Consider the following 53,920-nt stretch of genomic DNA (forward strand, 5'->3'; position numbering starts at 1 on the left):
GCTCGCCTGTCAAGCAAACCCGGACAGGACCGCAACTTATTGTACACAGGGGCTATTTTGGCCTCACCGAGGGGTCGCCACCGGGGCTGCCCGGCGGAGGAATCACCGGCGTGTTGCCGCCTTGCGGGGTCGGCGCTCGCATTTCGGGGTCGACGCCGGCCGGCGGACACAGCACGCCGTCGGATCTGGCGAGCTTGTCGCCCAAAGCTTGCCCGGTGGTGGTTCCTTCCGGAACCGCGACGCCCGGACGCGAAGGCTGCTGCGGCGCGCAATTCGCGGCGGCGCGAGACGGCGCCGGCGGCGCGGTCTGTGCCGGTGGCGTGGCTGATGTCGGCGGTGCCTGCGCCGCGGCAACGACGGGCGCCATGATCAGGGCACAGGACAAAGCGAGCGTTCGATTGATCCTCATGACGAGAAAACCGCGACGACGCGCCGATGTTCCCGGCAAAATCGCTGCAAGCCCTACGATTTGCGGAAACGGATCAGCGAGAAATGCCCCATCGGCGGCATCGGCCGGCGCTCCGCGAGACTGACGCCGCCATGCTTGGCGGCCCAATTGGTCAGCCGCTCCCACGGAAATTCCGGACGCCAGCCGAGCCGCCGCGCCAGCGGCGCGAAGGCGAGCTCGAAGACGCGGCGCGGGCCGCTCTCGGCGCCGATGTGATTGACCAAGATCAGCTCGCCGCCGGGCTTCAGCACGCGGATGAAATCGTCGAGCGTGGCTTCGGGATCCGGGACCGCGGTGATGACATATTGCGCGACCACCGCGTCGAAAAATGAATCCGGGAATGCGAGGTTCTTGGCGTCCATCACCGCCAGCGTCTCGACATTGCTGAGGCCCAGCGCATGCACGCGCTTGAGCGCCCGCCGCAACATCGGCTCGGAAATATCGACGCCGCAGAGTTTCGTGGTGCGCGCATAGTCCGACAACGACAATCCGGTGCCGACACCGACGTCGAGCACGCGCCCGCCGATCCGGTCGGCTTCCGCGATCGTCGACTGCCGGCCCTGATCGAACACCTTGCCAAACACCAGATCGTAGATCGGTGCCCAGCGGCCATACGCCTTTTCGACCCCCTCGCGGTCGATGTCCCCAGCCATTCCCCTGCCCCGATGTTTCTTCTGTCTAGCCGCGAACCGCTTCCGCGAGCGGCGCCATCGCATCCTGCGTCGCGGCCCGCACGACGCGGCTCGCGCTCGCACTTCTGATGAAGCCGCCGCCGAGCACACGCGCCTGCCCGGAGGCTGCATCATAGAACACGCAGGCCTGGCCGGGCGATACGCCCTCCTCGCCGGCGACGAGCTCGACCTCATAGCCGCCATCGACGGCGCGCAACCATGCCGGCTGCGGCGCGCGCGTCGAACGCACGCGGACATAGATCTCGATACCCTCGCCGATCACGCGGTCCAGCGCGCCGTCGCCGATCCAGTTGACGTCGCGCAGCGCGATGCGATCCATCCGCAGCGCCTCGCGAGGTCCGACCACGACCCGACGCGTCGCCGCATCGAGCTTGACCACATAGAGCGGATGGCTTGATGCGATGCCGAGGCCCTTGCGCTGGCCGACGGTGAAATGAACGATGCCCTGGTGCTGGCCGATGACATTGCCGGCGAGATCGACGATGTCGCCCGGCGCGATCGCATTCGGCTTCAGCCGTCCGATGATGTCGGTGTAGCGGCCGGTCGGCACGAAGCAGATGTCCTGGCTGTCCTGCTTGTCGGCGACCTCGAGATCGAAGCGCCGCGCCAGCTCGCGGGTCTGCGGCTTGGTCATGTCGCCGAGCGGGAAGCGCAGGAAGTCGAGCTGCTCGCGCGTGGTCGCGAACAGGAAATAGCTCTGGTCGCGATCGGCATCCGCCGCGCAGACGAGCGAGCGCGATCCGTCGACAAGCCGGCGCGAGGCGACATAATGACCGGTGGCCAGCGCCTGCGCGCCGAGCTCGCGCGCGGTCGAGAGCAGATCGCGGAACTTGACCGAGCGGTTGCACTCGATGCACGGCACCGGCGTCTCGCCGAGCGCGTAGCTGTCGGCGAAATTGTCGATCACGGATTGCTTGAAGCGGCTTTCGTAGTCGAGCACGTAATGCGGGATACCGATCCGCTCCGCGACATTGCGCGCGTCGTGGATGTCGCGGCCGGCGCAACAGGCGCCCTTGCGATGGGTCGCGGCACCATGGTTGTAGAGCTGCAGCGTGATCCCGACCACGTCATAGCCCTGCGACTTCAACAGCGCAGCCGTCACCGACGAGTCGACGCCGCCGGACATGGCAACGACGATCCGTGTGTCTTCAGGGCGGCCTTCAATATCCAGACTGTTGAGCATCTCTAAGCGGTCATTGGTCACTGTCGCGGCGAGCTTATGCGCTCCGCGACGAAATTGGAAAAAGCCTTTGTCCAGAGAGCCTTAGAACGCGTCCAAGGCCGGTTCGGTCGGTTCGGGACGCGTCGGAGGCCACCTTTAATATAGGCCGTATTCCGGCGAGGCAATCCGGCGGAATCCGCGGCTTGCCGTGCGCGGACGGCAAATCTTGCCGCCGGGCAAAAAGGAGACCCGTCGGGAACCTGTCCCGGACCGCGATAGCCGCACCTAACCGACTGAGATAGCTAGATATTTTATCAACCCGATGGTTGGCCCACTCCTTGCTGACAAAAGGCCGGAAGTCTCATTTGCGAGGGTTGGCAGTGGTCAGCGTTACGTCGGAAGCATTGGCAAGCCGGTCTTTTCAGGGCCCGACGACACGGTCGGCGCGGCCCGATCCCGCTTCGCAGGCGGGGAACGACGGCTTTGCCGCGCTGGTCGACAGCAATTCCGCGTCCACGAGCGACAACAGCAGGTACGACACCCAACCGGCGCCTGCGCGCCGGTCGGACGATTCGACCTCGACGACCGATGCACGCTCCCGCGACACCAGCACGGCCCCCGACAGCACGTCGCGGGATTCGGGCAGCTCGCGCGATGACAGCAAGGTCGACAGCGACGCGCCGCCGAAGACCAAGTCGAAATCGAAATCGGACGACTCGAAGTCGAGCACCGATGCGCAATCCACCGGCGACAAGGCCACGGCGCAAGCCGTGCCGCAACCGGATCCAGCCAATGCGGCAGCGGCCAACGCCGTGGTTGCCGTTCCCGTCGCCGCTGCAGCGGCGACCGACCCGACGGCGACGGCGACCGCGCCATCCGGCCAACCGGCGGCACCACTGGCGATCGCAGCGGCGGCCATCGCGGCAAGCGCGGCGATCGCCGGCACTGGTGCCGCTGCCGGTACCGGTGCGCCAGCCGGCGCCGACACCGCAACGGCGGCGACCACCACGGCGAACGCCGACAAGGTCGCCAAGGCGGCCGGCGTCAAGACCGAGGGACAGGCCATCACGACGGATGCGGCAACGGTTTCGGGCGCAGCGACGGCGACCGGCGATGCGACGCTCGCCGCTACCGTCGCTGCCGGAACGCCTGCCACGAAGACGACGACGCAGGCCAAGGCGCAGGTGGCCGCAAAGGACGCGACCGCGACACCGCCAACCGGCCAGGACGGAGCGGCCCAAAGCAGCAACGCCACCGCACAGGCCACTCCGACCAACATCGTTCCCGCGGCCACGCAGCCGGCGGCTGTATCCGGCAAAGCGAAGGCCACCGCAGACGGCGCAGCCGATGCCATCAAGGCCGATGCAAGCGGCGACGGCAACGCCGCTCCGACGCCGACGGCCGGCGGCCATGCGGCTGCGCAGGCCCAGCTCACCACGCCCGATGCCAGCGCGCAGGCGGCGAATGCACTCCAGCCGCAACTGCCGACCGGCCAGACGACGCCGTCGGCAACCGCGCAATTGACCGTGACCAACGCCGCGCAAACCGCCGCCGTGCCACTGAACGGGCTTGCGATGCAGATTGCTGCCTCCGCCAAGAGCGGCAAGAGCCGCTTCGAGATCCGGCTCGACCCCGCCGAGCTCGGCCGCATCGATGTCCGCATCGATGTCGATCGCAACGGCCAGGTGACCTCGCATCTCACCGTCGAACGGCCGGAAACGCTGTCGATGCTGCGCCAGGACGCCAACCAGCTACAGCGCGCACTCGACAATGCCGGCTTGTCGACCGGCAATGGCGGATTGCAGTTCAGCCTGCGCGATCAGTCGCAGTCGGGCCAGAACAACAACGGCCAGTCCAATCCGAATGCCCAGCGTTTGATCGTCGCCGAAGAGGACAACGCTCCCGCCGCAGCGGCAGGCCGCTCCTACGGCCGCAAAACCGGCGCCCTCGGCGGCGTCGATATCAGAGTGTAAGGAGTTCACCATGGCAGTCGATGCAACCATGCCGACGCCCGTCGTCTCAGCACCGGGCACCGGCAACGGAACGAGTTCTGGAAGCAGCAGCACCAGCACCAGCGGTGCGTCGACGACGACGGCGGGCATCGCAGACAATTTCCAGACCTTCCTGACGCTACTCACGACCCAGTTGAAGAACCAGAACCCACTCGACCCGCTCGACACCAACCAGTTCACCCAGCAGCTCGTGCAGTTCGCCGGCGTCGAGCAGCAGCTGAAATCCAACGATCAGCTCAAGCAGCTGATCGCGATCGAGAAGAGCGCCCAATCGACCCAGGCGCTGGTCTATGTCGGCAACACGGTGGCCGTCGACGGCAGCAAGACGCAGTTCAACAAATCCGCGACCTGGAATCTGGTATCCCCGCAAGCCACCAGCGCCACCATCACGATCACGAGCTCGACCGGCCAGACCGCCTATTCCGGCAATTTCAACCTGAAGCAGGGCAACGCCAGCTTCGTCTGGGATGGCAAGGGCAATGATGGCACGCAATGGCCGGCCGGCACCTACACGCTGACCGCCACCGGCAAGGATTCCACCGGCAAGGACCTCGCGATCTCGACCGAGATTCAGGGCGTGGTCGACTCCGTCGACCTCACCGCCTCCCCGCCGCTGCTCTCGATCGGCGGCCAGACCTACACCACCGACAAGATCAAGCGCGTGGTACGCGGCGCCACGAGTTCGAGCTAACTCAGGGCTTCGCGGCATCCTGCCGATCCGGCGTTCAGCTTCGCGGGAATCGCGCCGACGCTTTTGCGCGTTACGAGCAGCCGCTTACACCTGTCCTCCCCGCGAAAGCAGGGACCCATACTCCGCGGCTCGTGTCGTTGGCGGGACTCGGCATATCAGCAACGCGCAACAACGACCTTCGGTGGTTACGGGTCCTTGCTCCCGTGCGCAATTGCGCACTAGGCAGGGACGACACCGAATTTGCAGACCGGCCTGCCAGTCATACATCCGCGTTCTCGCGAGGGGGCTTGCGCCGTCGGGCAAATCAGTGCCGGGACCGATGCTTACCAAGCGACGTTAGCAGACATAAACAGCAATAAATCGCTGCGCGTCAGCTTCCTGTAAGCAAGCGGGCATTATCTTCAAGTTCGGCGCTTGAACGCCGATTCCGCCCTGAAACTCCGCAGCTGCCAAGCTTCGCGCTTTGACCGCCGGCAAGAGTTAGCCAGTGACCCCGACACGCCCGACCCCGCCAGACCCCGCCCAGACCCCGCCACGGCATGCGGTGACACCCCACCCGCAGCTTGCCGAGACAATGACCGAGAATGCGCGCCTCAGGACCATCGCCATCACGGTCATGCTCGAGATCGCAGTGCTTCGGGAACGGCTGCCGCCGACTGCCGGCGAGTAACAACGCGGCCGGAGTGGAGTGACAAAGCGAGGCTGTCTCGCCAAACTCACGCCCCCGAACGTCCGTCATGGCTGACAGGTCTGGCCTGTGCCGGCCACGCAACCGGCGCGGCCCGCTCCATGCGCGTGCCGCATCAATAGATACGGACGTGATTGGCCTCGAACGTAACCGGAAAGTTGTTGCGATTCTGCAAGGTCAGGATCAGCACGACGCCGACACCGCCGCGGTGATCCCAGTACACGGCCCGGTCGGTCTCGTGCAGGGGCTCCATCGAGGTCTGGTTCTTCTCGAAGTGCGGCGCGATCGATACGTCGAAAAACTCGTTCGGCGCTTTCGAATCCTTGCCCCACCAGAACGTGAACGGCTGGCTCGAATTGGCGGCGATGGTATAGGTGCCTTGCTTATGGTCGATATTGGCCATGATGTCCGGGTCCTTCGTTTTCCATTCGTCGCTCCGATACGTGACGCGCGCACACGCCGTGATCTAGCTCACTCTGCTTTGCAACCGATGCAACCGCGCCAGCGGCGTCCGTGGGCGCCAGCAAAGGATCGCTTGCAAAGAGCGTCCTGGCTGAGCGACACTTCCGGTTCCAGGTATTGCCGACCTCAATATTCGCGCGCAATGAGTTGATCGAATGAAGCAAGTTCCGAGCGATCGACGCCCCATCCATCACTCACCGGTTTTCTGGATAGGCATAGCCCTGTGCCTGGCAGCGATCGCGATCTACCTTTGGTCCGACGACCTGTCCTGGCGGCCAACACCGAGCCCGCGGTGAACAATCGACCGTCGATGGCCCTACAATCTCTTCAAGAGGTCCCTTTGATGGGCATTGCACACGTGCCGATCACGTTAGCACGGCTCAGCTGGCCACCTTTCGGGCAAGCCGAACGCCGCGCGGAGAATCGCCGAAACGAATTCGGAACGAGCGATTGAAATGCGAAACATCCGAGAAACCAACCTCCAGCGCGATATCGGAAATCCGCTGACTGCCAACGTGAGACCCGGTTAGCAATTCGAGCGCGCGCTGGAGACGCAATTCATTCAGGCGCTCGGTGAACGACGTTCCCGATGACGCCATCAGGCGCTGTAGATAGCGGGGCGAGATGCCCTGACAACGGGCGACCGTTTGAACGCTGAGCCCAGGCTCCTGAAAGTGTATGGTGATGTAGTCGAGGGCTGCATTGTGCCGCGCAGCCATGACCGCGCTCGCGCTGCTCTCGCCCAAGGCAGGGCACTCGTCGATCGCGAGTGCGACGAGATCGTGGATGTGGGTCACGATCGTATGACGAAGCTTTGGGGCGGTCAGTGCTCTCGCCTTGAGCACCGACTTCAGATAGGCCGCGAATAGCCGGAATGCTTCCTTTCGGTGCCCAATCGGCTGCATGACCAGGCTCTCGACACCGGATACGCGCTGCTCAAGCTCCGCGCGCGGCACCGCCAGACCAAGTTGCAATCCATCAACATAGGTGACGCTGGCCGCTTCAGAATGCAGGATTGCGATCGCATCACCCGCGCGAAGCTCGACGTCATGGCCGCGCTGCGACAGCCGACTTCTGCCGGGGGAGCAGAAGATGACGCCGATGGAATCATCGCCATCGGCGAGGCTCGCTCGCGAGCGCTCAAAGCGCATCGACGTGCCCTTTAGCGCGAGTATGCGCAGACCCTGAATCGTCCGTAGCGACGCATCGGCCTGGATCGGAGTGTTCGACAGCGGCTCGATGTCGGCGTGCACGACGCATCGCCCAAAGTGCTCGCGCCATAGAGGGAGACGAATACGCTCCGGAAGGTCGCGCGTCGAAAATCGATACGATGCAAAATCGGCTGCGTCCGTAGGCATGGGGACCTCCAGCCTTCACAGAGCATCAGGATGAAATGCTGCGGCACACCATTTTCATGTCTGCATTTTGCAATTCACGCACCGGCGTTCTCTCGATCCGTGCGCGCAAGTCCAAGAAGCCATGCTATCGATCTGCTAGTCTGATTTGCCTGTGATCGATGCTGATGTGAACTGGTTCACGTACCGGTCAGAATATTACGTTTATACTGATCGCGAAAGTCGCGGCCTTTATTTCTCCCTTAGGAGGAGACGGTCGCGATGGCTCTATCTGTAATTGCCGCCATCGGATTCATTGGACATCCCTGGCGACGCGCAAGCGTAGAGCAGTTGATGCCCCTGTTCGCAATTGATCCGGTTTACGGAGCCGCGGGCAGGTCATTTTTGAAAGATTGCAGATACCGATCTTATTTCGCTGCTTTAGCCAAAATCGCTAAGCAGAATGTGTCGGACATAAAGTGCCTGCGGCACTGCTGGCTTTTGGCCGCCGGTTGAAATGGTCGAAATCTGTCACGTGGGAAGTCAACCTCAGTGATCAGGAAGGCGTTCGATCATGTCCACCATATTCGACATGCTTTATCACGAGTACTGTCGTGCCCGCCTCGCCGAAATGCGAAAGCAGCTTTCGATACCGCTCGTCGGCGAAGTCCTGCAAGCGCCGCCGGAAGACGGCGATCGTTCCGGGCCCCGTGACTGCGGCTGGCAGGCAAAAGCGCCGCCAACCCTCGGGTAGCTGGAGCGTACAATCCCATGGCTTGGCCGGAGGCTGATCCGGCACGCGCATGCCCTGGAGCATCAAAAGCGTCCCGTGGACCTGTGCCCGACGGAGAGCCGTGCGCGCGCCAGACAGATCGACAAATGCATGATCGAACCCACACCTCGAAGCGATTGATCGGCGAAACTCCGCCGGAATTCAGATCGACGGATCGCGACCCGCGCATCGACGTCTGCCGCGGGATCGCGTTATGGTGGATATTTCTCGACCACATTCCAAACAACGTCGGAAGCTGGCTGACGCTGCGCAACTACGGCTTCTGCGATGCGGCCGAGATTTTCATGTTCATCTCGGGCGTGACTTGCGCGCTGGCCTACGGCAGAGCCCGTCAACGTGACGGCTGGAGGGGCATGATCGGCCGTTCGCTGCGACGGGGATGGGACATCTACGTCGCGTTCCTCCTGCTTGTGCTTGCTTGCGCCGTGCTCGTCTACGTCGCAGGCGGCGATCTTGCCGACGAGAGCAATACAACGGTTCTGTTCGAGCGCCCGGGCGCGACGCTCGCTCACGCCGCAATCCTGCAATTCCGCCCTGTCAATACCGATGTCTTGCCGGTCTTTGTGATCTGTCACGTCTTGTTCGCACCGTTGTTGTGGCTGCTGCTGCGCGCACCAAACGTGACGCTTGGCGTTTCGCTGCTGCTTTATGCGCTGGCGCATGTCTTCGGCTGGCGTGTTCCTGCCTGGCCTGACGGCTTCTGGTTCTTCAATCCGCTGGCATGGCAGTTTCTGGTCGTGTTGGGCGGATGGTACGTCGTCGAGGGGAAGACGATCCAGGAATGGATGACGTCGCGCCCTGCGCTGATCCTTTCCGCTCTCTTTCTGGTGATGAGCCTCGTCCTCGCGCTCGGCCAGGACCTCAAGGTGCTGCCGCAGGCCGTGACGGGCCTGCTCTTTCCATTGGACAAATCGAATCTGAGCCCATTGCGGCTACTGCATTTCCTGGCTCTTGCGATCGTGACGTCATGGCTCGTTCCCGCCGGTTGGCGAGGACTATCGACGCCGATCCTGCGCAGCGCGCGGTGCTGTGGCGAGAATTCGCTGCCGATCTATTGTCTTGGCGTTCTGCTGGCGCTCGTTAGCCAGCTTGATCCGCTCGACATTTCGAACCGGCTTTCGATGCAGATCGCGGTCAGTCTCGGAGGCGTCTTGATGATGATCGCCGCCGCGGCGCTCCTGAACGCGCTCAGCACCAAGCGCAAGCCTGCGGTGCGCGCGGTCGATCGGGACATTTCCGCCGCCGTTGCAAATCCCAAAGTTGAGGATCGCGCACGCAGGACCGTTCTCGATCCGCAGCTGAGAGCCGTCGCTGCTCCGTCGACGTATCGCCCTTGATCAAAATTTGAATCGCGCCGGATATCGGCCATTTGCCACGTTCGACAGGGCAGTGCCCCCTGGAGACTCGTCGTCTGGCGGCTCCGGATCGAGCGGACAAGAGCGCACGCAAAGCGATCCCGGGAACGTCTCCACGTTCCCGGGGAGTTTCGTTATCGATGCGGGGAGGAGCCGCCCCTCACTCCGATCGTCCCGCGGCGTCGAGGATCAGCCGTGCAATCGGATCGGGCTGCGAGATCAGCGCGAGATGGCTGGCCTTCACCTCGATCGTGGTGGCACCCATGCGCTTGGCCATGAAGCGTTCGAGATCCGGATTGATGGTGCGGTCCTCGGTCGAGACGGCGTAGTAGCTCGGCTTGCTGCGCCAGGCCGCGTGGCTGGTTCTGCCGGCCAGCAGTTGCTTGTGGAACGGCTGCTGCACGGCATAGAGCACCTTTGCTTTCGCCTCCGGCAGGTCGCCCGCGAAATCGCGCAGGAACGCGGCTTCGCTCAGCCGGCCCTCGTCGCCATCGAACACGATGCCGGCGCTCGCGGGCGGCGTCGGATAGGTCTTGGCCAGCGCGGTGTAGTCCTCATCCGCATCGGGTGCGCGCGCGGCGACATAGACCAGCGCCGAAACATTCGGATGCATGCCGACCTCGGTGACGATCATGCCTGAGAAGGAATGGCCGACCAGAACGGTCGGGCCATCCTGACGATCGAGCACCCGCTGCGCCGAGGCGACCGCGTCCGGCAGCGTGGTGAGCGGATTTTGCACCGACGTCACGTTGAGCCCCGCGGCCTGCAGGCGCGGAATGATTTCCGACCAGCACGAGCCGTCGGCGAACAGGCCGTGCACCAGCACGACGTTGCGCGCCTTCACCGGCGGCGTGGTTGCGGCGATGCCGCGCGAGGACACCAGTGAAGCTGCCGCGCCGGCAAGCAAGGCAGTCGAGAAGGTGCGTCTGTTCATCATCATGATAAAGGCTCGGATGGAGTGATTGAGGAAACGCGCACCTGCGGTGAGCGGACAATCTCTTCTACGCACGCAAAGGCGATTGGTTACGCGCGACGTCGCTGGGGAGATCAAGGATAGTTGAACAGGTGGGAAGCTTGACTGATGTTCACCTCGCGTGAGGTCGACGACACAGCGGGAAAACGCCCGACCGAAGGTCGGTTTCTGTTCCCAGCGGGGCTGGATCAGCCGCAGATGCGGCTTGCCAGGCGGCCAGATGGGAGGGGTTAAGACCGGCATCACACCGCTCCCAAGCGCCCAATCCGCCCCCCTGTTCCCGGCCGTTCCAACGAGAATCGTATTGAAGCCTTGGGCTTAGGCAAATTTTAAACCGGTGGGCGTAGGTTACCATCGCGAGTTCAGTGGTTGAGAGTTTGTGAGTACGCCATGACAGAACCCCATCGCCCGAGGGTGAAATACGTCATCGGGCCTGACGGCAGCCCGTTAACGATTGCGGACCTGCCGGCCCCCGGTACCAAGCGGTGGGTCATCCGCCGCAAGGCCGAAGTCGTCGCTGCGGTCCGCGGCGGCCTGCTCTCCCTTGAGGAGGCCTGCAGCCGCTACACGTTGACCGTCGATGAATTCCTTTCCTGGCAGTTCTCGATCGACCAGCATGGTCTGGCCGGACTGCGGACCACACGTATCCAGCAGTACCGGCAGTAAGTTTCGCCAAAACAGTGGTATTTGACGAAAACCGGCCTCGCTTTGCGAAGCCGGTTTTTTTCATGTCCGCGTTTTTGCCGCGGTTCTTAACCTTCGTTAACCATATGGAAACCATACCCTAGGCAATATTTGCCCAGTCGGACCCGCTTGGGCCGAATCCCTGGGGGCCGTTGGTGCAAAGTCTGGTTGCTTTCTTCAGAGGTCTAGGTGCGGCCCGCCTCGCGGCCATGGTTGCGGTCACGGCAGCCCTGATCGGTTTCTTCGCCTTCGTCATCATGCGCGTCACCACGCCCCAGATGACCACCCTGTTCACCGACCTGTCGACCGAGGATTCCTCGGCCATTATCAAGGAGCTGGAGCGCCAGGCGATCCCGTTCGAGCTGCGCAGCGACGGCGCCGCGATCATGGTGCCGAAGGACAAGGTGACGCGGCTCCGGATGAAGCTCGCCGAGGGCGGCATGCCCAAGGGCGGCGGCGTCGGCTACGAGATCTTCGACAAGTCGGACGCGCTCGGCACCACGAGCTTCGTCCAGAACATCAATCATCTGCGCGCGCTGGAGGGTGAGCTGGCCCGCACCATCCGCGCCATCGACCGCGTCCAGGCCGCGCGCGTCCACCTCGTGCTGCCGGAAAAGCCGCTATTCTCGCGCGAGACGCCGGAACCATCGGCCTCGATCGTGCTCAGGGTGCGCGGCGCGCTGGAACCGCAGCAGATCCGCGCGATCCGCCACGTCGTCGCCTCCGCCGTCAACGGGCTGAAGCCGCAGCGGGTCTCGATCGTCGACGAGGCCGGCCAGCTGCTCGCCGACGGCGCCCAATCCGATGCCGATGCCGCGGTCGGTGACGAGCGCCGCGCCGCCTTCGAGAAGCGGATGCGCAAGCAGGTCGAGGACATCGTCTCCTCGGTGGTCGGCGCCGGGCGCGCCCGCGTCCAGCTCTCCGCCGACTTCGACTACAACAAGATCACCCAGACCTCGGACAAGTTCGACCCCGAAGGCCGCGTGCTGCGCTCGACCCAGACCCGTGAGGAATCGAGCGCCACCGCCGACAATTCCGGCCAGGTCACCGTCAACAACGAACTGCCGGGTAACCAGAACCAGGACAACGCGGTCCGCGCCCGCGACCAGAGCAAGAAGAGCGAGGAAACCAACAATTACGAGATTTCCCGCACCACCAAGACCGAGGTGACCGAAGCCGGCCGCGTCAACCGCATCTCGGTCGCGGTGCTGGTCGACGGCGCCTACGCCAAGAACGAAAAAGGCGAGATGGTCTACCAGGACCGCTCCAAGGAGCAGCTCGACCGCATCGCCGCCCTGGTCCGCTCCGCGATCGGGTTCGACCAGAAGCGCGGCGACCAGGTCGAGGTCGTCAACCTGCGCTTCGCCGAGCCGCCGACCGCGCAGCCGATCGCCGAGCCGACCGGCCTGCTCGGCATGCTGCAGTTCACCAAGGATGACGTGATGTATGTCATCGAGCTCGGCGTCATGATGATGCTCGGCCTCGTCGTGCTGTTCATGGTGGTGCGCCCGCTGGTCAAGCGCATCGTGGCGGCCGACGTGATCCCGGCGCTGGCCGGCGGTGCGGGCCTGCCCGCGCTCGCCGAAGCCCATGCCGAGAGCGCCGGTGCATCCAGCCAGGCGCTGATCCCGAGCGGCAGCGGCGCGGCGCAATTGATCGACGTCGCCCAGATCCAGGGCCAGGTCCACGCCCAGGCCGTGCACCGGGTCGGCGAACTCGCCGAACGCAATCCGAACGAGACCGTCTCCATCGTGCGTCAATGGCTGAGCGAGCCGGTGGAGAACTGACATGGCCGCCGTACCCCAGACCACCAACGCCAACGACATCGCCACCGTCCTCTCGACGCTGGCGAGCCGGCAGAGCGGCCGCGCCAAGGGCAAGCCGCTGCCCGGCCCGAAGCGCGCCGCGATCCTGATGCTCGCACTCGGCGAGCAGTACGGCGGCAAGATCTGGTCGATGCTCGACGACGAGGAGGTCCGCGAGCTGTCGGTCCACATGTCGACGCTCGGCACCGTCGAGGCCGACGTGGTCGAGGATTTGATGCTGGAATTCGTCTCGCGGATGTCGGCCTCAGGCGCGCTGATGGGCAATTTCGACGCCACCGAACGGCTGCTGCAGCAATATCTTCCGGCCGAGCGCGTCACCGGCATCATGGACGAGATCCGCGGCCCCGCCGGGCGCAACATGTGGGAGAAGCTCTCCAACGTGCAGGAAGAGGTGCTCGCCAACTACCTCAAGAACGAATACCCGCAGACCATCGCCGTGGTGCTGTCGAAACTGAAGCCGGAGCACGCCGCGCGCGTGCTGGCGATCCTGCCTGAGGACATCGCGCTCGACGTGGTCGGCCGCATGCTGCGGATGGAAGCGGTGCAGAAGGAAGTGATCGAGCGCGTCGAGCAGACGCTGCGCACCGAGTTCATGTCGAACCTGTCGCAGACCCGCCGGCGCGACGCCCATGAGGTGATGGCCGAGATCTTCAACAATTTCGACCGCCAGACCGAGACCCGCTTCATCACCTCGCTGGAAGAGGAAAACCGCGAATCCGCCGAGCGCATCAAGGCGCTGATGTTCACCTTCGACGACCTGATCAAGCTCGATTCCGCCTCGGCCCAGACGCTGATGCGCAACATCGACAAGGACAAGCTCGGCGTCGCGCTGAAGAGCGCCAACGAGGAGGTGCGCAGCTTCTTCCTCGGCAACATGTCCTCGCGCGCCGGCAAGATGCTGATGGACGACATGGCCGCGATGGGCCCGGTGCGGCTGCGCGACGTCGACGAGGCCCAGGCGCTCTTGGTCAACCTCGCCAAGGACCTCGCCGCCCGCGGCGAGATCACGCTGACCAAGAACCGCGCCGACGACGAGCTGGTGTACTGATGGCCGCACCCGCGAAATTCCTGTTCGACACCGACTTCTCGGCGCCGGACCGTTCGCGCGAGCGCGCGCCGACCCCGGCCGAGGTCGCGCAGAAGGTCGCCGACGCCGAGGCCCGCGCCTATCGCGCCGGCTACGAGGCCGCGCTGCGCGAGGCCAAGGTCGAGAGCGACCGCCGCGCCGCGCAGGCGCTGGAAGAGATCGGCACCGCGATCAAGGGCATCGCCGCCCGCTTTGGCGGCATCGAGACGCGGATGGAGACCGAGGCCGTGGATGTCGCGGTCGCGGTCGCCCGCAAGCTCTGCTCCGAACTGGTTGCACGCGAGCCGCTCGGCGAGATCACCGCGCTGGTCTCCGACTGCTTCTCGCATCTGGTGGCGACGCCGCATCTCGTGGTCCGCATCAATGACGCGCTCTACGAGGCGGCGCACGACAATATCGAGCGGATGGCCGCGCATTCCGGCTTCCAGGGCCGGCTGGTGATCCTGGCCGAGCCCACGATTGCGACCGGCGACTGCCGGATCGAATGGGCCGACGGCGGCGTGGTGCTGGAACGCGCCGCGATCGAAAGCAAGATCAACGAACTCGTCGGGCGCTATCTGGCGTCCCGCGGCCAGACCGGCTGAAGGATTGAGGGCTGAACCATGAGCGACACCGACACCCACGTCCCGCTTCCCGATCTCAACGCCGCCAACGCGCCCGGGATCGACGACATCGGCTACAACGAGGACGAAAATGCCGCGCGCATCGCCGCCGATCTCGAGGCCGTGTTCGACGTGCCGGTGCAGGTCTCGGCAGTGCTCGGCCGCTCCAAGATGGACGTCGGCGACCTCTTGAAGCTCGGACCGGGCACCGTGCTCGAGCTCGACCGCCGCGTCGGCGAGGCGATCGACATCTACGTCAACAACCGCCTGGTGGCGCGTGGTGAAGTGGTGCTCGTGGAAGACAAGCTCGGCGTGACCATGACCGAAATCATCAAGGCAGAACGCTCGTAACAAACGCACGGTAGCGCGCGGAACCTGCGCGACCAGACGAACAGGAGATCATCATGCGGCTTCTCATCGTTGGCACCCTGAAGGGCCAGCTCACGACCGCGACCAAGATCGCGATGGACAACGGCGCCTCGGTGACTCACGCCGAGGCCGCCGAGCAGGCGATGAACGTGCTGCGCAGCGGCAAGGGCGCCGACCTCCTGCTGGTCGATGTCGGCCTCGACATCCGCGACCTCGTGATGCGGCTCGAGGCCGAACACATCCACGTGCCGATCGTCGCCTGCGGCATCTCCAACGATGCCCGCGCCGCGGTTGCCGCGATCCATGCCGGCGCCAAGGAATACATCCCGCTGCCGCCCGACCCCGAGCTGATCGCAGCGGTGCTCGCCGCGGTCGCCAACGACGCACGCGATCTGATCTATCGCGACGAGGCGATGGGCCGGGTGATCAAGCTCGCGCAGCAGATCGCGGGCTCCGACGCTTCCGTGATGATCACCGGCGAGTCCGGCACCGGCAAGGAAGTGCTGGCGCGCTATGTCCATTCCCGCTCGGCCCGCGCCAAGCGGCCGTTCATCTCGATCAACTGCGCGGCGATCCCGGAGCACCTCTTGGAATCCGAGCTGTTCGGCCATGAGAAAGGCGCCTTCACCGGCGCAGTGGCGCGCCGCATCGGCAAGTTCGAGGAAGCGACCGGCGGCACGCTGCTGCTCGATGAAATCTCAGAGATGGATGTCCGCCTGCAGTCCAAGCTGCTGCGCGCGATTCAGGAGCGCGTGATCGACCGCGTCGGCGGCACCAAGCCGGTCCCGGTCGATATCCGCATCATCGCGACCTCGAACCGCAATCTGTCGGAGGCGGTGCGCGAGGGTAGCTTCCGCGAGGACCTGCTGTTCCGCCTCAACGTCGTCAACCTGAAGATCCCGCCGCTGCGCGATCGTCCGGCCGACATCCTCGAGCTGGCGCAGCATTTCGCCAAGAAATATGCCGAAGCCAACGGCGTGGCGGTCCGTCCGATCTCTGCCGACGCCCGCCGCGTCCTGACCGCGAACCGCTGGCAGGGCAACGTCCGCGAGCTCGAGAACACCATCCATCGCTCGGTCCTGATGGCGCAGGGCGACGAGATCGGTGCGGACGCGATCCTGACCCCCGACGGCGATCGCCTCGACCTCGCCAAGACCGCGCCCGCGGTCGCGCACGCCACGCTGGCCGCGGAGCAGGTCACCCGCGCGCTGGTCGGCCGCACCGTTGCCGACGTCGAACGCGACCTGATCCTGGAAACGCTGAAGCACTGCCTCGGCAACCGCACCCATGCCGCCAACATCCTCGGCATCTCGATCCGCACGCTGCGCAACAAGCTGAACGAATATGCCGACGGCGGCATCCCGATCACCCCGGCCGGCAATGGCGCGCCCGATTATCAGCGCATGGCAAGCGCCGGCTGAGAAAGAAGAGCGGCGGACCAAACCCGCCGCGACTGCCGCGCCTCACGAATAGTTGGGCGCATCGGGCCTGCGAAAGATCCGGATCGGATCGCCGGGTGTGATGTCGCGGCCGGTGAAAGTCACATACGCATAGAGCGCGAGATAAGCGACGGCGATTGCGCCGACGAGATAGAACAGCCAGGCTCCCACGCGCTTCATCGAACCGTCACGTCTGCGAAACATCCGCGGCTTTTAGTGCGCTTGCCGGCAAAGCGCCACGGCCAACATGCCGCGCCAGCCCCCTTGCCGTTCCCCTTGCCACTCATCCCTTGAGTCTTGCGGGCAGTTGCCGCATTCAATCTTCTATTGTGCTTTTGTATTTCGACAACTGGAGAGCGATATGGCCCTTTACGTGCAGACAAGCGGCACCCTGTCCACCAACTCCGCTTCCTTTACACCGATCAATGGCCTCGCGATAACGCTCCCCGAGGGCGTCGGCGTTACCGCCATCATCATCCTGAACGTCCCGTTCCCGTACGCCACGGGCAACGATACGCCCGGCGGGAGCTTCGGGATCACCGTCAACGGCGTGATGTCCGGGGTCGTCGCGGGCTTCACCTACAACGAGCCGGTCCCGCAAGCCAGCGGCCGTGTCCCGACGACACTGGTGGCCGGCATCCCGCTCAGCAATGCCCCTCAAACCATTCAGGCCGTCTGGTCCAGCGTCCGCGGCAGCAACGTGATCATCGACACGCCCGCGACCTTGACCGCGATCATGAGCTAGAGCTGCGGTTCTGATTGAATCAGAACCGAAGCTCTAGTTTCTTGTTTTGACGCGTTTTCTTCACGCGAACCGGTGCCCACTTCGCTCGAAAGCGCTCTAACGCACGCCCCGGGCGTGAACGTGGCGTGACGGCAGGCTGACCTCGGCCAATCTGGCGGCGTCTTCGTCGCGGTCGATCGCGACATATTCGCCGTGCCAATACGCCAGCGCGGCGGTGCGCTCCGATGCGATCACATCGAGCACGCGACCGATGACGATCGCGTGCGAATGCCGCTCGATGACCTCCTCGACCTCACAGTCGATCGCTGCCAGCGCGCCGACCAGCAACGGCACGCCCGAGGCGCGCGTCGTCCATTCGGCGCCAGTGAACCGATCGGCGCCCTTCAGGCCGCCCTTGCCTGTGAAGCGCTCGGCGATGTCGAGCTGATCCGCGGTCAGGATGTTGACGCCGAACACGCCATGGCGCGCGATCAGAGGCCATGACGAGGCGGCGCGGTTGATGCTGACGATCAGCGACGGCGGCTCGACCGACAGCGACGACACCGAGGTCACCGTCATTCCCGAGATCTCCTTGCCCCGGCCGGCCGTGATGACGCTGACGCCGCCGGTGAGATGGCGCATCGCGCCACGGAATTCATCGGGCGCCACCGCGGGCTCGATCGAAACATTGCGGACGATGGAATTCATGGCGACCTCACAGACCGGACGTGTCTTCGCTGCCCTCGAGCAGGTGCTTCAGGATCGCGCCTTCGAGCGCGGCGAGCTCGGCCGAACCGCGCCGGCGCGGCCGTGGCAGGTCGATCGTGACATCCTCGGCGATCCGGCCGTCCTCGATGACCAGCACGCGGTCGGCGAGCGCGACCGCCTCGGCAACATCGTGCGTCACCAGGATTGCGGTAAAGCCCTGGTCGCGCCAGACCCGCTCCAGCAACTGCTGCATCGAAATGCGAGTCAGCGCATCGAGCGCGCCGAGCGGCTCGTCGAACGCCAGCACGCGCGGCTGGGAGACCAGCGCCCGCGCCAGGGCCACGCGCTGCTTCTGGCCGCCTGAAAGCACCGCCGGCCATTGGTCGCGCTTGTCGCCGAGACCGACCTCGACCAGCGCGCGCTCGGCGCGCGCCTGCGCATCCGCCGACGAGCGCTCACGCCCCAGCCCGACCTCGACATTGGATAGCACCCGCGCCCAGGGCAGCAGGCGCGGCTCCTGGAACATGACGCGGACATCCTGCGCCCGGGGCTGTTCGCCGAAGGCGATGCTTCCCGCCGTCGGCGCATCGAGGCCGGCGACCAGGCGCAGCAGCGTGCTCTTGCCGCAGCCGCTGCGGCCGACGATCGCGACGAACTGGCCCGCCGGGATGTGCAAGTCGATGCCGCGCAACACCTCATTGTCACCGAACGCCTTGCGCAAGCCGCGGATGGTCAGCGACAGGCCGCGGGCCGCCCCTTCCGCCACGCGCCGCAAATGCCGCGCCTTCACGACGATGTCGGCGTGGTCGACCGGTTCGGCGTCGACCGGCTGGAAACGAAGCGCTTCTTGCATTCTCATTCTCACTTCTTCTGGAAGGCGGGGTGCCACGACAGGGTCAGCCGCTCCAGCGCCCGCGAGGCGCTGTCGGCGAGCTTGCCGAGCAAGGCGTAGATCAGGATCGAGAGCACGACGACGTCGATCAGCATGAACTCGCGCGCCTGCATCGCCATGTAGCCGAGACCCGACGAGGCCGCGATGGTTTCGGCGACGATCAAGGTCAGCCACATGATGCCGAGCGCGAAGCGCAGCCCGACGAAGATCGAGGGCAGCGCGCCCGGGAAGATCACCCGGCGGAACAGCTCGCCGTCGGTCATGCCGTAGATGCGGCCCATCTCGATCAGCTGCGGATCGACGGTGCGGATGCCGTGCAGCGTGTTGAGATAGATCGGAAAGAACACGCCGAGCGCGACCAGGAACAGCTTTGCCGACTCGTCGATGCCGAACCACAGGATGACGAGCGGGATCAGCGCCAGATGCGGGATGTTGCGCACCATCTGCAGCGTGGTGTCGGTGAGCTTCGCCGACAGTTGCGACAACCCGTTGGCGAGCCCGAACGCGAAGCCGATGCCGCCACCGATCACAAAGCCGATCGAGGCGCGCCAGAAGCTGACCCAGATGTTGCGGACCAGTTCGCCGGACAGCAATAGCTTCCACCCGGCCAGCGCGACATCTGTCGGCGCCGGCAGCACCCGCGAGGGTACGAAGCCAGTGACGCAGGCAAGCTGCCAGACCAGCACGATCGCAAGCGGCACGATCCAGGGAATCAGACCGTCGACCTTCGGTAGCTTGGGCGCGCCGACGCGCGGGAGACTGTCGATGAGACTCATGATTGCGATGCCTGCTTCTGCGGACGGTAGTCGTTGCCGATGGTCTCGCCGAACGGCCCGGTGTTGACGCGGATCGGCGTCACGTTGCCGGGCTGCGCCAGCGACAGCAGCGGGAACACCAGCTCGGCGAACCGATAGGCTTCCTCAAGATGCGGATAGCCCGACATGATGAAGGTATCGACGCCGACGTCCTGATACTCCTTGATCCGCGCGGCGACGGTCTGGGGATCGCCGACCAGTGCGGTGCCGGCCCCACCGCGAACCAGGCCGACGCCGGCCCAGAGGTTCGGGCTGATCTCGAGCTTGTCGCGCCGTCCGCCGTGCAGCTGCGCCATGCGCTGCTGGCCGACCGAATCCATCCGCGCGAAGATCTTCTGCGCGGCAACGATGGTGTCGTCGGTGACGTACTGGATCAGCTCCTCGGCGGCCTTCCAGGCCTCCGCGTTGGTCTCGCGCACGATCACGTGCAGCCGGATGCCGAACGAGAGCTTGCGGCCGCGCTGCGCGGCGACGGCCTTCACCTTGGCGATCTTCTCGGCGACCTGCGCCGGCGGCTCGCCCCAGGTCAGATATTTGTCGACGGTGTCGACCGCGACGTCGATGCCGGCGTCCGACGAGCCGCCGAAATACAGCGGCGGCCGCGGCGACTGCACCGGATTGAACAGCAGGCGGCCGTCCTCGATCCGGATGTGCTTGCCTTCGACATTGACCGTCTTGCCGGCGAGCAGATCGCTATAGACGTTGAGGAACTCGCGCGTCACCGCGTAGCGTTCGTCGTGGTCGAGGAAGATGCCGTCGCCCTTGTTCTCGATCGGATCGCCGCCGGTGACGACGTTGATCAAGAGACGACCGTTCGACAGCCGGTCCAAGGTCGCGGTCATGCGGGCGGCAACGCTCGGCGATTGCAGGCCGGGCCTGACCGCCACCAGATAACGCAGGCGCTCGGTCCAGGGCGCGACGGCTGAGGCCACCACCCAGGAGTCTTCGCAGCTCCGCCCGGTCGGCAGCAGCACGCCGTAATAGCCGAGCTGGTCTGCGGCCTGCGCGATCTGGCGCAGATAGTTGAAATTCACCTCGCGGCCGCCGATCGCCGTGCCGAGATAGCGGCTGTCGCCGTGGGTCGGCAAGAACCAGAGGATGTTGGCGTTGGTTGGGGTGCTCACGTGCCCGGTCTCCATGCGACGTCGGAAATCTTGATTTGTTTGGGGATCAGGCCGAGCGCGAAGAACGTGTCGGCGACCTGTTGCTGATCCGCGATCACAGCGTCCGTGACCGGCTTGATGCCGTAGGCCTGCCGCTTCAGCGCGACCTCGACCACCGGCACCGACAGGCCGATGCTCGGCGCGAGCTGTTCGGCGACGGCGTGGATGTCGCCTTTGGCCCAGTCATCGACTTCGCTGAGCTGCGCCAGCACGAGCTCGACGATCTTCGGATCGGCCTGCAGGAACTTCTTCGAGGCGAAGTAGAACTGATAGTTGGCGACGACGCCGGTGCCGTCGGCGACGGTGCGTGCGCCGGTCGCAACCTCCGCCGCGGCCTGGAACGGATCCCAGATCACCCAGGCATCGACCGCGCCGCGCTCGAACGCCGCGCGGGCATCGGCCGGCGCCAGGAACACTGGCTCGATCTCGGAATATTTGACGCCGGCTTTCTCCAGCGCCTTCACCAGCAGATAGTGGACGTTGGAGCCCTTGTTCAGCGCGACCTTCTTGCCCCTGAGATCGGCGACCGATTTGATCGGGCTGTCCTTCGGCACCAGGATCGCCTCGCCTTTCGGCGCCGGCGGCTCGTAGGCGACATACTGGATCGGCGCGCCGGCGGCCTGCGCGAAGATCGGCGGCGCCTCGCCGGTGTTGCCGAAATCGATCGCGCCGACATTGAGCGCTTCGAGCAGCGGCGGCCCCGACGGAAACTCGGTCCACACCACCTTGGCGCCGACAGATTTCAGCTTCTCCTCGAGCGAGCCCTTGCTCTTCAGCAGCACCAGTTTGCCGTATTTCTGATAGCCGATGCGGACGACCTTCTCCTGGCCGTAGGAGGCGCCGACGGTCGCCGCAACGATGCTGACCGAGAGCACCGCGCGGGCAACCCAGCGTCGAAACAAACGCGTCATGGGAATATCCTCTGCATTGAATTGACCAAGCGCGCCGATCAGGTCTGGGTGTTGCGCCAGACGACGTCGCGGATCGCGATCTGCTTCGGGATCAGGCCGAGCTTGAAGAAGCGATCGGCGACGCCCTGCTGGGTCGCAATGATGTCGTCGGTCACGGGGCCGACCGAGAAGCCGGCCCGCCTCGCCGCGATGGTCTGGATATCGAGCGGGACGCCGGTGACGGCGGCGAGCGATTTCGCGACGTCATCAGGGTGCGCCTGCGCCCATGCCGCGGTCGATGTCGTGACATCGACGATCTGCTGCAGCAGGGCGCCGTGCCTGTTCGCGAAGTCGCGGTTGGCAATGTAGAACGAGTTGGTCTTGGTGATGTCGCGCGTTTTGACCAGAATCCGGCCGTTCTGCTTGGTCTCGGCGATCGCGAAATACGGATCCCAGATCGCCCAGGCATCGATGCCGCCATTGGCGAAGGCAGGACCGGCGTCCGGCGGCGTCAGATAGACTGGCGTGATGTCGTCATAGGTCAGCCCGGCCTTCTCCAGCGTCTGGATCACGACGTTGTGCGCGCTAGATCCCTTGGTGAAGCCGACGCGCTTGCCTTTGAGTTCGGCGATGGCTGTGATTGCCGAATTCTGCGGCACCAGGATGCCGGAGCCATTGATGATGGGTTGCGCGGCGGCATAGACGATGGCCGCGCCCGCGGCCTGCGCGAAGATCGGCGGGGAATCGCCGACGGCGCCGTAATCGACGCTGCCGACATTCATCGCTTCCATCATCGGCGGCCCCGAGGAGAACTCGACCCATTTCACGCTGACGCCTTGCGGCTTGAAATGATTTTCCAAGGCCTCGCGCTGGCGCGTGAGAACGAGCACGCCGTTCTTCTGGTAGCCGATACGAATTTCCTTCGCGTCCGTCTGGGCCTGCGCGTTTCGTGACAGCGCGGCAGTGGCGGCTGCGACGAACGACAGCTGGAGGAACTCACGACGCTTCATTCCAAAACTCTCCTGACGATCAAGCGCGTTTCTCAACACGCGATCATGCGATGTCAGGATGATGGGGCGCGCGAATGAAGCTGTCGAGCACCGCACAAAAATAGCGATGCCTGCACTTCGCTGCAGGCATCGCGCGTGCCGTTTCGTTTAAGGCGCAGGTCGCGCGTAGCGAATTATTTTCTTCACGCGATCGCGAGGTCGCTGCACAGGAATCGATCAGCCAGCGGCTGCGGTCTTCGGGCCGACATTGACCGCGAGTTTACCATAGCGGTCCGAGAACGCCTGGGTGTCGATCTCCTCGAGCTGGATCGAGCCGTCGAGCACTCCCTTCTTCCAGGCATCGTGCTCGGGATCGTGCTGGAACTCGGGCATCACCTCTTTCCCGAACAGTTCGAGCGACTCGCAGATGTGCTCATGGGTGTTCTTGCCGGCCTGGTTGAGCAGGATCACCTGATCGATATGCGAGGCGCGGAAGCGCCGCAGCTTCTTGCGCAATGTTTCCGGCGAGCCGATCAGGCCGCCGCGCAATGCGGCCTCCTGCGCCTCGGGATTCTCGCGCTTCCACTTGTTGTATTCGTCCCACATGTTGACGGTGCCGGGCGCCGGGCGCTGCCGGTTCTGCGCCTGGCCGTAATAGCGCAGCGCGAACTGGAAGAAGGTCGCGCCGTCGGCGCGCTTGCGCGCCTCTTCATCGGTCTCGGCGCACATGAAGAACGAGACCAGCGCCATGTTGGGATTGATCTCGTAATCGGCGAGCTTCTTCAGCCGCTTGGTGATCGCGTTGTAATAGGCGTGCACCCAGGCATGCGCCGCCTCGGCGCTGACGAACTGGAAGCCGAGCGCGCCGAATCCGTTCTGCCCGGCGCGTTCGATCGTCGGTAGCTGCGAGCAGGCCATCCAGAGCGGCGGATGCGGCTTCTGCACCGGCTTCGGTACGACATTGCGCAGCGGGATATCGAAATACTTGCCGTGATGTTCGGTGCCGACCTTGGTGAACATCGGGAAGATCGCTTGCACGGCTTCCTCGAACACCTCGCGCTTGGTCTCCATGTCGCGGCCGAACGGCGTCAGCTCGGTGATCGAGGCGCTCTCGCCCATGCCGAACTCACAGCGGCCGTTACTGAGCAGATCGAGCACCGCGACCCGCTCGGCGACGCGCGCGGGATGATTGGTGGTGAGCTGGAAGATGCCGTGGCCAAGCCGGATGTTTTTGGTGCGCTGGCTCGCCGCGGCAAGGAAGGATTCCGGCGCCGGCGAGTGCGAATACTCCTCGAGGAAATGATGCTCGACGACCCAGGCGTAGTCGTAAGCGAGCCGGTCGGCGGTCTCCAATTGTGTCAGCGCGTTCTGGTAGAGCCGGAGCTCGTCGCCGTCGTTCCACGGGCGCGGCAGTTGCAGCTCGTAAAAGATGCCGAATTTCATGGCGTCACTCCCAAGGTCGTCCCCGACCACTTGTGGTGGTCCCGACCCCTGTTGTTTTCGGTCAGTCTAGTGCCGCCCCGGGTCAAGTCTAGCCTCGGGCGCGAAACCCCAATTCCGCGCGGCGGGAGACGGCTTGCTTGGAACGCATGAATGTTTAGCTTGTGCGGGTATGAGTCGCGGCGCTATCGGTCGCGCGCTCATTCTTCCGAAAGTCACATGACCACCTTTACGCCGCATCAGGACTCCGCGCTGAAAGCCGTTGCCGACTGGCTGAAAGCCAAGCCGGGCAAGAACGGAACGCCGCCGGTGTTCCGCCTGTTCGGCTATGCCGGAACCGGAAAGACCACGCTTGCCCAGCACATCGCCGAAGGCGTCGACGGCGAGGTGAAATTCGCAGCCTTCACCGGCAAGGCGGCACTGGTCATGCGCAACAAGGGCTGCGACAGCGCCTCCACGATCCATTCCCTGATCTACCGCGCCCGCGAATCCGGCGTCGAGCAGCCGAGTTTCGAACTCTGGGACGACGCGCCGGCATCAAAAGCCAAGCTGATCGTCATTGACGAATGTTCGATGGTCGACGCCGAGCTCGGCCGCGATCTGATGTCGTTCGACTGCCCGCTGCTGGTGCTCGGCGATCCCGCGCAATTGCCGCCGATCCAGGGCGGCGGCTTCTTCACCGACGCCGAGCCGGACGCGATGCTGACCGAGGTGCACCGCCAGGCGCAGGACGATCCGATCGTGCGGATGTCGATGGACATCCGCGAGGGCCGCGAGCTCGAGATCGGCCGCCATGGCGAGAGCGAGGTGGTGTCGCGCAAGGAGCTCGATCCGGACCGCGTGATGCGCGCCGACCAGGTGCTGGTCGGCCGCAACAACACCCGCCGCGCCTACAACATGCGGATGCGGCAGCGACTGAACATCGAAGATCCTCTCCCCGTCGCCGGCGACAAGCTGGTCTGCCTGCGCAACAACCGCAAGAAGGCGCTGTTCAACGGCGGGCTGTGGCGGGTCAAGGCGCGCGCGCAGTCGAAGTCCAAGATCATCACCATGCGCGTGATGCCGGACGAGGATTTCGGCCACAAGGTCACCAAGGTGTCGGTGCGCGGCGAATGCTTCGACGGCGGCATCGAGGGCATTCCGTGGGAGCAGCGCAAGCCCTATGACGAGTTCGACTACGGATACATACTGACCGTCCATAAGTCGCAGGGTTCGCAATGGGACGACGTCGTGCTGTTCGACGAGAGCTTTGCATTCCAGGACTCGCGCGCGCGGTGGCTGTACACGGGGATCACGCGGGCGGCGAAGCGGCTCAGCATCGTGGTGTGATCGTCCCGCAGGCGCCGACGTGATCCTGACAGCAGGCAAGCGTATGACTAGCGGGCGGCACTAAACATTGCCCGTCGTCCTGGCGAAAGCCAGGACCCATTACCCCGGCTGCTTGTTGTTGCGGGACGTTGGGGCCACGATCCCGCCTACAGTTACATCTGGTGGTTATGGGTCCTGGCTTTCGCCAGGACGACGGACGTGGAGAGCCCGCGGGCAAAAATCCATCACCGTCATCCCTGAACCTCGCTGATTTCCCTCACGAAACCGTGTGTCCGGCGCCGTAACAAAACGCCCCCTCGCCCGTATTTTGAAGTGTCGGAGCAGCCCGGCCCGATTGCCAATGCCGGCACCCGCTCTAGACTGGCCCCCAATTGCGATCCCACGAGGAACCCATGCCCAGCTCCCTCAGCCGCCTCTCGCTTTGCGCCGCCGCGATCGGCGCGCTGGCTGTTGCCGCTTTTGCCGTTGCGCCCTCGCTTGCCGCCGAGGACGCCGTGGTCATTCCGCCGCCGGCCGCGAGTGCGCCGGAAACCGGCGTCAAGACCGCGGTGCTCGCCGGCGGCTGCTTCTGGGGTGTGCAGGGCGTGTTCCAGCACACCGCCGGCGTCGTCAGCGCGGTGTCCGGCTACTCCGGCGGCAGCAAGGCCAATGCCGACTACGAAAAGGTCTCGACCGGCAGCACCGGCCACGCCGAGTCCGTCGAAATCAAGTACGACCCGCAGAAGATCTCCTACGGCAAGATCCTGCAGATCTTCTTCTCCGTCGTGCATGACCCGACCCAGCTGAACCGCCAGGGCCCCGACTCCGGCACGCAGTATCGCTCGGCGATCTTCACGACCAGCGACGAGCAGAAGAAGGTGGCGGATGCCTATATCGCCCAGCTCAACGCCGCCAAGGTCTACAAGAAGCCGATCGTCACCAAGGTCGGCGCGCTGGAGGCGTTCTATCCGGCGGAGGGCTACCACCAGGACTATCTGACGCTGCACCCGAACCAGCCCTATATTGCGTATAACGACATCCCGAAGGTCGAAAACCTGAAGAAGATCTTCGCGGAGAACTACATCGAGAAGCCGACGCTGGTGAGCAGCACCAAGGTCACCAACTGAGGCGACGCTTCCCGTCATTGCGAGCGAAGCGAAGCAATCCATGTCGCGGCAAGCGGAAAGATGGATTGCTTCGTCGCTTCGCTCCTCGCAATGACGATCAAACCAAGGAGGTTGAATGTCCGATACCAAAACCGACGGCAAGGTCCGCAAGAGCGAGGCCGAGTGGCGCAAGGAATTGACGCCGATGCAGTACGCCGTGCTGCGAGAAAAGGCGACCGAGCGGCCGTTCACCGGCGAATATGAGCATGATCCCCGCAAGGGCACCTATGTCTGCGCCGGCTGTGGCCAGACACTGTTCGAATCCGACCAGAAGTTCGATTCCGGCTGCGGCTGGCCGAGCTTCTCCAAGCCCGCGGCCGAGAGCCATGTCGACGAGGAGCACGATGTGAGCCACGGCATGGTCCGCACCGAGGTGCTGTGCTCGAAATGCGACGGCCATCTCGGCCATGTCTTCAACGACGGCCCCGGCCCCACCGGCCTGCGCTACTGCATCAACTCGGCAGCGCTAAAGCTGGACGAGAAGAAGTAACGGCGGCCAACTCCGCTCGTCATGCGCGGGCTTGACCCGCGCATCCATCGGAAGAGAGAGCGCTTCTCCGTGATGGATTGCTGGGTCGAGCCCGGCAATGACGACGGTCGGTCTCGCAAATATCCTGGCCCCACATCGAACAATTTCTCCGCCCCGCGCGACCAAGAACCGGTCGCGCGGGGTTTTGTTTTGCCGGCCGTCCGTCCGCGCGTGCAAACACAAGGAAATTTTGATGTCGCCAATTCCAGCAAAGCTTTTGTTTGGTCTCGGTCTTGCCAGTCTCATCATCGGCAGCGCGGTGAGCATGCCGGCGTTCGCCGCCGACAAGATCTCGCTGTTCAAGGTCATCACCTCCAAGGACGAAATCGTCATCGGCCTGACGGATGCCGATCTCGCCCAGATCGAAGGCCAGAATGCCGGCGGCATCGCTAAGATGCTGGTCGCCAAGGGCTCGATGAGCGTCTGGCAATACGCGGTGCACAAATCCGCTTCCGGCGATCTCGAACAGGCGCCGTTGCACAAGATCGGCCTGATCGCCAGCGACTCGCTGCGGGTCGAGCCCTATCCGACCCCCCTGAAGGTGCTCCCGATCGACGAGAGCAAGAAATAGCCGCCCCGGCGCCCGACAACATCCTCGTGATCGGCCGGCAGCCTTAACGACTCGCGCCCCGGAATGTGCTTTGCTCCGAGCTCGCGGGGCCGTCGGCGTCTCGCCGAGCGGCTGCCGCCTCTTCTGAGGAGGGCGCCATGTCGCTCGGACTGATCCTCATCATCCTCCTGCTTGTTATCCTGCTGGGCGGCTATAGCGGCCGTATCCGCGGCTACGGCTATGGTCTCGGCCACTCCGGAATGGGCCTTTTCGGGGTGATTTTGATCGTGGTCGCGATCCTGGCCTGGCTCGACAAGATTTAACGGCCATAAACCATTGAAATAAATGGAGTTATTTTGATTGACCGCGTGCTATGCGCGGATTCAGGATGTGCCCTGCCGGGGGCGCTTCTGGGGTCGCATTTTTGTCAAAGAGGCCTATATTAGGGATCGAAATGACATGTACGGCGCGCCGCCGATTATAGGCCGCCGTCCCCCAAAATCCCTTTCGCCGCTCTATGCCAAGAACACAAGAGGTCGTCGACCATGCGTCCCCTGCGTCCGTTCAACTATAACACGTCCGCCGAACTGTTCCCTGCCGCGATCCGCAAGAAGAAGCGCGCCGGCTTCGCCTACCGCCGTTTCGGCACTGCTGCCGAGGCCGTGCAGTTCGCGATGGAGCAGCTGCCGGCGGATTCGCTGAACGGCGCCTATCTCCAGGTCGAGGAAGCCCGTTTCGACCAGAACGGCATCCGTTCGCTGTATGAGAGCGAAGGCTTCCCGCTGCCGCGCCGTCCGCGCGCTGAGCCGGTCCAGACCGACGCCGACGCCGCATAACCATTCTGCTCGTCTCACAACGAAAAGCCCTCGGACCGATCCGGGGGCTTTTGTTTTGAAGTTATAGTCTGGGCTGCTTGTCGAGCCAGCGCCGCAGCATCCGCACATTGCGCATATTGGCGCGGAACATGACGTCGAAGGCATCGCCCGCCACCGGCACCATGCCGACCACGCCGTCGACGGCGACATTGGCGAGCATCCGCGCGGTGATGTGCCAGGGCGCGCCCAACAGACGGGCCTCGCGCACCAGCCAAAGCGAGATCGCGGTGGTGATGAGATCGCCGATCACCGGGATCAGGCCAATCAACCCGTCGATGCCGTAGCGGACATTGGTGCCCGGCACGACGAAGGCGACGTCGAGCAGCTTTGCGATCATCTCCAGCCGCGCGAGCCGCTCCTCGCGCGTCAGATTGCCGAACGGGTTGGCGGTGGAGTTGCGGAAGTCGAAGCTGAAGCCTTCCGGAAAGGCTCCCTGAAAACCTTGGAACTGCGGATGCAGCGGGCCATCGCCGACCTCGCGCCCGTCCTGATCAATGACCTTGCCGCGCGCCTGCGCCCCGCCGAAAGGCGGCCGCGATCGCGTGGCGTGGGGGGAGAAAATGTCGTCTTCGGGCATGGCCATCACATGGTAACGCAGGCAGGTGGTTCAAGTTGCGTCACATTACCACTGTGTCACATTCAAGGCCGCTACATGCAAGGCTGTGCCGTTCGAGGCCGCATCACGTGCCGCGCGCCGCCGATGGTGTGAGGCCGAAGCGGCGGCGGAAGCAACGATTGAAGTAGGACAGATCGTTGAACCCGCAATCGAAGGCGATGTCGCTGATCCGCCGCTCGCTGTCATGGACCAGCAATTCGGCAGCCTTGGTCAGCCGCAATTCGGTCAGCCGCATGGTGAAGCTCGCGCCCGCCTCATAGAGCAGCTCGTTGACATAGCGCTCCGACAGGCCGGTCGCGGCGGCGAGCTTGTGTGCCGAGAAATCCGGCTCGGTGAAGCGCTTGGCGAGGATCATCAGCAGCGACTTCAGCCGGACCGCGCGAAGCCCGCGGCGTTGTGCTGTGGCTGCAAGATCGCCGCGGGCGCCGAGGCCGAGGGCGGCGAGATCCAACAGATGCGCCGCGATGGCGAAGCCGGCCTCATCGACGGCATCGGGCGATTGCAGCAACAGGTCGCTGTAGTCCATCGCCAGCGCCAACGCGCCGCCCGGCGCGAGCTCGCGGCCGACCAGGTCATCGACCCCGGCGACCATCGATCGCAACGTCGCCATCGGCAGGTGGACGTTGGTGAAGCGCTTGTGGTGGGCGCCGTCGGCGGTGAAGAACGGCTCGTCGAGCTTGAGCAGCACCATCGCGCCCGGCCGCATCTGGAATTCGCGCCCGCGATGGGTGACGGTCGAGGCGCGGTCGCCGGTGTTGCGCGCCAGGCAATAACGGTCGTCATTGGTCGCCAGCACCTGGCGCCGCTCGCGCCGCACGGTGGTGAAGCTGCCGTTGCAACGGCCGAGCAGAGTGGTGCCGATATGGATCGAGTTCATCGTCGCGCGAAACGGCACCGCCGGTGATGGGTCGAGCTCGCCGGTGTTGGAGAAATGCTCGAACAATTCGGCGAAGAACATGTAGCGCTGCCGCTCGCCCAGACCGGGCGGCAGCATGTCGGTCGACAGCCTTTTCTTGATGACGGACATCGGAAGGACGGGACCAAGGTGCAGGCCTGCAATCTGGCTACCACGAGATGAACGGCAGATGAAGTAACCGGCCCTGTGCACAGCGCCGGACAGTCCAAGTCCGGAATCCTCCGGCGCCTCCCAGTCCAAGACGCGCGCGCCGTCGGGGGCTTACCGATGGCGCCGGCTCGCAGCCGGGAAAGACCACACAAAAGTGAGCCACCGCACACAAGCGGGCCAGCCAGAGGAGACCATGAGATGAAGACTTCCGCGATCCGCAAGGTGTTGCTCGGGGTTGCGATCACCACCAGCGTGGGGATCGGCTACGCGATCGGCGCCCAGCCGCACATGGACGAAAGCCTTGCGATGCTGCAATCGGCGCGCGCCGAGCTCACCAGGGCGACGCCGAACAAAGGCGGCCACCGTGAGCGTGCGCTCGGCCTGATCGATCAGGCGATGGGCGAGGTGCGTGCCGGCATCGCGTTCGCCGGCGGCGGCTAGCGCACCAATTGGAGAAGCGCAGCAAATTTTTGAAGAGATCAACGAATGATTTTTGAACATCAGCAGAGGACGACACTCATGACCAGATTGATTGCAGCCGCCTTCCTTCTTGCGACACTCGGCAGCGCCGGCGCCATGCCGCTCGCGCCCGTTACCACCACCCCGAATTCCGATGTCATCGCGGTCGCCGGCGGCTGCGGCGGCGGCTGGCATCGCGGTCCCTATGGCGGCTGCCGCCGCAACTACGCGCGGCCGTGGATGCATGCCTGTCCGCGCGGCTGGTATCTCGGTCCCGGCGGCCGCTGCCGCGCCAACGGCACCTGAGCATTTCAGCATCCAGGCCTTTTGCATCACGCCGGCGGCGGACGGAAACGTCCGCCGCTTTTGCTTTCGATCCACTTCGCTCGAAAACGCTCTAAAAGACGCCCTTGTTCATGGTTCTGAGCCGCTGGGCCAGCGTCCTCATCACCTGCAGCGCAAAATGCGGCGTCTGGCTGACGAGGAAGAGAAACTGCTTTTCCGAGACCGGGACGAGCTCGACATCGGTGAGCGCCGTGGCGGTCGCACTCCTCGGCTCGTTGTCGATCAATGCCATTTCGCCAAAGATCGTATCGGCCGGCAGGTCCGTTATGGTCTTGTTGCCGACCTGAATGCGCACATAGCCGCTCTTGATCACGAACAGCTCGTCGGCCTGCTCGCCCTCGCGAAAGATAATGCCGCCGGCCCGGACCAGGCGCGTTTCGATATCGTTGCCTGTCAGAAGGCTGAAGCTCGCATCTGCCACTCGAAATTCCTTTCCCCGAACCCGGATGCAGATCTCATGCATCCGGTTGTCTTGCTGCTCCGCCTAAAATAGATGCGCGAAAACGAAGTAGAGCACGCCCGAGATCAGCATCGCCACCGGCAGGGTCAGAACCCAGGCCATCGCGATGTTGCGGATTGTCGACCATTGCAGACCGGACCCGTTCGCGGTCATGGTGCCTGCGATGCCGGACGACAGCACATGCGTCGTCGACACCGGCAAGCCGTATCCATCTGCCGCGGCGATGGTCGCCGCCGCCGTGATCTCGGCGCAGGCACCCTGCGCATAAGTCAGATGGGTCTTGCCGATCTTCTCACCCACCGTCACGACGATCCGCTTCCAGCCAACCATCGTGCCGAGCCCGAGCGCGATGGCGACCGCAATCTTCACCCAGGACGGAATGAATTTGGTCGCGGCGTCCAGCGAGCCCTTGTAGCGATTGAGCGTCGCAATATCGGCGTCGTTCAACCCGCTGTCGCTGCTCTTCATGAGCGAGCGCAACGCCTCCGACACCAGATACATGTCGTTACGCGTGTTGCCGACGGTCTCGGCCGGAAATTTCGCCAGCGAACCGTACTGCACGACCTGGTCGCTGATTTCGCCGACGAGAACAGCGAGTGACGGATAGGTCTCGTCGGTGAGTTGCCGAAGCGCAATGTAGTTCGTCACCGCCGGACGCGGATTGCCCGTCACCTTGCGATCGGCGCCCCTGCTCTCGATCACCTTGCTCGCCGCCGCCGAATTCGCGGTGAATGCCGCGATCTGGCTCGCAGGCATCGCGCGGTTGAGGGCGTAGGCAGTCGGGACCACGCCGATCAGGATCAGCATGATGAGACCCATGCCTTTCTGACCATCGTTCGATCCGTGAAAGAAGCTGACCAGAGTGCAGGTCAGGATCAGGATGCCGCGAATCCACCATGGCGGCGGCTGATCGCCTTTCGGCTCGCCGAACAGCGCCGGCGTTGCGCGCAACAGTGCGGTTTTCAGCCCGTAGAGCAGGATGGCAGCGAGCGCAAATCCGAACAGCGGCGACAGCAGCAGCGCCTTGCCGGTGTTGACGGCCTGCGACCAATCTACGCCGGAGGTCCCCTCCCGTCCGTGCATCAGGGCGTTCGCGATCCCCACGCCCATGATCGATCCGATCAAGGTGTGCGAACTCGAGGCGGGCAACCCAAAATACCAGGTACCCACGTTCCAGATGATGGCGGCGATCAGCAGCGCAAACACCATGGCGAAACCGGCGCTGCTGCCGACCTGAAGGATCAATTCGACCGGCAACAGCGAGACGATGCCGAAAGCAACGGCGCCGCTGGAGAGCAGGACACCGATCAGATTGAACAGGCCCGACCAGACCACGGCAATGTGGGCCGGCATCGAGCGCGTGTAGATCACGGTCGCGACGGCGTTCGCCGTGTCGTGAAAGCCGTTGACGAATTCGAAGCCGAGCGAGATCAGGAGCGCCACGAACAGCAGCAGGAACGCCGCATAAGAGGTCTTGCCGGCGCCCGTCGCGCCAACGTCCGCGTAGATGCTGTAGGCCACGAACAGCAGCGCGGCGCCGATCACGCCGAGATAGATGATGCCGGTGAGAGGATGAAAACCCTTCTCGAGATCGGGGCCGCGGCGCCGCGCGGGCTCAATCGAACCAGGTAACGCTACATCGCTCATATGATCGCCCTCACGGCCGCGGGAGGACAAAAGCGGCCATGTGACATTGGGACTACGCTTACATGACGTCCGTGTGACAGTTCCATGAAAGACGCTGCGCGCGACTTGCGGCGGGCGCCTAATATTTTGACAAGGTTACTCTAATAGCGCGAGCCGCTGGTCGCCGTGCGCTAGACACGGCTTCCTGTCCGGCTACGATGCGCTCATTGCGCCGACCGGTCAGAAATCGCCGATCGCGTCAAAGCCGGCAACTTCTGCTTTCCAAAAAGCAATGAGCACGCGCGCTAATGCTGGGATGCCGGCGTCGCCGGCACGTGCTGCTCTTCGGCATATTTGTGCGCCAGCCAGGACGTGATCACGCCCGGGATGAAGCCGACCAGCCCGTACAGGATGAACTGTACGGCGCCGCTTTCGGAGCCGTGCGAGGCGTAGGTCAGCGCCGCGCCGACGAACGCCACGAGGCCCACGATCAGCATCCGCACCGTCGGCGTGATCCGGCGCATGTGCATCAGGATGTCGTCGATCGCGCCGAACATCAGCGACGGCACGATGCCGAACAGATAGTTGTATTGCAGCGACTTCACGAACACGACGAGCAGCTTCGCCACTTCGCCGCCATTGGTCTCGGTCCAGTAGCCGGACTGATAGGTGGTCATGAGCAGCAGCAGGAAGCCGCCGATGAACGGCCCGATGGCTGCGAAGATCAGATAGCGTTTCATGGCGTGCCCCTGCCCGACATCAGGCGAGTGTAACGCAGTCACGCGACGGTTCTAGGGAAAATCGAAAGCGCCCCGCAATGTTCCGGGATCATCGCGTCGATGCGCTGCAACAGCCAGACTTCGCTTCGCTGCGATACGGAATCGCCCGGACGCAGCCGGGCGATGAGATCGTGCGAACCGAGGTGAGCGCTGAAGCCTTTACTCACCCCACGCCGCGAAGGCGTCGTTGAAGGCGCGCTCGCCGGGGGCGCCCTTCTCGATCGCGATGATGGCGCGGCGCTGGTTGGTGTAGACCAGCGGCACGTCGAACCAGGAGCGCTCCTTCAGAAGCTGCAGATTGCGCGAACGGTCGGCGTCGACATTGGAGAGGCCGACCAGGAAGAAGCCGTCGGTGACCTTGACCGCGAGCCCGGCCAGCGGCGTGCCGCGGGCCTGCTCGTTGGACTTCATCAGGATGCCCGGCACGTTGCCGACGCCGCCATTGGCGAAGTCCTGCGGCAGGATGAAGGTCAATTCCGCGGTATGGCTCGCCGGCAGCGATGAATCGGTGTTGCGGCGGAACGACATCGTCATCTTGAACTTGCGATCGGGGATGTCGATGTCGGCGCGCACGGCGATGTCGGGCTTCTGGTTGCCCGATCCCTTGACCTGCTCGGTGCGCCAAACCACCGAACCGACATATTGCTTGCCCTTCGGATCCGACGGGTCCTCGTCATAGAGCACCACGCGCTGCGCCACCGGCGCGACCGGCTCGCCCGACGACGACGGCTGGCCGACGCGGTCGGTGATCTTCTTGCTCGAAGGCGTCGCCGCGGCATCCTTCGGCGCCTCGACGGGGGCGGAGGATTTGAACAGGCTGCTGACAAAGGTCAGGGCCGGCTTGCCCCAGACCAGGCCGGCGCCGGCCAGGATCAGCAGGACGCCGATCACGAACACGGTCTTGAACGGGAACCTCGAACCGACACGCGGCGGCTTCGGCTCGCGCTCGGCATTGCTGACCCGCGCGCGTGGCGGCGGCGCCTGGGGCGGCTGCGGGGTGTAGCGCTCCGCCTCCTCGATCGCCTCGTCGTAGGAATACGGCGCCTCGGGATCGCCGCCGCGGTTTTCGAGGCTCGGCTCGAGCCGGTCGAATTCCGGCGAGGGCGACGGCACGTTGGCGTAGGTCTTGCGCGCGTTGCGGCTGGCTTGCGCTGCGGCCCGCCCGAGGTCGTCGGCGTCGGCGGTGATGTCGCGGAAGCCGCGCACGCCCGGGGCCGCCGGCGGCGTCGGGGGCGGCGCGCCTTCGGGGCCACGGCGCGGCGGCGTCGGCCGGCCCTGCGGCGCCTGGGTGTCGGCGCCGGCAGCAGCCTGCGGGTTCTGCGGCCGCGGCGGGGCCGGCGGCGGCGCATCGGGGCGCAAATTGCGCGGCGGTCGGGGGTCGGCCGACGGCCGCGGGCGCGCGGAATTGTCGGCAGAATTGGCCTCCGGCGGCCTTGGATTGGCGCGGCGCTGCGGGTCGCTGCTGCGGACAGCCCCGCCGCCCGGGCGCGAGGCCTCGCGGGCGCGCTGCGCGGCCTCGGACTCAACCTTGCGCACCGCCTCTTCGAGCGACAGCCGCTCGCGGGTGATCTCGGATTCGGAGAGCGGCGGCTGCACGCCGCGGAGTTGCTGAATCAACGCCGTCCGCGCCCGCGCGTACAGCGCACGGCGGGCTTCGCCGGGGGCGGTCGGGTCCAATCCGGCGATGGCACGGGCGATCAGCGGGTAGTAGTCAGCCATTTCCACACAATTGGTGGGATATAGGTAATATCCCGTTAAGCCTCGAACGGATTCTGTACCAGAATAGTATCTTCACGTTCCGGGCTGGTGGAAAGCAGGGTGACCGGGCACCCCACCAGCTCCTCGACCCGGCGGACATACTTGATGGCCTGGGCCGGCAGGTCCGCCCAGGACCGCGCGTTGGCGGTCGGCTGCTTCCAGCCCTCGATGATCTCATAGATCGGCTCGATGCGGGCCTGCGCGCCCTCGCCCGCCGGCAGATGGTCGATCTCCTTGCCGTCGAGCTTGTAGCCGATGCAGACCTTGATGCTGTCGAAACCGTCGAGAATGTCGAGCTTGGTCAGCGCCAGCCCGGCAATTCCGCAGGTCCGGACGGTCTGCCGCACCAGCATCGCGTCGAACCAGCCGACCCGGCGCTTGCGCCCGGTGTTGACGCCGAATTCCTTGCCGCGGCGGCCGATTTCCTCGCCGATCTCGTCGTTCAGCTCGGTCGGGAACGGACCTTGGCCGACCCGGGTGGTGTAGGCCTTGCAGATGCCCAGCACATAGCCGACCGCGCCCGGACCCATGCCGGTGCCGGTCGCGGCCTGCGCCGCCACCGTGTTGGACGACGTCACATAGGGATAGGTGCCGTGGTCGACGTCGAGCAGCGCGCCCTGCGCGCCCTCGAACAGGATGCGCTTGCCCTCACGGCGCTTGAGGTCGAGCAGCCGCCACACCGTCTCGGCATAGGGCAACAGCTTCGGCGCCAGCGCGGTCAGTTCGGTCAGGATGCCCTTGCCGTCGATCTCCTCCAGATTGTTGCCGCGGCGCAGCGCATTGTGGTGCGCCAGCAGGCGTTCGATCTTGTGCGGCAGGGTATCGAGATCGGCGAGATCCATCAGGCGGATGGCGCGGCGGCCGACCTTGTCCTCATAGGCCGGGCCGATACCGCGGCGGGTGGTGCCGATCGAGGTCACGGCGTTGGAGGATTCGCGCAGCGAGTCGAGCTCGCGATGCAGCGGCAGGATCAGCGTGACGTTCTCGGCGATCCGCAGATTGTCCGGTCCGACCGCAACGCCCTGCCCCTTCAGCTTGGCGACCTCGTCGAGGAAAGCCTGCGGGTCGAACACCACGCCGTTGCCGATCACCGCGAGCTTGTTCGGGCGCAGCACGCCGGAGGGCAGCAGCGCCAGCTTGTAGGTCTCGCCATTGATCACGAGCGTATGGCCGGCATTGTGGCCGCCCTGGAAGCGCACGACGATGTCGGCCTGTTCCGACAGCCAGTCGACGATCTTGCCCTTCCCCTCGTCGCCCCATTGGGCGCCGACGACGACAACATTGGCCATTGCGAAGATGTTCCCTTCAGGTGTTTCAGAGACCATGATCGCGGCGAAAACGCGTCCGCCCACAGCGACCATGCATGATATGCCCAGCCCAAATCGCGGCGCCCGGCCGCGCACACGCAAGGCGCCTACCGGATAAAGGAAGCGGGTCGGCTGCGCAAGCAAGAACGGGGTCGTTTGCGCCTTTTAGACGAGCTACAACCCTTTGATATCCCCCAAAATTCCATGCCGTGCCCGGCCGCGGCGGGCTGACGGGAATTTAATGTTGGGGTGGGCTTGGGCTGGCCTCGGGCTGTCCTTACGGCCGATTGATCGCCGGGCCCATTGCGGCGATCATTCGGCCGTATCAACCGGCCCGGATCATGCCCAATTCGACCCAAGCGACGATAGCGCTGCGCAAGCTCGGCATTGCCTTCAAGCTCCACACCTATGTCTACGATTCCAGCGCCGAGAGCATCGGGCTACAGGCGGCGGAGGCGCTCGGCGTCGACCCGAACCGCATGCTCAAGACGCTGATGGCGGAGGTCGACGGCAAGCCGGTCTGCGCCGTGGTGCCGTCCGACTGCGAGGTTAGCATGAAGAAGCTTGCCGCAGCCCTCGGCGGCAAGTCGGCGAAGATGATGCGCCCGGCCGATGCCGAGCGGCTGACCGGCTACCATGTCGGCGGCATCAGCCCGTTCGGCCAGAAAAAGAAAGTGCCGACCGCGATCGACGAGACCGCGCTCACCCATGTCACCGTATTCGTCAATGGCGGCCAGCGCGGCCTGCAGATCGAGATCGATCCGAACGACGCCGCCCTCGCCGCCGGCGCCACGATGAAGGCGCTGGTGGCGACGCAGGACTAGAGCCCCTCCGCTCGAAAACGCTCCGTGCGATCAATGCGAGGGCTTGTCCCGGTTGAACTCCGCGCCGACATAGTCGGACAGGCCGGACAATTCCTCCGCCGAAATATCGTTGACGTTGAGCCTGAGCTGCATGATCGCGAGGTCGAGCAGATGTGCGGCGAAGGTCGCGCCGGAGGCCGTCACGATGCTGCGCTGCTCGATCAAGACAGCGATGACGTCGCGCAGACTGCGCATTTGCACTTGATCCATGGCCCTCTGCCCGATGCCGGCCGTCGTGATGTGTGTTGTCATTGGGATACCGATTGTAATATGCTGATGGACGCCGCGCTGGCGGATGGAATGTAGGGCAGCCGCTCGGCTTCCTCGCCGAGATGCAGGATGCGCGATGGCAGCTCGCGGACTTCGATGCCGATTGTCATCGGCGGCGGAATCAGTGTCACCGAGGCTTTCGGCCACGGCGCCGGATTCGGGCTGACGGCGGTGAAGCGATAGGCGGCTGCGATCTCGAGCGCGAGCAATTGCAATTCGAGCATCGCAACCCCCATCCCGGCGCAGGCGCGCGGGCCGGCGCCGAACGGGATGTAGGCGTCGGTGTTGTAGCGCCGCGTCATCAGGAAGCGGTCGGGATCGGGGAATTGCCTTGGATCGCGCTGCAATTGCCAGGGACAGATCAACAGCGAGGTCCCGACCTTGAGCTCGCGCCCGCCGATCGTCACCGGCTGCATCACCTCGCGCGAGAACCACCAGGCGCTCGGATAGAGCCGGCAGACCTCCTTGACCAACGTCGCGCTCAGATTGGCGCGCTTCACCGCGTCAAGCCGCAGCTCGCCGTCGTCGCCAAGGCACTTCGCCGCCTCGTCGGCGATGTCGTCCATCAGGGCGGGATCGGCGGCCATCTGGTAGAACATCCACGCCGCGGTCGAACCCGTGGTGTGATGGCCGGCCAGCAGCAGTGTCAGGATCTCGTCCTCGAGATCGCGATCGCTCAGCCCGAGCGCCTCGAGATCCCGCAGCGCGCTGCTTGAACCCGCCTTGCTGCGCAGGCGTTGCACCACCGTCGACATGGCAAGCTTGGCGCAGACCCGATTCTGCCGGCGCCGGTACCAAGCCACCGGACCGAACGGCAACGCGCGGAACATCTCCTCGGCCAGATCGTCCTCGATCACGCCAACGGCCTGAACCAGCGCTTCCTCGTCGCCCGACGACATCAGCTGGGAGCCGAAGATCGCGACGCAGATGGTCCGCAACGCCAGCATCGCGGTGACATGGTGCGGATCGAACGATCCGAGCCGCGCCAGACTGGCGCCGACCGCGCGGATCTCGGCGCACATATGCGGCAGGAATTTCTCGACGCTGCCCTTGGCCATGTGCTTCTGCAGCACCGCGCGGCGCCGCTTGTGCTCCTCGCCGCTCAACATCAGCGAGCTGCGGCCGAGCACCGGCGTCAGCTTCTTGATCAGCTTGCCCTTTCCGATGTCGGTCTCCGGCGCCTTGAGGATCGGGCGCAGCAGATCGGGATCGTTCACCAGGAAGACGGGCGCAGGACCGAGCCGCAGGGGCACGAGCCCCCGCTCGGCCTCGTTGCCGCGCGTCAGCAGCAGACGCAGCGGGTCACGCTGGAATGCTCGAACGTCCGAGAACATGTGAGGCATCGTGAATCTCCAATTGCCGTCCAAGGTCGAGGAATTTGGTCAGGCCGGGATTGTCGGCGAGACCAAGCGGGATTTCTCCGGCGAGCGCCGTCAGTGGGCGGCCCATGCGATCGTTGCCGATCACCTGCGGCGGGCCGTAGCGGCGGGTGCGGATTTCCATGCGGGTGAGGAAACGCTCGTAGGAAAGATCGGCGAGCGCCACGAGCGCCGCCGCCCCGCGCAGCTCGGCGAAGCGGAACATCAGCGCGTAGTTCACGCGTGCCGTCCGCGACCTCGCGACACCAGGCAGCACGCCGAAACGGCTGATTTCCCAGGCGTCGCGCCGGCTTGGAAAGCGGCGCACCGCAAGCTGCGGGAACACCGACTTGGTCAGATACGGATAATCGGTGCGGATCGCCCGGAAGCCGCCGACCAGATCGACACCCGAAAACAACAGGCAGTGCTCGGTGTACCAGCAGTCGAACTGATCGCGTTCGACGTCGCCGGTCGTGTTCAAAAGCCAGCCGCAATGGTCGACGAACAGCCGCTTGCGCAGCCGCAACATCGCCCCGACATGCGCCGGATCAAGCTCTTCCCTGGTGATGAGGGCATGATATCCGTCCAATGAATGCGGCATTATCCTTTCCTCCAAATGCGGAACATCTGGAACGAACGGGGCCAAATGTGGTACCCCCGGAAACCGGGGGTTTTAGTCAATGGGCCTGGTAGACGCGATTTCAACCATCGAGGCGTCGGATACCATCGACGAGCTCAGCTCGTCATTGCACCGTGTCATCCAGAACTACGGCTTCTCGGGCTTCGCCTTTGTCGATGCCGGCCGGCCCGACCTTGATCTGCCCTATCACATCGGCACCTTTCCCGACGCCTGGAAGCGGGCGTATGTGCAGAACGAGTTCGTCCATGCCGATCCGGCGCTGGCGCGGTCACGACGCACCAACACGCCGTTCAGCTGGAGCAGCCTGAAGCTGCCGGAGCGAAGCGGACACAAGCGGGCGCCCGAGGCCAAGACGATGGATGCCGCGCGCGAGTTTGGATTCAAGGACGGCTTCGTGGTGCCGTTCCATTACCGCGACCGGCTCGGCGCCGTGCATTCGAGCTCGACGGTGTTCTTCTGGGAAGACCAGCCGCGCGACTTCGACAAGCTGTTCATCTGCCACCGCCATGAACTGCATCTGTTGATGATCTACTGGGTGCAGCGGGCGATGGACATCGTCAACCGCGACCAGCGCAACGCGCCGACCATCCTGAAGCCCGCCGACGCCGCCGAGACCATCAAGCTCACGGCGCGGGAGAAGGAAGTGATCGCCTGGGCGGCGCGCGGCAAGACCGTGGCCGACACCGCGCAGATCCTCGGTATTTCGCCGGAGACGGTTGAAGGCTTCATCAAGCAGGCGCTGCGCAAGCTCGAAGCCTCCAACAAGACGCACGGGGTGGCGAAGAGCATCGCGCTCGGAATCATCGACCTGTGAGCGGCGCCGCCGCGAACTGTAGCAAGGTCACACATCCGGGTTGGATTCGCCTCAACGATCGCCCTCAGATTGCATTTGCGTACGATCTTGATATTAAGGCTGCATAATTACTTGCGGCCCGATGACAGGGATCTCAGGCCATGGGTGCGTATTGCAGTGCCCGCCCGGCACGACTGCCTGGCTATCGTGAAAACACGGATCGTCCTGCAGGTCGCCGGGACCGATTGTCGATCCGGATTATCCGTAGAAGTCCTGTCGCGACGAACCGCTGTTCGATTTGCTACCAATCATCGTCGCGGACATGTTGTCGACGGACGTAGCTGGAGATCGCCCAGGCGCACCATGAGCACATCGCAGGACGACCAGATCGATCAACTGGTGCAGGCGCGCTGGCGCGCAATCGGCCTGTCGCAGGCAGATCTCGCCGAGATCCTGTGCGCGGGCGCCTCCCTGCAAAAGAACGGCGTGGACGGCACCGTCAAGATCGATACCGGTCGCCTCGCGACCGTCGCCGAGATGCTCGGGGTCGCCGCCGATATCCTCAATCGCCGGCCCGCCACCCCGGCGCAGACACACGGCGGCCAGGCGTCGGAATCGCTGCAATCCCTGCTCGAGCTGCGCATGCTGCGGGTGTTCCGCGACGTCAAGGACCCCGACACCAAGCGGATCCTGATCGAGCTCGCCGAGCAGATCGTCAAGCGCCAGACCACGCCGCCGGAGACCGGCTAGAGCCTTGTCGCGGATCGGCGTGCGCTGCCGCTGCGGAGCGACCCGGCAAAGCGCCACCGCGCTTTCCGTAAGGGGCCTTCGCGCATGGTCGCGATGCGTCCATCCCCATTGATAGAACGGCGGAATCCGTGTCTGTGACGGACGCCGGGGCGATCCGTACCGGCCCGGCGACGGGCGGGCGGGCCGCGGCGTCGTGAACCCGGGCCTTCCGCATGTCTGCCACCGATTCCACCACAACGCCTGCGTCCGGCTCCTGGATCGCCAACCAGCCGTATCTATTGCTGTGCATCACCGCGATGTGCTGGGCTGGTAATGCGATCGTCGGCCGGCTCGCCGCCGGCCATATTCCGCCGGTGACGCTGTCGTTCCTGCGCTGGTTCGTGGCGTTCCTGATCATCCTGCCGTTTGCCTGGAAACACCTCGCCAGCGACTGGCCCGCGATCCGCAAGAATCTCGGCATCATGCTGCTGCTGTCGATGACCGGCATCAGCGCCTTCAACACGCTGCAATACTGGGCGCTCGAGCACACCCAGGCGCTCAACACGCTGCTGCTGCAATCCTCCGTGCCGCTGATGGTCGCGCTGTGGTCGCTGATCCTGCTCGGCGCGCGGCTGACGGTTGCGCAGCTCTGCGGCGTATTGCTGTCGCTCGCCGGCGTGCTGGTGATCCTGCTGCACGGCGATCTCACGACGCTGTCGAAGATCGAGTTCAACAAGGGCGACCTGATCTTCATTGCCGCGCTGGTGATCTTCGCGCTGTACTCGGTGCTGACCCTGAAGCGGCCCAGGATCCACGGGCTGTCGGTCGCGGCCTTCACCTTCGGCTGCGGCGCGCTGTTCCTGGTCCCGTTCCTGATCTGGGAACTCGGCGCGCGTCCGGTAATGCAGCTCACGACCGGCAATCTGCTCTCGCTGTTCTATGTCGCGGTGTTCCCCTCGACGGTGGCCTATCTGTGCTTCAACCGCGGTGTGCAGCTGATCGGCGCTAACCGCGCCGCGCCGTTCTTCCACATGGTTCCGGTGTTTGGGACCATCATGTCGATCGTGTTCATCGGCGAGCATCCGCAGGCTTTCCATTTCATCGGCTTCGCGCTGGTGTTGGCCGGGGTGTTCGCGGCGTCGCGGAGGCAGTCGGCCTGATCTCCCCCGCCGGAGGCGCGGTGACTAGCGGCGGCAAATCCGCTATCTCTTGAGGTCTGCTTCGCGGACAGGTCCCAAACGCATGGCGCGCGCCAGCAATCTCGTGATCGGCACCCTGACGCTCGCCCTGATCGCCGGCTCGCTCGGCGGCTGGCTGGGCTATCAACGCTATGCCGGCATCAAGCGGATGGTGCCGTTCCGCGTCGTGTTCGAGGGCTCAGCCTCCGGCCTGCGCCGCGGCGCCAGCGTCAACTTCGCCGGCGTGCGGATCGGCGAGGTGGTCTCGATCAGGCTCGACCGGCACCGCGTGGTGGCGATGACGCGGATCGAGGGCAACGCCCCGATCAAGAAGGACACCCAGGCCGGTCTCGAATTCCAGGGCCTGACCGGGATCGCCGCGATCTCCTTCACCGGCGGCACCGACGAAGCCCCACCGCCGCCGCTCGGCGCCGACGGCATTCCCGAGTTGACCGCCGACCCCGAAGGCACCATGGGCATCCAGGAGAAACTGCGGGTCGCGCTGCGCAATGTCGACCGCGTCATCACCGAGAACCAGGCCGACATCAAGGACTCTCTGCTCGGGCTCGAGAACTTCACCAACTCGCTGTCCGGCAATGGCGAGCTGATCGCGGGCTTCATCGATGCCGCCGACGACGGCATCAGCACTGTCGACGCCAAGCTGACCTCGGCCGACAAGTTCCTGAAGAGCTTCGGCAGCGACAAATATGGTGGCGAGTTGCTGCCGACCGTGATCTCGCTGCGCGAGCTGATCCAGAGTTTCGACAAGAAATCCGGCGCCATGATCGCCGAGACCCGCAAGACGCTCAGCGACGTCAGCCAGTCCGTCAACCAGTTCAACGAGAAGATTGTCGGGCGCGGCGGCAGGCGCTAGCCTCGCGCTCCAACCAAGAACCAAGAACAACGGAAACGCCCAACGTGCACGACCGGACCGCAGCGCTCTCCCCGCCTCCCGCAACCGTCAACCGCGCGGCAAGCGCCGTGCCCCGGCATTTGCGGCGCTATCTCACGCTCGACGATTTCGAGCCGCAAGCGCGGCGGCTGTTGCCGAAATTCCTCTACGGCTACATCTCCGGCGGCACCGAGACCGACGCGGCGCGGTCAGACAATCGCCGGGCATTCGACGAATACGGTTTCGTGCCGCGCGTGCTGAAGGACGTCTCCGGCCGCGACCAGACCACGACGCTGTTCGGCAAGAGCTACGCCTCGCCGTTCGGGATCCCGCCGATGGGCTCATCCGCGCTGTGCGCCTATCGCGGCGACATCGTGCTGGCGCGCGCCGCGGCCGCGGCCAATGTCCCGATGATCCTCTCGGCCTCCTCGCTGATCACGCTGGAGGACGTCCGCGCCGCCAATCAGCAGGCCTGGTACCAGGCCTATCTCGCCGGGCTTCCCGAGCGCATCGAACCGCTGGTCGATCGCGTCGCGGCGGCCGGCTACGACACCTTCGTCGTCACCGCCGACGTGCCGGTGCCGCCCAACCGCGAGAACAACATCCGCAACGGCTTCCAGGTGCCGCTCGAGATCACGCCCCGGGTGTTCTGGGACACCATCACCCATCCGGACTGGCTGCTGAACACCTGGGCGCGCACCGTGCTCAATCACGGCATGCCGCACTTCGAGAACATGGACGCCAAGCGGGGCCCTCCTGTGCTGTCCAAGAACTTGATGCGCAACATCGGCAGTCGCGACCAGCTCGCCTGGAAACATATCGAGCTGATCCGCAAGCGCTGGCCCGGCAAGCTCGTGGTCAAGGGGCTGATCTCGCCGGAGGACGCGCGGCTGGCGCGCGAGCACGGCTGCGACGGCGTGATGGTCTCCAACCATGGCGGCCGCCAGCTCGACTACACCGTCTCCGCGCTGCGCACGCTGCCGGAGATCGCGGCGCAGAAGGGCAGCATGACCGTCATGATGGACGGCGGCATCCGCCGTGGCACCGACGTGATCAAGGCGCTGGCGCTCGGTGCGGATTTCGTCTGGATCGGCCGCCCGTTCCTCTACGGCGCCGTGGTCGCGGGCGAAGCTGGCGTAGCGCGCGCGATCTCGCTGCTGCACGCCGAGATCGACCGCGACCTCGCGCTGCTCGGCATCCGCAGCATCAAAGAGATCACCCCGGACCTGGTGCGGAAATACTGAGCTCAGGCGTAGCGCGCCGCGCCCATGCAGAGCGCGGTGATCGCGAGCAGCCCGGCTGCGATGCGCTGGGCGACCGCCAACTGCGAGCGTGCAGCTGACGTATCGGTCGCGCCATTACGCAGTTGCCTGACCGCACCGCCGCCGACGATGATCTGCACGGCAACGGCTGCCAGCGCTGCGATCGCGCCACCCGCCAGGATCTGCTCCGACAATGCGAACGAACCTTCATGGACCAGGCGCCACAGCGTGGTGCCGGTGACGATCGCAACCGTCGCCGCGCCGATTTGCGGGACCAGCAGCTTTTCGCCTCCGAGGCCGCCGGTGCGCGCCAAAGTGAAGCTGGAGCCGGCCCAAAACACCGATGACAGGACGTGAAGGGACAGGGCTATGATGAGGACGGTCTGCATGATCTCGCTCCAACTGGGCATTGATAATTAGATATACATAATGTATAGTCAATCCGACGAAAGCAGGGCCAACCGATGCCGCCGCGCAGCTATGTGAGCCCCGCGCGCAGCGCCGCCGCCGCCGAGACTCGCGAGCGCGTGATCGAGGCCGCCTCGCGCACGCTGCGCGAAGGCGAGAGCATTGCGCGCTTCTCGCTGGATACGGTGGCGAAGGCCGCCGGCGTGACGCGGCTGACGGTCTATAACCAGTTCGGCTCGCGGCGCGGACTGCTGGAAGCCGTGTTCGACGAGATCGCACGCCACGGCGGGCTGCATCAGCTCGCCGACGCCATGGCGATGGCCGATCCGCGCGCCGCGCTCGACCGCATGGTCGAGATCTTCTGCGCATTCTGGAGCCGCGATTCCGCGGTCGCCCGCCTGCACGACGCAATGGCGACCGATCCCGAATTCGCCGAGGCCCTGCGCGAGCGCAACGAACGCCGCCGCCGCGGCGTCACCGCATTGATCGACCGCATCGCGGGCAAGGGCGCATCGCCGCAGACCCGCAAGGATGCCGTCGACCTGATCTTCGCGCTGACGAGCTACCCGACTTTTGCCTTGCTGAGCACAGGGCGGTCGCGGGATGAGGTCTGCCGCTTGGTGCAGGCAGCCTGCCGCGCCGCGCTTGCGCCGCTAATCAACCCGTCATCCTGAGGAGCCGCGAAGCGGCGTCTCGAAGGATGAATCGGCCACCAGCCGGGCCGTCGCCCCTTCGAGACGGCCGCGTTGCGGCCTCCTCAGGGTGACGGTCATGGATTTGAAGGGCGACGCTTCTATCGGGAAGAGTTCGCGCTCCCCCTACCCAACCCCAAACTTGCTGTAGGCCTCGCGCGTCGCGATGATGACGTGCTCCTCGCAGCCGTTGCGGCGATGCGGGTCGCAGCGGGTCTCGTAGTCGGCCGAGGTCATCATCTCGAGGAAGGCTGCGACGCTCGGGTAATAGACCAGTGCGAGGTAATCCCAGCGCTGGCCGGCCGGCTCACCCAGCGCGACCGTCTCAGCGCTGCCGGTCCAGAGCAGCGTGCCGCCGCGCGCCTTGATCATGGGGACGGTGAGCGCGCTGTAGCGCAGATAGGCGTCCCAGCCCGAGCCGTCGCCGTCGAGCGACCGCTGGCGAAACCGCATCAGGTTGACCATCACGACCGGAGCCTCGTGGTCCAGTTCGCTCAAGCCTTTGACGTTCAAGAGATCGACGCCCATCCACCAGCTCCCGTCCCGCGCCGGGTCGGTCCGGCCGCAACGATTATGTCACATCGCGGGACTACCCTGAAATGCTGGCAGGCCGTAAGCTCACCGCCCGATCTCGGAGGTCAATGCCGTGATGACCCTTCCCGAACTTGCGGCCGACGCGCTCGGCAAATTCCTCGGCGAATACATGCAGCGCCGCTTCGGCTCTTCGCAGACCCAGCTGGTGGAGATGGTGCCCTCGATCGCACGGATCGCGATCGAATGCATCGGCAACAGCGACGCGCTCTATCACAATGTCGAGCACACCATGCTGGTGACCCTGGCCGGCCACGCCATCCTGCGCGGCCGCGCGCTGCACTCGCACATGAGCGCCGAGGATTATGCGCATGTCATCGTCGCCTGCCTCACCCATGACATCGGCTATGTGCGCGGGCTGTTCGATGCCGACGACCACAACGGCTATCTGGTCGCTGCCGACGGCCGCAAGGTGATCCTGCCGCGCGGCTCGTCGGATGCGGCGCTGATGTCCTATCACGTCGACCGCTCGAAGATCTTCGTGATGGAGCGGCTCAAGGGCGTCGCCCTCCTCGACAAGGAGCGCATCGCGCGCGCCATCGAGGGCACCCGCTTTCCGCAGAGCGCGCCTGACGGCAATGAGGAGTTCGGCGAGGAGGCCATCCTGCTGCGGGCCGCCGACCTGATCGGCCAACTCGGCGATCCCCATTACATTCGCAAGGCCAACGCGCTGTACCTCGAATTCGAGGAGGCCGGACTGAACCGCCAGCTCGGCTACGATTCGCCGGCCGATCTCGTCGACCTCTATCCGCGCTTCTACTGGGACAGCGTCGCGCCGCACGTGCAGAAGGCGATCCGCCACCTCAACATCACCTCCAGCGGACGGCAATGGATCGCCAATCTCTACGGCAACGTATTTCGCGCCGAGCGCGACATCTCGCTGTCGGGACCGCAGAAATAGGTTGGAGGCCGCGCAGGGCCGCAAGCAAGAAACTATCCCCGTCACCCTGAGAGGATGGGAGGCTATATCCTCGTCCACCGCTGTCATCGCCCGGCTTGACCGGGCGATCCAGTACGCCGCGACGTCTCGGCTCGAGCACCGCGGTCTCTGGGATACTGGATCACCCGCATGCGCGGGTGATGACACTGAGTAAGCTGAGCAATCACCCCGTCACCCTGAGGAGCGCGGTGCGTGACGTCGAGTTCGGCCACGCATGGCTCCAATCCGCTCTTTCGTCTTGTGGCGGCGGCGGAATCGGGCACAACATCCGCCAGATAATGACCGCCTTGCCCGCCCCAGCCACAACCCCACGCCGCTCGCCGCTGCACTGGCTCAACAACCAGCCTTATCTGCTGCTCAGCCTGACGTCGCTGTTCTGGGCTGCCAATATCGTACTGGCACGGCATGTCGGCAGCCATGTGCCGCCGGTCACACTGACCACGATCCGCTGGTTCGGCGTGTTCCTGATCCTGCTGCCGTTCGCCTGGCCGCATTTGAAGGAGGACTGGCCGAAGCTGCGCAGGGCTCTGCCGCTGATGCTGCTGTTGTCCGCGGTCGGCTTCGCGTTCAACAACGCGATCTCCTACTGGGCGATGCAATATACCGAGGCGTTGAACGCGCTGCTGATCCAGTCGGCGGGGCCGCTGTTCGTGGCGCTGTGGTCGCTGATCCTGTTCGGCGTGCGGCTGACGCCGGCGCAGCTTGCCGGCATCGCGATCTCGCTGGCGGGCGTGCTGACCATCATCCTGCGCGGCGACTTCTCGGCACTCGCCAGCATCAGCTTCAACCGCGGTGACATCATGTTCGGCGCCTCGCTGGTGTCGTTCGGGCTGTATTCGGCGCTGATCCCGCGGCGGCCGAAAATCCATCAGCTCTCGCTGATCTCCTTCACCACCTGCTGCGGAGCGCTGATGCTGTTGCCGGTGGCTATCTGGGAATTCGCCAACGGTGTGACGCTGAAGCTCGACGTTCTAACTTTCGCAACGCTGGGCTACACGCTGATCTTCCCGTCCACGCTCGCCTATCTGTTCTTCAACCGCGGTGTCGCGCTGATCGGCCCGAACCGCGCCGCGCCGTTCTTCCATCTGGTGCCGGTGTTCGGCTCGGCGATGGCGATCCTGCTGCTCGGCGAGACGCTCGCGCCGTTTCATCTGATCGGCTACGCGCTGGTGCTCGCCGGCGTTATCATCGCCTCACGGCAGGGCTCGGCCAAAGGCTCGGCGAAGCCTGGCTGACGCCGAGGATATCGCTAGCCCACCTTGCGCAAGCCGGCGGATTTGCGGGGCGCATGCGGCTTTGCCGCCAGCGCGTCCGTGATGAAGTCGATAAACCGCCTCACCTTGGCCGGCACGTGGTTACGCGAGGCGTAATAGACGTAGAGCGGAAAGCGCTCATCTGGCCAGTCCGGAAACAGCTCGACCAGCGCGCCGCTCCTTAAGTGATCGTCGAGGCCGAGATCGATCACCTGCGCAATGCCGAAGCCGGCGAGGCAAGCACCGAGCTTGGTTCCTGAATCGGTCACGGTGAGCCGCCCGTTGACCGCGACCGGCACGACCTCGCCGCCGCGCCAAAACTCCCAATCGAAGGGACGCCCGGTCGCTGCGTCGATTGCCTGGATGCACTGATGGTTGCGGCTCGCCAGCTCGCGCGGATCAAGCGGCCGGCCGTGTCGTTCGAGATAGATCGGCGAGGCCACAGTGAGCACGCGCGGCGCGAGGACGCGGCGCGCAATCAGCGCCGACGGCACGGGGTCGCCGAAACGGACCGCCAGGTCAAAACCGTCGCTGACCAGATCCGCGATCCGGTCGCGGGTCTCAATACGCAGCTCCATGCCGGGATTCTGTTGCAGGAACTCGCTCAGCTTCGGTGACAGCACCATGCGGGAGAACAGCGGATCGACATTGACCCGCAGCCGGCCGCGCACCGCATCGCGCGATTTCGCTGTCTCCGCCGCCGCCTCGCCGATCCCGGCCAGATGCCCGGCAACCCGCTCGCAGAGTGCACGTCCTTCCTCGGTGAGCTCGACGGCGCGGCTGGTGCGGTGAACCAGCCTGGCATTGAGGCGCGCCTCGAGCTTGGCGATTGCCTTGCTGACGCCGGATTGCGTCATGCCGAGCCGTTCGGCGGCCCGGCCGAAACTGCGCGCATCCGCCACCGCCGCGAGGGCCACCAGGCCGCCAACCAGTCGACCGTCAACTTCGTCCATGCCGATGCCTCTCAGTCATCCAAGAGATGACCGCCCAGTCGTAGCACTCCGTCACCATATCGGCCACTGTCGGCGCAGATCACCGGTTCGATCCGGTGAGGCCACCCCACATCAGCCGCTACGGAGATTTGCAATGAGCGACATCCAGGCCATCGCATCCGCGATCGATGGATATTTCGACCTGATGTATGACGTCGACGACAGCCGGTTCCGCGACGTCTTCTCCGATGCCTGCATCGTGCATGGCATCCGGGACGGCAAGCACACGGTGCGGTCGGCCGCTGAATTCCGCGACTTCATCCTCAGCCGTCCCTCGCCGGCGTCGATGAAGTCGCCGCGCGAGGAGGCCATCATCAGCATCGACCAGACCGCGTCTGATCTCGTCATCGCCAAGGTGCGCGTCAGGGCCGGCCAAACCGGCTTCATCGACCATCTGGTGTTTCATCGGATCGACGGCAAATGGCTCATCACCACCAAGGCGTTTCACGTCGCGCAGGTCTTCCCGGCGGGATCATAGCGTCCTCACGACCAGCTTTTCGGAATATTAGAAAAGTGACACTGATTTGCCCGACGTGTCAAGTTGGCTGGTCGCACGCCGGCCGTCACCGGCTACTTTGCATGGGGTTGTTTTCGATATTTTTGGCGGCGCGCCCCTGCGAAGCCTGTCAATTCCGTCACAGTCGTGGAATGCGCAGGGTGAGTTGCGCTTCGCTAGCTAACCCACCCTGCGCGATCCGTTACGCCGCACGTACCTTCTGCAGGAACTCGTCGACCGCGTTGCGCAGCATGCCGGACTGGGTGTCGAGCTCGCGCGCATTCGACAGCACGTCGCCGGCCGCGGTGCCGGTGGCGGCGGCCGCGGTGGTGACGCCGCCGATATGGGCGGAGATCTCGCTCGAGCCGGCCGCGACCTGCTGAATGTTGCGCGCGATTTCGCGCGTCGCATCGCCCTGCTGGTCGATCGCGGTCGAGATCGAGGCCGTGATCTCGCTCATCTGCGCGATGGTTGCGGTGATGCCACCGATCGAGGTCACTGCTTCGCCGGTTGAGGCCTGCATCGCCGCGACCTGCGCCGAGATCTCCTCGGTCGCCTTCGCAGTCTGGTTGGCCAGCGCCTTCACCTCGGAGGCGACCACCGCGAAGCCGCGGCCGGATTCGCCGGCGCGCGCCGCCTCGATGGTGGCGTTGAGCGCGAGCAGATTGGTTTGGGCGGCGATCGAGTGGATCAGCTTGACCACCTCGCCGATCTTCTCGGCGCCGGTGGAGAGCGCCTGCACGGTCGCGTTGGTGCGCTCGGCATCGGCCACCGCTTGGCTTGCGACTTCGCTGGAGCGCGCCACCTGGCGGGAGATTTCCGCAACCGAGCTCGATAGCTCCTCGGCCGCCGCGGCGACGGTGCCGACATTGTTGGAGGCGGAGTCGGAGGCAGCACCCACGGTCGCGGCCCGCGCGCTGGCATCGCTGGCGGTTGCGGTCATCGACTGCGCCGTGGTCTGCATACCGGCGGCGGCGGAGGCCACCGTGCGGACGATGCCGTTCACGCTGCGCTCGAAATCACTGGCAAGGCCCTGCATCGCGCTCCGCCGTTCGGCGGTGGCGCGCGCCTGCGTCTCGGCCTCGGCCTGCTCGAGGCCGCGGATGCGGATCGCATTGTCCTTGAAGATCTGCACGGTCGCCGCCATGCCGCCGACCTCATCGCCGCGGCCGACACCGGGGATGTCGCCGTCGAGCTTGCCGTCGGCGATGTCGCGCATGCGGGAGCCCAGCAGGTTGAGCGGCCGGGAGATGCTGCGCCCGATCAGCCAGGCGACCGAACTCGAGATGATGCCGATGCCGAGGATCGCGAGCCCGAGCAACCAGGCAATGGGACGCATCTTGGCGTCAATATCGTCGAGATAGGCGCCGGTGCCGAGATACATGTCGAAGCCAGGCACTGCGACAGCGTAACCAAGCTTTCGGATCGGTGTCTCCTGACCCGGCTTCACGTATTCATAGAACAGCAGAATGTCGCCCTTGGCCTTCACGCCGTCCATCAGCTCCTGCGAGAGCTTGCGGCCATTGGTCACGACGTCCATCCGATTGGTGCCAACCTGCTTCGGATCGGGTGCCAGCACCGTGATGCCGTTGTAGTCGGTGCCGAACAAATAGCCCGAGCCATTATCGTAGGTCATCGCGTTGCCGCGCTTACCCAACTCGGCCAGTGCCGCTTCCTTGGTCAACTTGCCGGCGTCGACATCCTTCTTCAGGCTTGCTGCCATGTTCTTCGCCATCTCGACCATGGCCTTGGCCTGGTCGATGCGAGCATTTGTCATCTCACGCTGCATCAGCTGACCGGCGAGGATGCCGGCCGTGCACAGACCGAGGAGGGTCACCCCCACCAGAATGCCGAGCTTGGGGGTGATCTTCAGATTTGACAGCTTCACGGGGATCTCCAGACGAGGCGGGGAACGCGACGCGATTGGCGGATTGATTCCGCTCACCGTAATGTGAGACCCTTTACCTGATGGTTACGGAGGTTCCCCGTAGAAGCCCGGAGAATCGGGCCGCGGACCAACCGGCAATTGTGGAGAGACCGGCGCCGCTCGCGTAGAAGTAGGGACAGCGGTGATCCAGGCCGCGCTCCGGGAATCAAGAACATCAAGAAGCAAACCAGCAAGAAGCAAGAACAGAAGACCTCAATCGGGAGCAGACAATGTCGAAATTCAGGGTGGTGACGCCGAAGGGCGCGAGCTTCACGGTCGCCGGCGGCGGCTATGACTATGAGCGGGAGGCGCTCGATCCGATCGGCGCCGAAATCGTCGAGGCACCGGCCAACGAGGCCGAATTCGTCGCCGCCGCCCGCACCGCGGACGCGATCTACGCCAAGGGCATGCCGATCACCAAGGCGGTGATCGATGCGCTCGAGAACTGCAAGGTGATCACGCTCGGCAGCGTCGGCGTCGACTCGGTCGACGTCAAGGCCGCGACCGCCCGCGGCATCCCGGTCACCAACATCCCCGACACCTTCATCGAGGAAGTTGCCGACCACGCCATGATGCTGCTGCTCGCCGGCTTCCGCCGCCTGATCGAGCAGGACAAGATGGTGCGCTCAGGCCGCTGGGCCGAGGGCCGCCCGGCGCTCTTGAAGATTCCACGGCTGATGGGCCAGACGCTCGGCTTCATCTCGTTCGGCCGCGTCGCCCGCGCGGTGGCCAAGCGCGCCGCGCCGTTCGGCCTCAAGATGGTGGCCTACGATCCCTTCATCCAGGAAACGCTGATGTACGACCACGGCGTGATTCCCTCGACGCTGTCGGAGGTGCTGTCGCAATCCGATTTCGTCTCGATGCACGCGCCGGCGCGGCCCGAAGTGCATCACATGCTGACCGAGAAGCATTTTCGTCAGATGAAAAAGTCGGCCATCTTCATCAACACCGGCCGCGGCGCCACCGTCGATGAGGAATCGCTGATCAAAGCATTGCAGGAGGGCTGGATCGCCCACGCCGCGCTCGACGTGCTGGAGAAAGAGCCGCCGTCCCACAACAATCCGATGCTCGGGATGGACAATGTTACCTTGACCGCTCATGTCGCCTCGGCATCGGCACGTTTTGACGAGGCGCGCAAGCGTCGGGTGGGCTACGAATTGTCACTAGTGCTGCAAGGCATGTGGCCGGTAAGCTGCGTCAACCCGTCGGTGCTGCAAGACACCGCGCTGCGCCGCTGGCAACCCGTCAGCATGGATCGCGGTCCGAACAGCTGAGGCGGGCGACGCGCTTCGCGCGAAGGCTCGTCTCACCGACGATACGAGCCCTTTGCACGATGGACGTCGTGACAACCTTCACCGGCGGCCAACGCCGGGAAGGAACAATAAAGGCAGGGAGTGCGAACGACATGAAGTACGAGGTCACGCGTCGCGACGCGCTGGCGCTGGGAGCTTCCGCGGCGGCACTGGCAATCACCGGCGCTTCGGCGCAGGAAGCGTCGAAGGTGAAGGCTGCCGACGTGGCGGCGCCGTCGCTGCCGATCGAGAAGGGGGCGAC

At 64.8% G+C, this 53,920-nt stretch carries 61 protein-coding genes (1 of these 61 only partly in view); 32 read left to right on the top strand and 29 right to left on the bottom strand.

What is annotated here, in order from left to right; genetic code table 11:
• Positions 1-52: 52 nt before the first annotated feature.
• From BraRD5C2_RS15885 to mnmA, 3 genes are read right to left on the bottom strand one after another with little or no spacing between them, the layout of a single operon-like run.
• Positions 53-409 carry a hypothetical protein gene (locus BraRD5C2_RS15885; protein ID WP_223969648.1) on the bottom strand — a complete coding sequence of 119 codons (357 nt, stop codon included), beginning with the start codon at positions 407-409 and terminating at the stop codon, positions 53-55.
• 53 nt (positions 410-462) lie between these two features.
• Complete coding sequence (locus BraRD5C2_RS15890; protein ID WP_374707998.1) at positions 463-1,101, bottom strand: class I SAM-dependent methyltransferase; 639 nt, start codon at positions 1,099-1,101, stop codon at positions 463-465.
• 25 nt (positions 1,102-1,126) lie between these two features.
• A complete protein-coding gene (gene mnmA / locus BraRD5C2_RS15895; RefSeq protein ID WP_223969650.1) occupies positions 1,127-2,323 on the bottom strand; it encodes a tRNA 2-thiouridine(34) synthase MnmA in 1,197 nt (398 codons plus the stop codon).
• A gap of 359 nt (positions 2,324-2,682) precedes the next feature.
• Between mnmA and BraRD5C2_RS15905 the strand changes: the two genes are divergently transcribed.
• The 3 genes from BraRD5C2_RS15905 (at position 2,683) to BraRD5C2_RS15915 (ending at position 5,675) form a co-directional block, all read left to right on the top strand.
• Positions 2,683-4,275, top strand: coding sequence for a flagellar hook-length control protein FliK (locus BraRD5C2_RS15905; RefSeq protein WP_463671633.1), 1,593 nt, complete (start codon positions 2,683-2,685; stop codon positions 4,273-4,275).
• Between the two features lie 10 nt (positions 4,276-4,285).
• On the top strand, positions 4,286-5,005 hold the full coding sequence (locus tag BraRD5C2_RS15910; RefSeq protein WP_223969653.1) for a flagellar hook assembly protein FlgD: 720 nt from the start codon (positions 4,286-4,288) through the stop codon (positions 5,003-5,005).
• Between the two features lie 487 nt (positions 5,006-5,492).
• On the top strand, positions 5,493-5,675 hold the full coding sequence (locus BraRD5C2_RS15915; protein ID WP_223969654.1) for a hypothetical protein: 183 nt from the start codon (positions 5,493-5,495) through the stop codon (positions 5,673-5,675).
• Between the two features lie 133 nt (positions 5,676-5,808).
• On the opposite strand, the gene BraRD5C2_RS15920 is transcribed toward BraRD5C2_RS15915, so the two are convergent.
• Positions 5,809-6,096, bottom strand: coding sequence for a hypothetical protein (locus BraRD5C2_RS15920; protein WP_176533406.1), 288 nt, complete (start codon positions 6,094-6,096; stop codon positions 5,809-5,811).
• A gap of 439 nt (positions 6,097-6,535) precedes the next feature.
• Complete coding sequence (locus tag BraRD5C2_RS15925; protein WP_223969655.1) at positions 6,536-7,513, bottom strand: helix-turn-helix transcriptional regulator; 978 nt, start codon at positions 7,511-7,513, stop codon at positions 6,536-6,538.
• 550 nt (positions 7,514-8,063) lie between these two features.
• Between BraRD5C2_RS15925 and BraRD5C2_RS15930 the strand changes: the two genes are divergently transcribed.
• Positions 8,064-8,243 (top strand): hypothetical protein, encoded by a 180-nt coding sequence (locus BraRD5C2_RS15930; RefSeq protein ID WP_223969656.1) that lies wholly within the window; start codon positions 8,064-8,066, stop codon positions 8,241-8,243.
• Between the two features lie 155 nt (positions 8,244-8,398).
• On the top strand, positions 8,399-9,619 hold the full coding sequence (locus BraRD5C2_RS15935) for an OpgC family protein (RefSeq protein WP_374707999.1): 1,221 nt from the start codon (positions 8,399-8,401) through the stop codon (positions 9,617-9,619).
• 178 nt (positions 9,620-9,797) lie between these two features.
• Here the strand turns inward: BraRD5C2_RS15935 and BraRD5C2_RS15940 are convergent, their stop codons facing one another.
• Positions 9,798-10,577 (bottom strand): alpha/beta fold hydrolase, encoded by a 780-nt coding sequence (locus BraRD5C2_RS15940; RefSeq protein WP_223969657.1) that lies wholly within the window; start codon positions 10,575-10,577, stop codon positions 9,798-9,800.
• A gap of 423 nt (positions 10,578-11,000) precedes the next feature.
• Here BraRD5C2_RS15940 and sciP point away from each other — a divergent pair, with 423 nt between their 5' ends.
• The 6 genes from sciP (at position 11,001) to flbD (ending at position 16,599) form a co-directional block, all read left to right on the top strand.
• Positions 11,001-11,276 (top strand): CtrA inhibitor SciP, encoded by a 276-nt coding sequence (gene sciP / locus BraRD5C2_RS15945; RefSeq protein WP_002714638.1) that lies wholly within the window; start codon positions 11,001-11,003, stop codon positions 11,274-11,276.
• Between the two features lie 227 nt (positions 11,277-11,503).
• A complete protein-coding gene (fliF, locus tag BraRD5C2_RS15950; protein ID WP_374708006.1) occupies positions 11,504-13,081 on the top strand; it encodes a flagellar basal-body MS-ring/collar protein FliF in 1,578 nt (525 codons plus the stop codon).
• A gap of 1 nt (position 13,082) precedes the next feature.
• Positions 13,083-14,168: a flagellar motor switch protein FliG gene (gene fliG / locus BraRD5C2_RS15955; RefSeq protein WP_223969659.1), complete on the top strand. Its 1,086-nt coding sequence runs from the start codon at positions 13,083-13,085 to the stop codon at positions 14,166-14,168.
• On the top strand, positions 14,168-14,791 hold the full coding sequence (locus BraRD5C2_RS15960; protein WP_223969660.1) for a FliH/SctL family protein: 624 nt from the start codon (positions 14,168-14,170) through the stop codon (positions 14,789-14,791). Before fliG ends, BraRD5C2_RS15960 begins: the two co-directional genes overlap by 1 nt.
• Positions 14,792-14,809: 18 nt before the next feature.
• Positions 14,810-15,160, top strand: coding sequence for a flagellar motor switch protein FliN (gene fliN / locus BraRD5C2_RS15965; protein ID WP_223969661.1), 351 nt, complete (start codon positions 14,810-14,812; stop codon positions 15,158-15,160).
• 53 nt (positions 15,161-15,213) lie between these two features.
• A complete protein-coding gene (flbD, locus tag BraRD5C2_RS15970; protein WP_223969662.1) occupies positions 15,214-16,599 on the top strand; it encodes a sigma-54-dependent transcriptional regulator FlbD in 1,386 nt (461 codons plus the stop codon).
• Between the two features lie 42 nt (positions 16,600-16,641).
• Here the strand turns inward: flbD and BraRD5C2_RS15975 are convergent, their stop codons facing one another.
• Positions 16,642-16,797, bottom strand: a complete 156-nt coding sequence (locus tag BraRD5C2_RS15975; protein WP_223969663.1) for a hypothetical protein — start codon at positions 16,795-16,797, stop codon at positions 16,642-16,644.
• 181 nt (positions 16,798-16,978) lie between these two features.
• On the opposite strand from BraRD5C2_RS15975, the gene BraRD5C2_RS15980 reads away from it, so the two are divergent.
• Positions 16,979-17,362, top strand: a complete 384-nt coding sequence (locus BraRD5C2_RS15980) for a hypothetical protein (protein WP_223969664.1) — start codon at positions 16,979-16,981, stop codon at positions 17,360-17,362.
• A 96-nt stretch (positions 17,363-17,458) separates the two neighbouring features.
• Here BraRD5C2_RS15980 and BraRD5C2_RS15985 read toward each other — a convergent pair whose 3' ends face one another.
• The 7 genes from BraRD5C2_RS15985 to BraRD5C2_RS16015 form a co-directional block, all read right to left on the bottom strand.
• A complete protein-coding gene (locus BraRD5C2_RS15985; RefSeq protein ID WP_223969665.1) occupies positions 17,459-18,049 on the bottom strand; it encodes a flavin reductase family protein in 591 nt (196 codons plus the stop codon).
• Between the two features lie 7 nt (positions 18,050-18,056).
• Positions 18,057-18,902, bottom strand: coding sequence for an ATP-binding cassette domain-containing protein (locus BraRD5C2_RS15990; protein WP_223969816.1), 846 nt, complete (start codon positions 18,900-18,902; stop codon positions 18,057-18,059).
• An 8-nt stretch (positions 18,903-18,910) separates the two neighbouring features.
• Complete coding sequence (locus BraRD5C2_RS15995) at positions 18,911-19,717, bottom strand: ABC transporter permease subunit (protein ID WP_092117282.1); 807 nt, start codon at positions 19,715-19,717, stop codon at positions 18,911-18,913.
• Positions 19,714-20,895, bottom strand: coding sequence for an FMNH2-dependent alkanesulfonate monooxygenase (gene ssuD / locus BraRD5C2_RS16000; protein ID WP_223969666.1), 1,182 nt, complete (start codon positions 20,893-20,895; stop codon positions 19,714-19,716). The genes BraRD5C2_RS15995 and ssuD overlap by 4 nt, the downstream gene beginning before the upstream one ends.
• A complete protein-coding gene (locus BraRD5C2_RS16005; RefSeq protein ID WP_223969667.1) occupies positions 20,877-21,830 on the bottom strand; it encodes a sulfonate ABC transporter substrate-binding protein in 954 nt (317 codons plus the stop codon). The genes ssuD and BraRD5C2_RS16005 overlap by 19 nt, the downstream gene beginning before the upstream one ends.
• A 38-nt stretch (positions 21,831-21,868) precedes the next feature.
• On the bottom strand, positions 21,869-22,819 hold the full coding sequence (locus BraRD5C2_RS16010) for a sulfonate ABC transporter substrate-binding protein (RefSeq protein WP_223969668.1): 951 nt from the start codon (positions 22,817-22,819) through the stop codon (positions 21,869-21,871).
• 216 nt (positions 22,820-23,035) lie between these two features.
• A complete protein-coding gene (locus tag BraRD5C2_RS16015; protein ID WP_223969669.1) occupies positions 23,036-24,241 on the bottom strand; it encodes an LLM class flavin-dependent oxidoreductase in 1,206 nt (401 codons plus the stop codon).
• A gap of 216 nt (positions 24,242-24,457) precedes the next feature.
• On the opposite strand from BraRD5C2_RS16015, the gene BraRD5C2_RS16020 reads away from it, so the two are divergent.
• The 6 genes from BraRD5C2_RS16020 to BraRD5C2_RS16045 all read left to right on the top strand — a co-directional run bounded on the left by BraRD5C2_RS16020 (position 24,458) and on the right by BraRD5C2_RS16045 (position 28,627).
• Positions 24,458-25,567, top strand: coding sequence for an ATP-dependent DNA helicase (locus BraRD5C2_RS16020; RefSeq protein WP_223969670.1), 1,110 nt, complete (start codon positions 24,458-24,460; stop codon positions 25,565-25,567).
• Positions 25,568-25,959: 392 nt separating this feature from the next.
• Positions 25,960-26,673 (top strand): peptide-methionine (S)-S-oxide reductase MsrA, encoded by a 714-nt coding sequence (gene msrA, locus BraRD5C2_RS16025; RefSeq protein ID WP_223969671.1) that lies wholly within the window; start codon positions 25,960-25,962, stop codon positions 26,671-26,673.
• Positions 26,674-26,788: 115 nt separating this feature from the next.
• Positions 26,789-27,202, top strand: a complete 414-nt coding sequence (msrB, locus tag BraRD5C2_RS16030; RefSeq protein ID WP_223969672.1) for a peptide-methionine (R)-S-oxide reductase MsrB — start codon at positions 26,789-26,791, stop codon at positions 27,200-27,202.
• Between the two features lie 232 nt (positions 27,203-27,434).
• Entirely contained in the window at positions 27,435-27,812 is a 378-nt protein-coding gene (locus BraRD5C2_RS16035; RefSeq protein WP_223969673.1) for a hypothetical protein, read from the top strand.
• A gap of 137 nt (positions 27,813-27,949) precedes the next feature.
• Positions 27,950-28,114 carry a DUF3309 family protein gene (locus BraRD5C2_RS16040; RefSeq protein ID WP_074131060.1) on the top strand — a complete coding sequence of 55 codons (165 nt, stop codon included), beginning with the start codon at positions 27,950-27,952 and terminating at the stop codon, positions 28,112-28,114.
• A 222-nt stretch (positions 28,115-28,336) separates the two neighbouring features.
• Positions 28,337-28,627, top strand: coding sequence for a hypothetical protein (locus tag BraRD5C2_RS16045; RefSeq protein ID WP_223969674.1), 291 nt, complete (start codon positions 28,337-28,339; stop codon positions 28,625-28,627).
• A 61-nt stretch (positions 28,628-28,688) separates the two neighbouring features.
• On the opposite strand, the gene BraRD5C2_RS16050 is transcribed toward BraRD5C2_RS16045, so the two are convergent.
• Together BraRD5C2_RS16050 and BraRD5C2_RS16055 are read right to left on the bottom strand one after the other, a co-directional pair.
• A complete protein-coding gene (locus BraRD5C2_RS16050) occupies positions 28,689-29,249 on the bottom strand; it encodes a DUF4112 domain-containing protein (RefSeq protein ID WP_223969675.1) in 561 nt (186 codons plus the stop codon).
• 97 nt (positions 29,250-29,346) lie between these two features.
• Positions 29,347-30,309: an AraC family transcriptional regulator gene (locus tag BraRD5C2_RS16055; RefSeq protein WP_223969676.1), complete on the bottom strand. Its 963-nt coding sequence runs from the start codon at positions 30,307-30,309 to the stop codon at positions 29,347-29,349.
• A gap of 237 nt (positions 30,310-30,546) precedes the next feature.
• On the opposite strand from BraRD5C2_RS16055, the gene BraRD5C2_RS16060 reads away from it, so the two are divergent.
• Positions 30,547-30,789 (top strand): hypothetical protein, encoded by a 243-nt coding sequence (locus BraRD5C2_RS16060; RefSeq protein WP_223969677.1) that lies wholly within the window; start codon positions 30,547-30,549, stop codon positions 30,787-30,789.
• A gap of 78 nt (positions 30,790-30,867) precedes the next feature.
• Complete coding sequence (locus BraRD5C2_RS16065) at positions 30,868-31,113, top strand: GCG_CRPN prefix-to-repeats domain-containing protein (RefSeq protein WP_223969678.1); 246 nt, start codon at positions 30,868-30,870, stop codon at positions 31,111-31,113.
• Between the two features lie 91 nt (positions 31,114-31,204).
• Here BraRD5C2_RS16065 and BraRD5C2_RS16070 read toward each other — a convergent pair whose 3' ends face one another.
• From BraRD5C2_RS16070 to BraRD5C2_RS16095, 6 genes are all read right to left on the bottom strand, one after another.
• Positions 31,205-31,615: a Crp/Fnr family transcriptional regulator gene (locus BraRD5C2_RS16070; protein ID WP_223969679.1), complete on the bottom strand. Its 411-nt coding sequence runs from the start codon at positions 31,613-31,615 to the stop codon at positions 31,205-31,207.
• Positions 31,616-31,636: 21 nt separating this feature from the next.
• Positions 31,637-33,259: an inorganic phosphate transporter gene (locus BraRD5C2_RS16075; protein WP_223969680.1), complete on the bottom strand. Its 1,623-nt coding sequence runs from the start codon at positions 33,257-33,259 to the stop codon at positions 31,637-31,639.
• A 284-nt stretch (positions 33,260-33,543) separates the two neighbouring features.
• Positions 33,544-33,978: a DUF5413 family protein gene (locus BraRD5C2_RS16080; protein WP_223969681.1), complete on the bottom strand. Its 435-nt coding sequence runs from the start codon at positions 33,976-33,978 to the stop codon at positions 33,544-33,546.
• A 38-nt stretch (positions 33,979-34,016) separates the two neighbouring features.
• On the bottom strand, positions 34,017-34,184 hold the full coding sequence (locus BraRD5C2_RS16085; RefSeq protein ID WP_223969682.1) for a hypothetical protein: 168 nt from the start codon (positions 34,182-34,184) through the stop codon (positions 34,017-34,019).
• The gene (locus tag BraRD5C2_RS16090; RefSeq protein ID WP_223969683.1) at positions 34,177-35,736 is read right to left on the bottom strand and encodes a hypothetical protein; all 1,560 of its coding nucleotides are present in this window, start codon (positions 35,734-35,736) and stop codon (positions 34,177-34,179) included. The genes BraRD5C2_RS16085 and BraRD5C2_RS16090 overlap by 8 nt, the downstream gene beginning before the upstream one ends.
• A gap of 35 nt (positions 35,737-35,771) precedes the next feature.
• Entirely contained in the window at positions 35,772-37,064 is a 1,293-nt protein-coding gene (locus tag BraRD5C2_RS16095; protein WP_223969684.1) for an adenylosuccinate synthase, read from the bottom strand.
• A 359-nt stretch (positions 37,065-37,423) separates the two neighbouring features.
• Here BraRD5C2_RS16095 and ybaK point away from each other — a divergent pair, with 359 nt between their 5' ends.
• Complete coding sequence (ybaK, locus tag BraRD5C2_RS16100; RefSeq protein WP_223969685.1) at positions 37,424-37,906, top strand: Cys-tRNA(Pro) deacylase; 483 nt, start codon at positions 37,424-37,426, stop codon at positions 37,904-37,906.
• 30 nt (positions 37,907-37,936) lie between these two features.
• Here ybaK and BraRD5C2_RS16105 read toward each other — a convergent pair whose 3' ends face one another.
• Genes BraRD5C2_RS16105 through BraRD5C2_RS16115 form a run of 3 tightly spaced genes read right to left on the bottom strand, consistent with a single transcriptional unit; the run spans position 37,937 to position 40,174 of the window.
• Entirely contained in the window at positions 37,937-38,155 is a 219-nt protein-coding gene (locus BraRD5C2_RS16105) for a hypothetical protein (RefSeq protein WP_223969686.1), read from the bottom strand.
• Positions 38,156-38,193: 38 nt separating this feature from the next.
• On the bottom strand, positions 38,194-39,558 hold the full coding sequence (locus BraRD5C2_RS16110) for a cytochrome P450 (RefSeq protein WP_223969687.1): 1,365 nt from the start codon (positions 39,556-39,558) through the stop codon (positions 38,194-38,196).
• A complete protein-coding gene (locus BraRD5C2_RS16115; protein ID WP_223969688.1) occupies positions 39,518-40,174 on the bottom strand; it encodes an acyl-homoserine-lactone synthase in 657 nt (218 codons plus the stop codon). The genes BraRD5C2_RS16110 and BraRD5C2_RS16115 overlap by 41 nt, the downstream gene beginning before the upstream one ends.
• Positions 40,175-40,253: 79 nt before the next feature.
• Here BraRD5C2_RS16115 and BraRD5C2_RS16120 point away from each other — a divergent pair, with 79 nt between their 5' ends.
• From BraRD5C2_RS16120 to BraRD5C2_RS16140, 5 genes are all read left to right on the top strand, one after another.
• Positions 40,254-41,027: a helix-turn-helix transcriptional regulator gene (locus BraRD5C2_RS16120; RefSeq protein WP_223969689.1), complete on the top strand. Its 774-nt coding sequence runs from the start codon at positions 40,254-40,256 to the stop codon at positions 41,025-41,027.
• A gap of 342 nt (positions 41,028-41,369) precedes the next feature.
• Positions 41,370-41,756, top strand: coding sequence for a hypothetical protein (locus BraRD5C2_RS16125; protein WP_223969690.1), 387 nt, complete (start codon positions 41,370-41,372; stop codon positions 41,754-41,756).
• 212 nt (positions 41,757-41,968) lie between these two features.
• Positions 41,969-42,895 carry a DMT family transporter gene (locus BraRD5C2_RS16130; protein ID WP_223969691.1) on the top strand — a complete coding sequence of 309 codons (927 nt, stop codon included), beginning with the start codon at positions 41,969-41,971 and terminating at the stop codon, positions 42,893-42,895.
• Between the two features lie 82 nt (positions 42,896-42,977).
• Positions 42,978-43,787, top strand: a complete 810-nt coding sequence (locus BraRD5C2_RS16135) for an MlaD family protein (protein ID WP_223969692.1) — start codon at positions 42,978-42,980, stop codon at positions 43,785-43,787.
• A 107-nt stretch (positions 43,788-43,894) separates the two neighbouring features.
• Positions 43,895-45,049: an alpha-hydroxy acid oxidase gene (locus tag BraRD5C2_RS16140; protein WP_223969817.1), complete on the top strand. Its 1,155-nt coding sequence runs from the start codon at positions 43,895-43,897 to the stop codon at positions 45,047-45,049.
• A 2-nt stretch (positions 45,050-45,051) separates the two neighbouring features.
• On the opposite strand, the gene BraRD5C2_RS16145 is transcribed toward BraRD5C2_RS16140, so the two are convergent.
• Positions 45,052-45,456: a hypothetical protein gene (locus BraRD5C2_RS16145; RefSeq protein WP_223969693.1), complete on the bottom strand. Its 405-nt coding sequence runs from the start codon at positions 45,454-45,456 to the stop codon at positions 45,052-45,054.
• Between the two features lie 75 nt (positions 45,457-45,531).
• Between BraRD5C2_RS16145 and BraRD5C2_RS16150 the strand changes: the two genes are divergently transcribed.
• Positions 45,532-46,149: a TetR/AcrR family transcriptional regulator gene (locus BraRD5C2_RS16150; RefSeq protein WP_223969694.1), complete on the top strand. Its 618-nt coding sequence runs from the start codon at positions 45,532-45,534 to the stop codon at positions 46,147-46,149.
• Between the two features lie 144 nt (positions 46,150-46,293).
• On the opposite strand, the gene BraRD5C2_RS16155 is transcribed toward BraRD5C2_RS16150, so the two are convergent.
• Positions 46,294-46,695, bottom strand: a complete 402-nt coding sequence (locus tag BraRD5C2_RS16155) for a DUF1330 domain-containing protein (protein WP_223969695.1) — start codon at positions 46,693-46,695, stop codon at positions 46,294-46,296.
• 118 nt (positions 46,696-46,813) lie between these two features.
• On the opposite strand from BraRD5C2_RS16155, the gene BraRD5C2_RS16160 reads away from it, so the two are divergent.
• Positions 46,814-47,659, top strand: coding sequence for an HD domain-containing protein (locus tag BraRD5C2_RS16160; protein WP_223969696.1), 846 nt, complete (start codon positions 46,814-46,816; stop codon positions 47,657-47,659).
• 317 nt (positions 47,660-47,976) lie between these two features.
• On the top strand, positions 47,977-48,933 hold the full coding sequence (locus BraRD5C2_RS16165; RefSeq protein WP_223969697.1) for a DMT family transporter: 957 nt from the start codon (positions 47,977-47,979) through the stop codon (positions 48,931-48,933).
• 14 nt (positions 48,934-48,947) lie between these two features.
• Here the strand turns inward: BraRD5C2_RS16165 and BraRD5C2_RS16170 are convergent, their stop codons facing one another.
• Entirely contained in the window at positions 48,948-49,904 is a 957-nt protein-coding gene (locus tag BraRD5C2_RS16170) for a LysR family transcriptional regulator (RefSeq protein WP_223969698.1), read from the bottom strand.
• Between the two features lie 133 nt (positions 49,905-50,037).
• Here BraRD5C2_RS16170 and BraRD5C2_RS16175 point away from each other — a divergent pair, with 133 nt between their 5' ends.
• Positions 50,038-50,421 carry a nuclear transport factor 2 family protein gene (locus tag BraRD5C2_RS16175; RefSeq protein WP_223969699.1) on the top strand — a complete coding sequence of 128 codons (384 nt, stop codon included), beginning with the start codon at positions 50,038-50,040 and terminating at the stop codon, positions 50,419-50,421.
• 220 nt (positions 50,422-50,641) lie between these two features.
• Here BraRD5C2_RS16175 and BraRD5C2_RS16180 read toward each other — a convergent pair whose 3' ends face one another.
• Positions 50,642-52,327 carry a methyl-accepting chemotaxis protein gene (locus tag BraRD5C2_RS16180; RefSeq protein ID WP_223969700.1) on the bottom strand — a complete coding sequence of 562 codons (1,686 nt, stop codon included), beginning with the start codon at positions 52,325-52,327 and terminating at the stop codon, positions 50,642-50,644.
• Between the two features lie 269 nt (positions 52,328-52,596).
• Between BraRD5C2_RS16180 and BraRD5C2_RS16185 the strand changes: the two genes are divergently transcribed.
• Both BraRD5C2_RS16185 and BraRD5C2_RS16190 read left to right on the top strand, forming a co-directional pair.
• Positions 52,597-53,640, top strand: coding sequence for a C-terminal binding protein (locus BraRD5C2_RS16185; protein ID WP_223969701.1), 1,044 nt, complete (start codon positions 52,597-52,599; stop codon positions 53,638-53,640).
• Positions 53,641-53,771: 131 nt separating this feature from the next.
• A protein-coding gene (locus BraRD5C2_RS16190; RefSeq protein WP_223969702.1) for an ABC transporter substrate-binding protein crosses the window boundary here: on the top strand, positions 53,772-53,920 show its start. The gene runs 1,198 nt beyond the window's last position; the window shows 149 of its 1,347 coding nt (coding positions 1-149); the start codon lies at positions 53,772-53,774; its stop codon lies off the right edge, out of view.

The organism is Bradyrhizobium sp. RD5-C2 (assembly GCF_019972155.1).
GTDB lineage: Bacteria > Pseudomonadota > Alphaproteobacteria > Rhizobiales > Xanthobacteraceae > Bradyrhizobium.

Excerpts from the sequence above, each read along its gene's own strand:
- BraRD5C2_RS15885 (WP_223969648.1), bottom strand. The coding sequence starts at position 409 with ATGAGGATCAATCGAACGCTCGCTTTGTCCTGTGCCCTGATCATGGCG.
- BraRD5C2_RS15890 (WP_374707998.1), bottom strand. The coding sequence starts at position 1,101 with ATGGCTGGGGACATCGACCGCGAGGGGGTCGAAAAGGCGTATGGCCGC.
- mnmA (WP_223969650.1), bottom strand. The coding sequence starts at position 2,323 with ATGCTCAACAGTCTGGATATTGAAGGCCGCCCTGAAGACACACGGATC.
- BraRD5C2_RS15910 (WP_223969653.1), top strand. The coding sequence starts at position 4,286 with ATGGCAGTCGATGCAACCATGCCGACGCCCGTCGTCTCAGCACCGGGC.
- BraRD5C2_RS15920 (WP_176533406.1), bottom strand. The coding sequence starts at position 6,096 with ATGGCCAATATCGACCATAAGCAAGGCACCTATACCATCGCCGCCAAT.
- BraRD5C2_RS15925 (WP_223969655.1), bottom strand. The coding sequence starts at position 7,513 with ATGCCTACGGACGCAGCCGATTTTGCATCGTATCGATTTTCGACGCGC.
- BraRD5C2_RS15930 (WP_223969656.1), top strand. The coding sequence starts at position 8,064 with ATGTCCACCATATTCGACATGCTTTATCACGAGTACTGTCGTGCCCGC.
- BraRD5C2_RS15940 (WP_223969657.1), bottom strand. The coding sequence starts at position 10,577 with ATGATGATGAACAGACGCACCTTCTCGACTGCCTTGCTTGCCGGCGCG.
- sciP (WP_002714638.1), top strand. The coding sequence starts at position 11,001 with ATGACAGAACCCCATCGCCCGAGGGTGAAATACGTCATCGGGCCTGAC.
- fliF (WP_374708006.1), top strand. The coding sequence starts at position 11,504 with ATGGTTGCGGTCACGGCAGCCCTGATCGGTTTCTTCGCCTTCGTCATC.
- fliG (WP_223969659.1), top strand. The coding sequence starts at position 13,083 with ATGGCCGCCGTACCCCAGACCACCAACGCCAACGACATCGCCACCGTC.
- BraRD5C2_RS15960 (WP_223969660.1), top strand. The coding sequence starts at position 14,168 with ATGGCCGCACCCGCGAAATTCCTGTTCGACACCGACTTCTCGGCGCCG.
- fliN (WP_223969661.1), top strand. The coding sequence starts at position 14,810 with ATGAGCGACACCGACACCCACGTCCCGCTTCCCGATCTCAACGCCGCC.
- flbD (WP_223969662.1), top strand. The coding sequence starts at position 15,214 with ATGCGGCTTCTCATCGTTGGCACCCTGAAGGGCCAGCTCACGACCGCG.
- BraRD5C2_RS15975 (WP_223969663.1), bottom strand. The coding sequence starts at position 16,797 with ATGAAGCGCGTGGGAGCCTGGCTGTTCTATCTCGTCGGCGCAATCGCC.
- BraRD5C2_RS15980 (WP_223969664.1), top strand. The coding sequence starts at position 16,979 with ATGGCCCTTTACGTGCAGACAAGCGGCACCCTGTCCACCAACTCCGCT.
- BraRD5C2_RS15985 (WP_223969665.1), bottom strand. The coding sequence starts at position 18,049 with ATGAATTCCATCGTCCGCAATGTTTCGATCGAGCCCGCGGTGGCGCCC.
- BraRD5C2_RS15990 (WP_223969816.1), bottom strand. The coding sequence starts at position 18,902 with ATGCAAGAAGCGCTTCGTTTCCAGCCGGTCGACGCCGAACCGGTCGAC.
- BraRD5C2_RS15995 (WP_092117282.1), bottom strand. The coding sequence starts at position 19,717 with ATGAGTCTCATCGACAGTCTCCCGCGCGTCGGCGCGCCCAAGCTACCG.
- ssuD (WP_223969666.1), bottom strand. The coding sequence starts at position 20,895 with ATGGAGACCGGGCACGTGAGCACCCCAACCAACGCCAACATCCTCTGG.
- BraRD5C2_RS16005 (WP_223969667.1), bottom strand. The coding sequence starts at position 21,830 with ATGACGCGTTTGTTTCGACGCTGGGTTGCCCGCGCGGTGCTCTCGGTC.
- BraRD5C2_RS16010 (WP_223969668.1), bottom strand. The coding sequence starts at position 22,819 with ATGAAGCGTCGTGAGTTCCTCCAGCTGTCGTTCGTCGCAGCCGCCACT.
- BraRD5C2_RS16015 (WP_223969669.1), bottom strand. The coding sequence starts at position 24,241 with ATGAAATTCGGCATCTTTTACGAGCTGCAACTGCCGCGCCCGTGGAAC.
- BraRD5C2_RS16020 (WP_223969670.1), top strand. The coding sequence starts at position 24,458 with ATGACCACCTTTACGCCGCATCAGGACTCCGCGCTGAAAGCCGTTGCC.
- msrA (WP_223969671.1), top strand. The coding sequence starts at position 25,960 with ATGCCCAGCTCCCTCAGCCGCCTCTCGCTTTGCGCCGCCGCGATCGGC.
- msrB (WP_223969672.1), top strand. The coding sequence starts at position 26,789 with ATGTCCGATACCAAAACCGACGGCAAGGTCCGCAAGAGCGAGGCCGAG.
- BraRD5C2_RS16035 (WP_223969673.1), top strand. The coding sequence starts at position 27,435 with ATGTCGCCAATTCCAGCAAAGCTTTTGTTTGGTCTCGGTCTTGCCAGT.
- BraRD5C2_RS16040 (WP_074131060.1), top strand. The coding sequence starts at position 27,950 with ATGTCGCTCGGACTGATCCTCATCATCCTCCTGCTTGTTATCCTGCTG.
- BraRD5C2_RS16045 (WP_223969674.1), top strand. The coding sequence starts at position 28,337 with ATGCGTCCCCTGCGTCCGTTCAACTATAACACGTCCGCCGAACTGTTC.
- BraRD5C2_RS16050 (WP_223969675.1), bottom strand. The coding sequence starts at position 29,249 with ATGGCCATGCCCGAAGACGACATTTTCTCCCCCCACGCCACGCGATCG.
- BraRD5C2_RS16055 (WP_223969676.1), bottom strand. The coding sequence starts at position 30,309 with ATGTCCGTCATCAAGAAAAGGCTGTCGACCGACATGCTGCCGCCCGGT.
- BraRD5C2_RS16060 (WP_223969677.1), top strand. The coding sequence starts at position 30,547 with ATGAAGACTTCCGCGATCCGCAAGGTGTTGCTCGGGGTTGCGATCACC.
- BraRD5C2_RS16065 (WP_223969678.1), top strand. The coding sequence starts at position 30,868 with ATGACCAGATTGATTGCAGCCGCCTTCCTTCTTGCGACACTCGGCAGC.
- BraRD5C2_RS16070 (WP_223969679.1), bottom strand. The coding sequence starts at position 31,615 with ATGCATGAGATCTGCATCCGGGTTCGGGGAAAGGAATTTCGAGTGGCA.
- BraRD5C2_RS16075 (WP_223969680.1), bottom strand. The coding sequence starts at position 33,259 with ATGAGCGATGTAGCGTTACCTGGTTCGATTGAGCCCGCGCGGCGCCGC.
- BraRD5C2_RS16080 (WP_223969681.1), bottom strand. The coding sequence starts at position 33,978 with ATGAAACGCTATCTGATCTTCGCAGCCATCGGGCCGTTCATCGGCGGC.
- BraRD5C2_RS16090 (WP_223969683.1), bottom strand. The coding sequence starts at position 35,736 with ATGGCTGACTACTACCCGCTGATCGCCCGTGCCATCGCCGGATTGGAC.
- BraRD5C2_RS16095 (WP_223969684.1), bottom strand. The coding sequence starts at position 37,064 with ATGGCCAATGTTGTCGTCGTCGGCGCCCAATGGGGCGACGAGGGGAAG.
- ybaK (WP_223969685.1), top strand. The coding sequence starts at position 37,424 with ATGCCCAATTCGACCCAAGCGACGATAGCGCTGCGCAAGCTCGGCATT.
- BraRD5C2_RS16105 (WP_223969686.1), bottom strand. The coding sequence starts at position 38,155 with ATGGATCAAGTGCAAATGCGCAGTCTGCGCGACGTCATCGCTGTCTTG.
- BraRD5C2_RS16110 (WP_223969687.1), bottom strand. The coding sequence starts at position 39,558 with ATGCCTCACATGTTCTCGGACGTTCGAGCATTCCAGCGTGACCCGCTG.
- BraRD5C2_RS16115 (WP_223969688.1), bottom strand. The coding sequence starts at position 40,174 with ATGCCGCATTCATTGGACGGATATCATGCCCTCATCACCAGGGAAGAG.
- BraRD5C2_RS16120 (WP_223969689.1), top strand. The coding sequence starts at position 40,254 with ATGGGCCTGGTAGACGCGATTTCAACCATCGAGGCGTCGGATACCATC.
- BraRD5C2_RS16125 (WP_223969690.1), top strand. The coding sequence starts at position 41,370 with ATGAGCACATCGCAGGACGACCAGATCGATCAACTGGTGCAGGCGCGC.
- BraRD5C2_RS16130 (WP_223969691.1), top strand. The coding sequence starts at position 41,969 with ATGTCTGCCACCGATTCCACCACAACGCCTGCGTCCGGCTCCTGGATC.
- BraRD5C2_RS16135 (WP_223969692.1), top strand. The coding sequence starts at position 42,978 with ATGGCGCGCGCCAGCAATCTCGTGATCGGCACCCTGACGCTCGCCCTG.
- BraRD5C2_RS16145 (WP_223969693.1), bottom strand. The coding sequence starts at position 45,456 with ATGCAGACCGTCCTCATCATAGCCCTGTCCCTTCACGTCCTGTCATCG.
- BraRD5C2_RS16150 (WP_223969694.1), top strand. The coding sequence starts at position 45,532 with ATGCCGCCGCGCAGCTATGTGAGCCCCGCGCGCAGCGCCGCCGCCGCC.
- BraRD5C2_RS16155 (WP_223969695.1), bottom strand. The coding sequence starts at position 46,695 with ATGGGCGTCGATCTCTTGAACGTCAAAGGCTTGAGCGAACTGGACCAC.
- BraRD5C2_RS16165 (WP_223969697.1), top strand. The coding sequence starts at position 47,977 with ATGACCGCCTTGCCCGCCCCAGCCACAACCCCACGCCGCTCGCCGCTG.
- BraRD5C2_RS16170 (WP_223969698.1), bottom strand. The coding sequence starts at position 49,904 with ATGGACGAAGTTGACGGTCGACTGGTTGGCGGCCTGGTGGCCCTCGCG.
- BraRD5C2_RS16175 (WP_223969699.1), top strand. The coding sequence starts at position 50,038 with ATGAGCGACATCCAGGCCATCGCATCCGCGATCGATGGATATTTCGAC.
- BraRD5C2_RS16185 (WP_223969701.1), top strand. The coding sequence starts at position 52,597 with ATGTCGAAATTCAGGGTGGTGACGCCGAAGGGCGCGAGCTTCACGGTC.